Source organism: Alkalimonas cellulosilytica, assembly GCF_036325985.1.
Lineage (GTDB): Bacteria > Pseudomonadota > Gammaproteobacteria > Enterobacterales > Alteromonadaceae > Alkalimonas > Alkalimonas cellulosilytica.
This window is the reverse complement of the sequence record NZ_JAUHLI010000021.1, coordinates 1-50,035: the sequence shown is the minus strand read 5'-3', so window position 1 is coordinate 50,035 and position 50,035 is coordinate 1. Positions and strand designations below refer to the sequence as shown.

Sequence of the window (50,035 nt, the reverse complement as noted above, 5' to 3'; positions counted from 1 at the left end):
ACAGAGCTCAGGGGTTTTTTTATGGCAGTGGCTTTGGTTAGATGTTGACCATGTTCAGCTCGTGCACGGGGGCTTCTTCGCTGAACTCAAAGCTGGCATCGTTAAAGCGGGGCGGCCCCATGCGGCCGGTAGCGTTGTTGGAGGTACCAACCGGTTCACGCGGGATGCCCAGCCAGTTGGTGCGCAGCCGATCGTTGCTGTCCAGATCATGAAAGACCTGAATGGCATATCGGCCATACGGCAGGGGCAGGGCGACTTCCGGGTTGGCTTTGACTTCGGCAGCATCCACCACCAATCGCAGCGCCATCTCGTCGGCTTTATCGGACAGCCAGTGTTGCTCGTTGCTGTACACTTGCACCACCACCTTGCCTTGCCCGGAGGCAATGCCGTTGATCCGCAGCAGCAAGGTGTCTGCCAACAAAGTGGGAGCAAGCAGTAGGCTAGTGGCTGCCAGCAGGGCGTGCAAGGGCTTTCGGATCCGCGTCATTAGTCACTCCTTGGATTATTTCATCGAAAACTGCATCTCGAATTGATATTGATCGGGCCGGTAGAGCGCGTACATGTGATCTATCAGCTGACCGCTGTCATCGAACATGGAGCGATCCAGCACCAACAAAGGCCGGCCGACCGGGACTTCAAGAAAAGCGCCGGTGTCGCTGTTGGACAAGGTCGCAGTGACCGACTGCTCGACTTTATCCAGCGCAATGTTGGACTTTCTGAAAATGTCGATCCGCGACATTTTGCAGATGTTCTCTTCGGTGTACAGATCGCCGATATCGCGTGTCCAGCTGACAAAGTAGCCAAAGGGTTTGCCATCGGCGTAGCGCAGACGCACTGACTGGATCAGGGTGTCATTCGGGCCGGTGCCAAAGCGCTCCTGAATGTCCAAAGGTGGCACCAGCCGGGCAAAGGTCAGGGATTTCACCACGGTTTCCTGGCCCATCACTTTTAAACTATCCAGCAAAGCCGTTAAGGGCGCTTGCAAATGCTCAGCCCGGTGTTTGTAAGCAACATGGGACCCTTTGCCGCGCTGACGCACAATGTAGCCTTCAGCGGCCAGCTCATCCATCGCCCGCTTGGCGGTAATGCGTGATACTCCAAAGGCTTCTGACAGTTGATGCTCGGTCGGCATTTTCTCACCGTGCGGAATATCGCCATGATGAATTTTTTCTTTTAAATACAAATACACCTGATGGTAGAGCGGGGTGGGGACATTTTCCCACAAGGCAGATTTTAACCGGGAGTCTGCTAACAGTTCTTCAAATGTCATACCTGATTGTTTTCCTTGGTTTCAAAAAAATTCGATGTTGAACGACAGACTGCAACTAAGAAATGATATATCAATAAATCAATATTGACCAGCCTTCAGCTGGGATTTTACGGCAGTTTTGCGCCATTTTTTCCCGTTGCTGGCCGCCTGAAATTCAGTTTTGCCCTTTGTCAATCAGGCCACTATCAGCCTGTGATACAAGATCACATAGGTATACAAGGGCACTTAGGTATACAAGATCCAGCCCGATTTGGATCGCCCATGTTTTATAGAGAAAGCTAAGGAAGCTTTGCTGATGACTGAGTTACTGTTGTTAAAATTTATCCATCTGCTGCTGTTTGTTTACTGGTTGGGGGGCGATCTCGGCACTTTTTATGCGTCACGCTTTCTGGTGCGGCCTGAATTAACGGTGGCGCAGCGCTCAACCGCCTTAACCATCATGATGGGCGTCGATCAAGGACCGCGCTTTTGCATGCCGTTGATGCTGCCGACCGGTATTCATTTAGGAGCCATGTTAGGACTGATACAGCTGTCCGCGCTGGCCATTGCCGCATTTTGGGGGTTGGGACTGGCCTGGTTGGCGATGGTCGTGGTGCTTCATCTGCATCAAGACCAATCCTTTTTGCAGCGCCTTGGACGGGTTGATTTTCATCTGCGCTGGCTGGTGGTCGTGCTCTGTGCGCTGCTGGCGGCGACCGCCTGGTTCGCCGATCCCTGGCTGACCGAGCGCATGGCGGCAAAACTGCTGATCTTTGCTGGCATGGTGGGCTCTGGTCTTGGCATTCGCCTGGCCTTAAAACCTTTTATGCAAGCCTGGGTAGCGATGCAACGGGACGGCGTGCAGCCGCAGCATGATCAAGCCATGAACAAGGCGCTGGCTGTGGCGAGGCGTTATGTCTTTGCGATTTGGTGTGGCTTGCTGGTGAATGCAGCCATTGGTATCCATTTGATTCAAATTTAATGACAGGTTGATGATGAAAGTACTGAGTTCGGATTTATCCCCTTACGCCACCCGGATACGGATGTTGATCGGCCATAAACAGCTGCCCATTGCCATTGAACCACCGGATGTACCGCTGCGTACCCCGGCCTTTGTCCGCAAATACCCCTTTGGTAAGATCCCGGTGCTGGTGCGTGACGATGGCGCTACCTTAGCGGAATCCTGGAGCATTCTGGAGTATTTGGAAAGCAGTTATCCGGAGCCTGCGCTGGCACCAACTGATCCCTGGCAAAAAGCACAAATGAATGCACGGGGACGCTTTGTCGATACCCAGTTGGCCCCGGCCGCTTTTCCGCTGTTTGGCCATTTTCTGGGCCGTCCCGGGGTGGATGTACCCGCGCAAATCAGCCAGCTGCGTCAGGAGCTTGGCAAAGCCAATGTGATTTGGCAGCAGGCAGGTGCCATCAATGAGCGCGGTCTGGATTTGGCAGATATTGCCCTGGCTCCGGTGCTGTACTTTGTGTTGTCTTTGCCGAAAATGCTGGGCGAGCCCGCCGATTTACTGGCAGAGCAGCCAGCATTGCAGGACTGGTGGCAGAAGGTGATGGACGTGGCTGCCATCAAAGCTGGTATCGATGAGATGGCGCTGGCGTTTCAGGCTTTTGCCAAACGCTAATGTTGTTTTTATGCTAAGTTGCTTATTCCCCAATAAAAAAGCCGTGCTATCAAACACGGCTTTTTCTTTATCACACCACTCAGGCGGGGACGACTTCTTCCAATCGGGCGTAGCGGCCGCTGTGAAACACCAGCGGGGCTTGCGGTTTGCTGCAAAAATCCAGCACCCGGCCAACCAGGATCAGATGGTCGCCACCATCGTACTGATGCAGCATCTGGCACTGGAAGCGGGCGCAGTAATCCGGCAACAGCGGGGCGCCGCCCAGCCCTTCCTGGAGCTTGATGCCGTGAAACTTATCGGCGCCCTGACGGGCAAACTGATTGGATAAATCCTGTTGATGCGCGGCCAGCACATGAATGGCAAAGTGCTGGCTCTGACTAAAGGCGGCCAGCGACCAGGCCGACTTGGCAATGCTCCAGAGCACCAGCGGCGGTTCCAGCGAAACCGAATTAAAGCTGCTGGCTGTCATACCAACGGACTCACCTGCTTCGGTTTTGCAGGTGATGATGGTGACGCCGGTTGGAAACTGGCCCAGTGCCTGACGAAATTCACGGCTATCGATCATGGGTGCTTGCATAACATCATCTCCTGCGGGCTAAGGGTTAAGGCTGAACATAACGGGCGTTCAGTACTTGCTCGCCCGGATGCCAGTCCAGCACCCCAAAGGCGGTGTACTGCTCTTTGCCACCGGCGTAAAAATTCCAGATGGCGCATAGGGTGCCTTTGTCATCCAGCAGGGTGTCGCGGCTTTTGATTTTCAGGGCTTCGCCATAAAAATGCTGGGTACTCCAGAGGTAGCGGCCATAAGCCCGGCCATTGCCGAACACATCCGGCCCTTCAAAGCGGTGCACCTGATTGGTACGGCTGCGCCGGTAGCTAAAGCTGCGATCAATCACGCCGGACAATTGTACCCGCACATCGGCACTGGTTAAGGACACCGGGGTGTAATCAATCAGCACGGCAGTGGTGCCGAGCAGCTGCTGCTTGTCGTCGTACACTTCAAATTCGCCACGCCACTGACCAGCGTGTTTCACCGGCAAAATAAAGGGCTTGCTGGCGGCTTGCTGCTCTTGTGCCAGGAAGTTTTCGACAAAAGCCTGGGTATCCGGGTTGCTGTCGTGATCCTGGGTCACCACATAAAGACCATTGAACACCGCCACCAGAGTATCGGCTTCAAACAGCTGCGAGGAGTACACCTGCAAACCGTGGCTTGGCAGGATCAAATTCACCGTGCGTAAGTCGGTGTTCCAGCCCGGCGAATAGTAATTGGAGTCCACCAGCAAACCGTAGGGGCGACCAGAGCCGACAAAATCCGGCCCGCAGTAGATCCGATTGCTGTCGCTGTCGATCACACCAAACTCAAAACGTGCACCGGCGGTATCAAAGCGATTGCGCAAAGGACCGCTGTTCTGAAAATCGGTTTCCATCCAGTAGGTGGTGCGATCGCCTTCAAACACACTGGCACGGTTAACCTTGTTAAAGCCGGTGTGGTTGCCATCGGCATCAAAGACCGAAGGCATACCGTGCCATTCGCCGGTAATGGCTTGTTGAAATTTACTGGGTTGTTTCGTACTTTGTTCAGACATAAAAAAACTTCCTGCATCATGCCGGCAATAACGCCGGACACTGTGAATTGAAAGAGTTGGCCAGAGCGGTCTGGTTGCCGGTTAGGGCATAGCCCAGCAGTTGGCCATCGGCAGTTTTAAACAGCGCCCGCACCCCATCGGCCTGATCCTGCTCGATGTGCCAGTCGCCTGCTGCGTTGGCTGGTGGGGGATTGACCACCACCGGATGCAGGGTGGTTTTCACGGCCACCGGCATCACGCCATAGCTGACCGGGCAGGGGGTGCCGGTCAAGGTACTGGCCAGGGCTTTGACCTGTGCCAATAAAGGCTGGACATAAACCCGCACCAGGCCTGCGACTTCAGCGCAATCGCCGATGGCGTAAATATCCGCGGCTGAGCTTTGCAGGTAACGGTCGACGACGATGCCTTGTTCGGTGCTAAGACCTGCGGCTTTTGCCAGGGCGATGTTGGGACGCACGCCAATGGCAGAGAGCACCAGATCAACGCTCAGACTGTCGCCAGAGACCAATTGTGCGCGAAGGCCATTGGCTGTTTGCTCAATTGCAGTGACACTGGTGTTGAAATGGCAGCGAATACCGGCTTGTTGCATGGCATTGCCAAGGCATTGGCTGGCCGCTGCCGGCAATAAGGAGCGCAGTGGGCCTTGCAGCGTATCGACCAGCTCGACCTGAAAGCCTGCCTGGCACAGATCATTGGCGTACTCGCTGCCAATCAAGCCGGCTCCCAGCACCAGAATACGTTTTTTCTGGCTGGCCTGGGTGCGAAAGCGGGCATAGTCGAGCAAGTCGTTGATGGCATGCAGGCTGTGCACCCCATCGCCTTCAAGCTTTAAACGAATGGGCGCAGCGCCGGTGGCCAGTACCAGTTTGTCGTATTGCAGGCTGGCCCCTGAGCTTAGCTGCAGCACTTTGCGCTTGGGATCCAGCGCCTGAACCTGGGTAAAAATCCGGATATCGGCCTGGTAATCCCTGGCCATCTGCTCGGCACTGTGTTGCACCAGCTCCGCAGCTGTTTTTTGTTTGGCGAAGCCGGTTGACAGTTGTGGTTTTGAATAGGCACTGCCGTCGTCGGCGGTGATCATCACAATGGGGCCGTTATAGTGGGCGGCCCGCAAGGCTTTCAGCAGGTTGTAACCGGCCAGCCCGGTTCCCAGGATCACCAGCGGAGCTTGGTCGGAAACGGCTACCGCTGGGGTAGGCTGGGGCTCATTGCTAACTGGTGCTGAGGCTGCAGGCGCAGCGGCAATGCTTTTTGCCACCATGGCAAAATCTTCCTTGCCGACCCCGCACTCCGGACAGAGCCAATCGTCGGGGATATCCTGCCAGCGGGTGCCGGGGGCGATGCCTTCATCCGGAGCGCCTTTGGCTTCGTCGTACACCCAGCCACAAACCTGACATTCCCAAACCAGAAATTCAGCCATAACCACCTCGCTTTGTTAGCGGCTGCCGTCTGGGCGGGGCAGGGTGCGGTTGCCGCCCCAGAGGGTGGCGACCATCTTGTGGGCAGTTTCTTCCCCAAACAAGCGCTCTGCCAGATTGTTGGCCGGATCGCGCTCGCAAATATTGCGACGGATTTGTTCATCACGCTGCATCAACTGTTGGCGGATCTCCAACGGGGTTTGCTCGGCTTCATCCACCCAGCGCAACCAGCGGTCCAGTCGTTGATGGGCAATGCGTTCTACCAGGTCAATCACATCAGGATCCCGGTCGGCGCAATAGCCGACAGCGGTTGGCGTCATGGCGATGCGGGTATAGAGATCGCGGCTGATAAAAGGTTTGAACCGGGCATCGGCTTGCAGCTGCAGAAACTCTTCGTTGACGTCCTCGTAATACTTGTCGGCGTAATCGATGTCCAGCAGCAAATCGGTTCTTGGAATGTAATCCATGTACAAAAACAGATCCGGGATGGTACCCAAGGCAAAACCAAAGTTCGGTACCAGATACTGTGGCCCCAGACTGATGGTGATGTGCATGTTGGTAAAGCTGGCTTCTGGCGAACCGATGTAGGAGTGGATCAGCCAGTCAATTTCCTTGCCGGAATAAGCTTTCAGGCTGCCTTCGCCGGCGGTGCTGGATAAGGTGCGGTAATCCTGAAAGACTTCACAGCAGGGGTCGAGTTGGGTGTCAAAGCGTTGATGAATGCGGGCAATCATTTTTTCCGTGATGCCCCACAGCCGTTCAAACACCGCTCGGTTGTCGACCGACGGATTTTCTTCCACCAGCTCTATTACGGACTTCAGTACTTTTCCTGTCATCTTTATTCCTTAACGGTCACAGCCATTGAAATTGAAGTTATAATGATATATTAATATAACAAAATATCAATGGCAAGCGGTGATTTGCTATTCCCTTGCGGAAAAATCACTGGTATAAGTGAACCATTGCTTTGTGCTAAACATATAACAATGTGTTTTAGTGAATCAGTCAAATAGGATGGATGCGGATGATTATCAACTTGTGGTACGTGGCAGAGTGGTCCGAAACGGTCAAAGACAAGCCGGTCAAAACCAAGGTATTGGGACAGGACTTAGTGTTGTTTCGCGATCTGACCGGCAAGGTGCAGTGCCTGGCCAATGTTTGTTTGCACCGTGGCGGCTCGCTGGCCGGTGGCTGGGTGAATGAAAAACGCGATTGCGTGGTCTGCCCTTACCATGGCTGGGAATACGACGGCAAAGGCAAGTGTCAGAAAATTCCGTCTGAAGGCAAAGACTTCACCGTGCCACCCCGTTTTCGGGTCGATGCCTACCCGGTGGAAGAGCGCTACGGCATGATTTGGGTCTTTATGGGCGATTTGCCGGAAGAAGAACGCTACCCGATCCCGGATTTGCCGCAGTATGGGGATCCGGAATGGCGTGGTCTGCCGGCCGAATACACCTGGAACGCCGAAGCGGCCAGGGTGGTGGAAAATGGCATTGATATCGCCCATGCATCTTTTGTCCATCCGGTCTTTGGCTATCCCAGCACCGCACCGGATAACTACATCGATAACGTGGAAAAACACGAGTGGTGGGGCCGTTCCACCAATGTGATGTTCCCACCGCAATTAAAAGGTGGCTTTTTAGGGTGGCGCAAGCTGATCCGAAAAGACAAGCAGGAAACCCGGGTGCATCCAGAGTGGCAATTGCCTGGCATGGTGGTTCGCATTCAAATTGACTTGCGCCCCGGCTGGCAAATTGTGATGTTCGATGCCAATACCCCGGTGGATGAACACACCACCCGCACCTTCGCCTGGCAGTTCCGCTCCTTTATGAAGTTTAAAATTTTCGACAAAGGCTCACACAAGCGGCTGGTGACCATCCTGGAAGAAGATGCCCGCATTGTGGAAGCGGCCAATCCGTATTACCTGCCGGAAACCCTGGCCAATGAAGTATCGGTCAAATCCGATAAATTCATGAGTACCTTCCGCATGGCCCGGCGTAAGCTGATTGAAGAAAAAGGCTGGCACATCGACTTGGACAAACGTGATAGCTTCAAAGGCCGTACCGTGCTGACGGTGCCATCGCCGGCCCGGCGTGAGGCGCGGGAAAATGGTCAGAAATGGGTGTTCGATGCAATGCCCACCATACCACCGGTGAAAGAGCCGCAAGCACTGAAAGCTTTTGAAAAAGAAGTGGTGGGGCTGACCACCGACTCGGCCAACTCCAATGAGTCGATTGTTGATTAAGCTGGGTGGTTTTGAACGAAAAGGCTGCTTCGGCAGCCTTTTTTAATAACGTGACTTATTCAACCAAATGCTGCCAGATGTTCGATTGAAAGGTAGCTTCATGCACCGGGCCTTCAGCGCCTCGTGGATCGAGCGGGTGACGCTGTTTGCAGCAGGGTGATAGCCGGGTGCCTTTGGCAGTCAGGGTACGCACCGCTTTGCCGTCACGGTACAGCACCGTATGGCGGATCCGCTGGCCAGGGGCGGTCAGGATAATAAAATCAGGCTCCATGTAGACATCGGTGCCTTGATCCAGTTGCCTGGCGTTGAACGTTAAAATACCGCCGCCACCCGACATGCCAATGTTCTCGTAGGCACCTTTGCCTAAGGGATCAAACACCAGCAAGCCGTCTTTCATCCGGCCGGTAAAGGTTTTGGCGCAGGCTGGCCGGCCGCGAAAGTGCACATTGGTCAGCTTGAGTTCTTCACCATCAAAGTCCAGGTACACCAGATTATCAAAAGGCGACAGGCCCGGCGTGCCGCTGCCAGCCTGGGTATCATCAGCCAGTGGCTGGCCATCCAGCTCAAACAGCTCCACGCTGTCGTGCCAGATCCCACGCATTTGCATCAGGGTATGACCCACGCTGCCTTCAGGAAATTGCATTCGATTCACTCCTTCATTGTTTGGCGTGCTGCTTAAAATTTGTGCTTGCAATCGCCGACCATATTTGTATTAATGTTATAACAATAATAAAGGAGTTTGTCATGAAAAATGTGGTGATTACGGGCAGTACCCGCGGCATCGGTCGGGGACTGGCAGCGGAATTTTTGCGACAGGGCTGCCGGGTGGTCATTTCAGGCCGCCAGCAAGACGCAGTGGATACGGCGGTAGCTGAGCTGGAAGCCAGTTTTGATAGTGCCGAGGTGATTGGCCAGGCCTGTGATGTGGCCGACGCTGGCCAGTTGCAGCAGCTGTGGAATTTTGCGGTGGCGCAGTTTGGCCGGGTGGATATCTGGATCAACAACGCCGGCATCAGCATTGCCCGCAAGCCGCTGGCTGAGCAAACACCGGCCGATTTACTGCGTATTGTGCAAACCAACCTGACGGCGGTGCTGCTGGCCAATCAGCTGTGCATCCGGGAGATGCAGGTGCAGCAGGGCGGAGGCCAGATATGGAATATGGAAGGCTTTGGCAGCAACAACGCCACTCAGCCTGGCATGGCGGCCTATGGCGCGACCAAGCGGGCGGTGACTTACCTGGTGAAATCGTTGCAAAAAGAAGTGAAGGGCACGGCCGTGCAGGTCAATGCACTCAGCCCGGGCATTGTGGTGACCGACTTGCTGCTGAATGACTACGACCAAAGCTCGGAGCAATGGCACAAAGCCCGGAAAATCTTCAATATTCTGGGCGATCGGGTGGAAACCGTCACGCCCTGGTTGGTGCAGCAAATGCTAAAAGAAGGTCGCACCGGCCGTCAGGTGGCCTGGCTGACACCGGCCAAAGCCTTTGCCCGTTTTAGCATGGCCGGCTTTCGCAAACGTGAGCTGTTGCCAGAAAGCTCGTAACCAAGCTATTTTAAGCGTTCCAGCGCAATATCCCAACGAAGCGCGTCGGTTTGCTGCCAGTGGTAACGCTGCAGCAAGCCGTCTTGCGCCAGCACAAAACGGGCATTGTCCGGCCGGTAATGACCGCCTTGCATGGCATAGGTCGAATGGGTGGAATTTTTTTCCAGCAAAAAGCTTTGTCGTCTATCCCAAAGCGGCAGCAGCCGCTGGGCATCGGCACCCAGTTCAAGATTCGGCAGCAGCAGTGGCTGCTCCTGCTGCAGCGCCAGCACCATGGCTCCGCTAAAAACGCGCAATAACGGGAAAAAATGCCAGGGGCCGTCTTGCTCGCCGCTCAGCAGGGTACTGCCGGACTGGCATTGCCAGTGGTTTTTAGCCAGCTGATAGCAGGCACTGCTGGGTTTTGCACTGCCTTGTTGCCAGCTCAGCTCTGCCAGCTGGCCCTGTTCAGCGGTTTCGCCCTGCTGCTGCCAGTGCACAGTTAGCAACATCTGATGCTGCTTGCTAAAGCGCAGACTTTGGATGATGCGATGGCCCTTGGCATCCATGCCTATCCGCCAGGGCTCTTCAATATCGGTCGGCTTACCATTGCATTGGTAGTGGTACTGGCCTTGCTGCTCCCAGTGAACCCCGGCTGAGCGGTCCGCAAATGCTTGTTGAAGCCGTGCCTGTGGCTTAGTCATCAGCGACCTCACTGCTTGGGGCTGAGGCCATCACTTCAATCAACTCAATCAGCTGGCCGCCCGTGGTGGTAGGATCCAAGTAGAGCATTTTTTTACGGCCAAAGCAGACTGGGCCGTCCGGTGTGACATAACCCGGCAAGACGCCCTGCTGCTGCAACAGCTGCTGTGCCTCAGCCAGATCGCGCACCCGCCAGGCCAGGTGATTGATGCCGCCCTCACCACTTTTCAGACCATTGAGTAAACTCAGATAGGGCTCGGCCACCGGCTGCATCAGCTCAAACTTCTGGCCGGCAATCTCAATAAATGCAAAACGCACCGGGGCATCCGCTGGCACGCCTGCAGGGCGGTTTAATTGAGCCTCGGTCAGGCCATAAAGTTGCTGCCAATCGGCAAGCGCTTGCTCCAAATCGGGCACCACAAAGCCCAGGTGTTGCAAGCCAAGCAGGCAATGCTGCAATTTTTTCGTCAAAAGGGCATCCATCAGTGCTTGTATCTCCGAAAAACTTCTATATGATATAATGATATTACAATATAACTTGAGGGGGTGCCATGCATTGTTTCATTTTAGGCTTAGGCCATATTGGCAAAGCCTTGGCTCAGGCGCTAAAAGCGCAGGGCCATCAGGTGTCGGGCAGTACCACCACACCGGATAAAGTGGCTGCGTTAAGTGCGCTGGTGGATCAGGTGCATGTGCTCAAAGGCGAAGAGCAAGATAAGCTGGCTGCGGCTGCTGCGGGTTGCGATCTTATCATTGTCACCGTGGCGCCCAATGTGCGGCAAACACGTAGCAAGGAAGAGCGCGAACAGCATTACCGTCAGGTACTGCAACTGAGCTGCGAGCATGCGGCTGCGGTATGCCCTCGGGTGATTTTTCTGTCGTCCTTTTCAGTCTATGGCGACGGCGGCGAGGGCAGTGCGCCTATCAGCGAGCAGACACCAACCGCCAATCACGACGAGCCTTCCTCCAAATACTACCAGGCGGCAGAGCGCGCTGTGCTGCAGCATGCCTCAGGCTGCGTGTTGCGATACCCGGATATGTATGGTGCGCCGGGCGATATGGATTTTCCGACCCGGGTCAAGATGGCGCTGGAATACTTTGCTGGCAAAGCCGTCTTTTCGGCCGATGCGCCCTTGTATGCAATTCATTTTGAAGATGTGGTGGCTTCGGTACTGCATGCGGTGAATAGCGATTTAACCGGTATTTTCAATGTCTGCGACAACGAAAAAGTCCCTTACAGCAATCAGCAGGTGTTCGATGCTATCTGCCGTGAACATGGCTGGCAGCCGCTGGAATTTTTAGGTCAGATTAAGGCGCCAAATCGCAAAATATCGGCCGAAAAAATCTACGCCACCGGCTACAAAGTGCAGCAGCCGGATCCGAATGCCCACTGGGTGGAGCGCTAGTATGCGAGTTGTGATTACCGGCGGGAGTAAAGGCATTGGGCGGGCACTGGCGACCGAGTTCTGGCAACGTGGTCATGAAGTGCTGGTCTGTGGCCAAAATAGCATGGAGCTGGAGGCGTTAGCCGCCTATTTTGACCATCAGCGCTTTTACATTCAGCAGTGCAATATTCGTGAGCTGTCGCAGGTCGAAGCCTTGATAGAGCATGCACACAACTGCATGGGCGGGGTTGATATCTGGGTCAACAATGCGGGCCTGGCCAAAACCACCAACAGCATTCTGAATACCAGCCAAAGCGATGTGGAGACCATGCTGCTGACCAATGTGCTTGGTACCATCCAGTGCAGTCGGGCTGCGGCGCGCGCCATGGTCAAACAGGGTCATGGCAAGCTCTTTACCATGTTAGGTGGTGGCTCCGACGGTGAGTTTTTCCCGGGCATGGGCATTTATGGCAGCACCAAACGCGCGCTGGACTACTTTACCGATGCCCTGGCCAAAGAGCTGGCCGACACCGGTGTGCTGGTGGGCAAAATCCGTCCCGGCATGATCATTACCGAAGGGGTGATCCGCGAATCCAAAGCCGACCTGGCCAATTTTCAAAAACGGCGTCATTTTGCCAATTTGGTGTGCGATGAGCCGGAAACGGTGGCGCCATTTCTGGTGGATGCCATGCTGAGTTGCCAGAGAACCGGACAAAAAATCGCCTGGTTGTCACGACGCAAGCTCTGGGCTCGCTTTATCAAAGGTCTTTTTATCAAACCCGCTGATAAATTCAGCGCTTACGGGCTTTAAGCAGGAGAACAGCATGTCGGTGAACAAAGAAACCAAAACACTGGATGAATTTTTGGCAGAAAACCCCAATGTGGATGTCACAGAGTACTGGCGTCGGTGCTGGGGGATTTTAACGGCACTGAAAGATAAAATTGCCACACGCTTCCCGCAGCTTGAGCAACACCCGTCGACTTTTGACCGGGACTACTACACCTCGCCCAATGGCGAATGGGAAGGCAGCTACAAAGCCTGGAGTGGTCCGGGCGCGGACTGGTTGGTGAACTCCTGGATTGGCAACCGTAAAGCCAGTATTTTGGACATGAACACCACCGCCTTTTTGGATCAGCAAACTGATGTGCCGCATCTGGTAATCGTGTTTGGTACCGTGCCGCATTTGTTTTGCTATTGCGATTACACCCCAAGGCGCAACCTGCTGACCGATGTGGATTACCTGGATAAATACTTCAACGACGAGGTCAACGACTGGTACCTGAAGCTGCGCAGCCATCCGAATTTTCATTGGTCGGTGAGCCATGGGCCTTACATGCGGGCGCTGAACAATCCGGCGACCCAAAGCCTGATGGGCGAACTATCGCATGCCAACATCGATATCTTTGAAAAATACCTGCATGAAAAAGTCGACCGTTGGTTGGGTTGGCTGGATGCGGCAACGCCGGTTCCGGTAGCGGAGCGTCCTTTGTTGCAGCAGCACGATCATGTGATCCGGGAAATGAGCTATCGGCGCGATCCGATGAATAAACTGGCGGTTCAGGTGTTTGGTGCCGAAGAAGTCGAGCGGATGATTGAGCTGCGGATGGGCCAGCAGCAGATCCTGCAAAGCAAAACCGCTTAACAGCCTCTAAAGGAGCCGGTGGATGAAAAAAATCATTGCGAGTGTGTTGTTGCTGCTGTGCTTGCTGATTGCCGGCGTGCTGGCCTGGATGTCGGTGCCCTTTGCCTACCAAAAGGAGCTGACGGCAGCGGCACTGCACAGCGACAGCGAGGTGCAGGTGCAAACCTCACCCTGGCTTAGCTTTACACCGGCTAAGGGCCCCATCAGCGACGGCATCGTGTTCTACCCGGGCGGGAAAACCGCCCCGGCAACCTTCGCCCCTGTGATGCGGCAGTTGGCAGCAGAGGGCCATCTGGTGGTGATCGTGCCGATGCCTTTTAACACAGCTTTTTTGGGCATCGATAAAGCCAATGCGGTGATGGCGGCATACCCCGACATCGAGCGCTGGCACCTGATTGGTCATTCACTGGGTGGCGTGGCTGCGGCTGAGTACGCCAAAAAGCAGCCCGAGCGGCTGGCCTCGCTGATTTTCTGGGCCTCTTATCCGGCCAGTGATTTGCAGGCGTTCAGCCTGCCAACCTTATCGGTTGCTGGCACACTGGACAGCCAGACCACGCCAGAAAAAATAGCCGCCAATGCCGAAAAGTTTCCGGCCAGGACCCAATTTATCGAAATGCCGGCGGCAAATCACTGGCAATACGGCTATTTTGCCGACAGCCGCAATACTGAAGCCAATTTGCGCTCGCGGCAAAGCCAAATCGACGAATTGCTGGCGCATAGCCTGGCATTTATTCGCCTGCAGGCACCGGGTGCCGCTGGGCAGCAGAATGAGGACAACGACAATGACGCTTGATTATTATGGTTACCGGAAAAAGTTTGCGCTGCTGGTGCCTTCCACCAACACTGCAGTGGAGCTGGAATACAACAAAATGCGGCCGGAAGGGGTTGTGCTGGCAACCCGCGGTTGCGTGATCCCGCCTTTTAAAGTCACCAACGAAGACGAATTTGTTGCCATGGTGCAAGCCATTGGCGCCGCTACCGAACAGGGGCTGCGCGATGCACTGACCTGCCGGCCGGATCATGTGATCTTTGGCTACTCGGCTGAAACCTTCTGGGATGGCAAACAGCGCTCGGATCGGGAGTTTGCCCGCTACAACGCCATCGCCCAGGAAGTCGGTGGCTGCAACGTCACTTTCGGTGCTCAGGCCATTATGGATGCGCTGAAATGCTACCCCGGTGTGAAAAAAATCGGCGTGATCTCGCCCTACATGCCGGTAGGTGACAAGCAGGTGGTGACCTTTATGCAAGACATTGGCTACGAGGTGGTGCGCATTGCTGGTCATTGCTCGCCGGGGCCGGTGGAAATTGCCCACGAGCCGTTTAGCAAAACCCGCCAACTGGTGAAGTCGGTGGATGGCGACGATGTCGATTTGATTTTGCAAGCCGGTACCAATCTCTACTTTACCGAGCTGGCCGCGCAACTGGAACAAGAGCTGGGCAAGCCGGTGCTGGCCATCAATGCACTGACCTTCTGGCATGCGCTGCGCAGCAACGGCATTCAGGACCGCATTCAGGGCTTTGGCTCTTTGCTGGCCGAGCACATTGCCATTCCGGAGTAAGGCGGCATGACCCCTTTGAATTTACGCCAGTTGCTGGCGGGTAACGGCTTGCTGGCGTTGCCCGGTGTCTACGATGGTTTAAGTGCCCGTTTGGTGGAGCAAGCCGGTTTTCAGGCTGCTTTTGTGTCCGGTGCCGGCGTCTCTTTTAGCCGGCTTGGCCAGCCGGATCTCGGTTTGGTGAGCCTGACCGAGCTGGCCGATTGTGTCCGTCAGCTGCGCGAAGCGGTTCAGATCCCCTTGCTGGTGGATATGGACACCGGCTTTGGCAATGCGCTCAATACTCAGCGCAGTGTGCGCTTGCTGGAGCAGGCCGGTGCTGCTGGCCTGCAAATTGAAGATCAGCAGATGCCCAAACGCTGTGGTCATTTAAAAGGCAAGCAGGTGATCGCCACAGCCGAGATGGTTGGCAAACTCAATGCTGCGCTTGATGCCCGCCAGAGTGACGATACCCTGATTGTGGCCCGCACCGATGCTTTGGGGGTGAACGGCTTTGACGATGCGCTGGAGCGCGCCGAACGTTATCTGGCAACCGGGGTGGATGCGCTCTTTATTGAAGCGCCGCAAACACTGGCGCAAATGCAGCAAATAAGCCAGCAATTTGCCGGTCGTATTCCGCTGGTGCACAACCTGGTGGAAGGCGGGCGCAGCCCGGTGCATAGCAATGCCGAGCTGGCTGAGCTTGGCTACCGCCTGGCGTTGTACCCGGTCTCTTTATTGCACCGCTTTATTCCGCATGCGCAGCAGTTGCTGCAGCATCTGGCTAGCGCAGGGGAAACCCGCAGCCTGGCTGCATCCATGACCGATTTGTATGGCATCAACCAATTGCTGGGCACCGATCATTTGATGGCAACCAGCGCCAAGTACGCCGAGGAGGACGCCTGAATGGGACTGAGCCTGTATCAAAAAATTTACCAGCGTCATCGGGTTGCGGCACTCAATGCCGGCACCGATCTGCTGTACATCGACCGGCACTTTATTCATGAAGTGACTTCACCGCAAGCCTTTGCCGGTTTAACCCAGGCGCAGCGTGCGGTGCGCCGGCCGGATCTGACTTTTGCGGCGATGGACCACAATGTCTCAACGCAAAAGCGCACCTTGGATGCTGCCGGTGAAACCTCGCGCATTCAGCTCGAAGCATTGGCCAAAAACTGCGCCGAGCATCGTATTCCTATTTTGGATCTGACGCACCCGGATCAGGGCATTGTGCATGTGATAGGGCCTGAGCTGGGGTTAACCCTGCCGGGCATGACCATCGTCTGTGGCGATTCGCACACCTCCACCCATGGTGCTTTTGGCGCTCTGGCTTTTGGCATTGGTACCTCGGAAGTGGAGCATGTGTTGGCCACCCAAACCCTACCGCAGCAACCGGCCAAAAGCCTGCAAATCCGGGTTGACGGTACCTTGCCGGCTCAGGTCAGTGCTAAAGATCTGGCCCTGACCATCATCGGTCAACTGGGCACCGCCGGCGGCACGGGTTATGTGGTGGAATTTTGCGGCAGCGCCATCCGGGCATTGAGTATGGAAGGGCGGATGACGCTCTGCAACATGAGCATTGAACTGGGCGCCAAAGCCGGGCTGATTGCGCCGGATGAGGTGACCTTTGCCTACCTGCAGGATAAACCCCATGCACCCAAAGGGGCCGAGTGGCAGCAGGCGCTTGCTGACTGGCAAAGCCTGTTCTCGGATGAAGATGCGGTGTTTGATCTGCAAATTTCAATGGATGCCAGTCAGGTGCGGCCGCATCTGACCTGGGGGACCACGCCGGAGCAGGTGATGCCGATTGATGCATCGGTACCAGCCCCCGACAGCTTTAGTGAGCGCAGCAAGCAAGAGGCGGCGCTGCGTGCGCAGCACTACATGGGGCTGCAGCCGGGCCAACCCTTGCTTGGGCTGCCGGTGGATGTGGTCTTTATTGGCTCTTGCACCAACAGCCGGATTGAAGATTTACGCGCCGCCGCTGCCATGATCAAAGCCCGCAAAGTTGCCGCCGGGGTGCGGGCTTTGGTGGTGCCGGGATCGGGCCGGGTCAAGCGCCAGGCCGAAGCCGAAGGGCTGGCCGCACAGTTTTTAGCGGCAGGCTTTGAGTGGCGCGAACCGGGCTGCTCGATGTGCCTCGGCATGAACGACGACCGTCTGGAAGCCGGCCAGCGCTGCGCTGCCACCAGCAACCGCAACTTTGAAGGGCGGCAAGGGCGGGGCGGACGCACCCATCTGGTCAGCCCGGCCATGGCCGCTGCCGCTGCGATAGCCGGCCACTTTGTAGACATCAGCCAGGAGAATTGGGCATGAGCAATCTGTTCGCCAGCGGGTACATCTGCCCGCTGGATAAAAACAATGTCGATACCGATCAAATCATTCCGAAGCAGTTTCTAAGCTCGATTGAACGCTTCGGTTTTGAAGATGCGCTGTTTTACGACTGGCGCTACCTGGCCGATGGCAGCCCCAATCCGGACTTTGTGTTGAATCAGCCGAAGTACCAGGGCGCCAATATTTTGCTCAGTCGGCGCAATTTTGGCTGTGGTTCCAGCCGCGAGCATGCCCCCTGGGCACTGCAGCAATATGGCTTTGGCGTCATTATTGCCGAGAGTTTTGCCGATATCTTTGCCAGCAACTGCCTGAACAATGGCATTTTGCTGATCCGCTTGCCGGCTGACACCCTGAACTGTCTGTTTGTGCAGGCAGAGCAGCGTTCGGCCATCTGGATCATTGATTTGGAGCAGCAGCGGCTGTTCAGCGACGATGGTCAGAGCATGTCGTTCGACATTGATGCCGATGCGCGCGAGCGCTTGCTGAATCGACTGGATTTTATTTGCTGCTCTGAGCAGCTCAGCGATCGCATCAGCCACTTCGAACAGCATCGCAGTGCTCAGCAGCCCTGGCTTCAGGGCTGCTGAATCTTCCGCCGTCCCGGCAACCGCTCGCCCAGCACCAGCAGGGCGGGCGTCAAAAACAAGGTCAGCAAGGTTGCAAAGGTCAGGCCGCCGGCAATGGCGCTGGACAGTTGGGTCCACCATTGGGTCGAGGGCGCGCCAAAGCCAAGGCTCGGCTCCAGTAAGTTGACATTTACCGCCAGCACCATTGGCATCAAACCAAGTACCGTGGTCAGTGAGGTCAACAGCACCGGCCGAAGCCGCAGACAGCCGGTTTCAAGCGCTGCCTCCATCGCATTCAGACCTTCTGCCCGCATGCTGTTGTAGGTATCAATCAAGACGATGTTGTTGTTGACCACGATGCCGGCCAGCCCAATGATGCCCATGCCTACCATCACAATGCCAAAGGACTGGCCATTGACCAGCAGCCCCAGCAGCACACCAGCGGTGGAAAATACGATGGCGGACAGCACCAGCAGGGTCTGATACCAGCTGTTGAACTGCAGCAGCAGGATCATCATCATTAAAAACACCGCACTGATAAAGGCATTTTGCAAAAAGGCCGCCGCTTCCTGCTGATCCGCATCTTCACCTGTGGTGCGAAGCAGCACGCCATCAGGCAGGGTCCAGTCACCACTGCCTAGTGCTTCCAGCCGCTCACTGACCTGATAGCCGGCGGCCAGGTCGGCTTTAATGGTGATGGCTCTGTTGCCATCAATGCGCTTGATGATGCTGGTTTTGGCGGCCGGTACCAGCTGGACAAAATGGCTCAGGGGCACCTGACCGGCCGGGGTGTATAAGCTTAACCGGGTCAGTTGCGTCAGCGAGCGCCAGGACTCCGGTACCCGTACCCGGATATCGACTTCATCGCTGGCAAATTCCGGCCGGTATTTGGCCAGCAGCAGGCCGTTGCTGATCAATTGCACCGCATTGCCCACCGATTGCACATCGCTGCCAAAACGGGCGGCCATGGCTCTGTCGACTTCAACCCGCCACTCAATGCCGGGCAGGCTGCGATCATCTTCGATGTCGATAAATCCACCCAGCTGCTGCATGCGCTGCACCAGTTGATCCACCGTGGTATCCAAAAGAGCACTGTCTTGCGCACTTAATTGCAGCTCTATCGGTTTGCCGGCGGCAGGGCCTGCTTGTTGCTGACGAAATTCCAGTACAATTCCCGGAATATCCGCAGTTAATTGCCGCATATCCTGCAAAATGCGCGCAGCAGGCCGGCGCTGGTACCAATCGGTGAACTGAAACTGCAAGGTGCCAATCACATCGGCACCGAGCTCGCCACCGGCCGAGACCATGGAGCGGGCATAAATGGCCTGCACTTCCGTCAGTCCCTGTAAGCGCTGCTCGACCTGTTGCAGCAAAGCGTCTTTTTCCTGCACCGACAAATCGCCTCTGGCTCTTAGCCAGACCTGGGCGGACTCAGGCTCCACGGCCGGGAAAAACTCCACGCCATGGTGCCACTGGCTGTAGGCCAGATAAATCAAGGCAATAAAGCCAAGCATGCCAGCCAGAGTGCCGGCCGGGCGCTGCAACAGCCAGCCCAGCAGGCGGCGATAGGCCGCTGTTGCCCGGTTGGGTCGCTCTGCGGGCGCAGGTATGGCTCCGGCTGCAGCCTTAGTACTAACCGAGCCCATCACCGGCAGAAAAATAAGCGCCATCGCAAGGGATGCCAGCAGACAAAGGATCACGGTGGCGGGCAGGTACTTCATAAATTGCCCGACCATGCCCGGCCAGAACAGCAGCGGTACAAAAACCGCCAGGGTGGTGGCGGTCGAAGCGATGATCGGCCAGGACATCCGATGGGCGGCATTGAGCCAGGCGGTGCGTACCGGCTGGCCTTGTTGCTGATTTCTATCTGCCAGCTCACTGACCACCACAGCGCCATCGACCAGCATGCCGGCCACCAGGATCAGGGCAAACAGCACAATAATGTTCAGAGTAAAGCCCAGTACCCAAATTGACAGAATGCCAACAAAAAAAGCTCCGGGAATGGTAATACCGACCAAAATGGCTGAGCGGGCACCCATGGTCAGCATCAGTAACAGCAGCACCAGCACCACAGCGGTCAGCACATTATTCAATAGATCGCTCAGCATCAGTTTGACCTGGCGGGACTGATCCATGATGTAATGCACCTGCATCTGAGGTGGAAAGCTGTCGGCAAAAGCATCAATGACGGCCTTGGTCTGCTCGATGGTGGTGATGATGTTGGCACCGCTGCGCTTTTTAATCTCCAGCACCACAGCAGGCTGGCCATTGATGCGGGCAAAGCCGGTTGGATCTTTAAAGCTGTGCTGAATGGTGGCGACATCGGCAAAGGTCACTACGTTGGCCCCTACGGCTTTGATTGGCATCGATAGCACATCCTGCAGGTTTTCAATCACCCCGGGGACTTTCAGCGCCATCCGTCCTGCGCCGGTATCCAGGCTGCCGGCAGCCACCAGCCGGTTGTTGGCCGACACCAGATTAAACAGCTGCTGGTAATCCAGCTGATAGGCTTCCAGCACCTGGGGGTTGACGATGATTTCCAGCAAATCTTCCCGATCGCCGCCAATATCAACTTCCAGTACTTCGGGGATGCTTTCAATTTGCTCTTTGAGCTGACGGGCCAGTGCCACCAGCTGCATCTCGGAGACCGGGCCGGATAAACCGACGGTGAGTACCGGAAAAAGCCCGACATTGATTTCATTCACCGTCGGCTCTTTGGCCTCCGACGGCAGCTTGGGCCGGGCTGCATCCACCCGGACCCGCACTTCCTGCAAGGCCCGCTCCGGATTAAAACCGGCATCAAACTCCAGCATCACAGAAGCATGGCCTTCGCTGGCGGTCGAGGTCATTTTCTTGATGCCTTCCAACGAGCGAAGTTCATGCTCCATCGGTCGAACCAACAAACGTTCAGCGTCTTCCGGGCTGATGCCATCGAGCGACATCGAGACATAAATCAGCGGAATGGCGACATCCGGGTTCGATTCTTTCGGGATGCTCTGATAAGCATAAAAGCCGGAAACAAACAAAAACAGCAGCAACATCAGACTGGCCCGGCTGCGATCCATGGCACTGGCAATCAGTTGTCTCATGGCTGCATCCTTTGCACTTGCACGGTATCGCCGGGGCGGACAAAGCCGGCACCGGTCTGGATCAGCTCGACCTGCTCCGGCAAACCGGTGACCCAGACCGCTTCCGGGGTTGCCTGCAGCAATTGCACCGGGTAACGCACCACCTGTTGTTGCTCAACCACACTGACGGCCAAACGACCCTCGTCGTTCAGTTGCAGCAGGGCAGGCGACAAACGATGCGCTAGCGTTGCGGCCAGCTCGATGTGGACGGTGGCACTGGCGCCGGCCACCGGCCAGCCATTGGGGTTGTCGGCCCAGACTTCCAGTAAAAAGCTGCGGGTGGCTTCATCGGCGAAAGGACTGACAAAGTGCACTTCGCCCTGCAAAGCCCGGCCATCAAGCAACACCAGTCGTGCCTGTTGCCCGGCTTGCACCTGCAGCACCTGCTGTTGTGGGATCTGAGCCTGCATCCGAAGGCGGTCGGTTTGCACCAGCTCGAACAAGCCGGTGCCGGCCTGCACAAAGTCTCCGAGCTCCACCATGCGGCGGCTGATCTGGCCGGCAAAAGGCGCCAGCGGCTGGGTTAAAGCCAGTTGGCGGGCCGCATGGCTGTGATCCGCTTTGGCAGAAGCCAGTTCGCTTTCAAGGCGGATCAGCTCGGTTTCGGATAAAAACTGCGATGCCCCAAGTTGCCTGGCGCTGGCAAGCTCGGCTTCACGCAAGCGCAGCAAAGCCTTGGTTTGTTGCAGCCGCTCGCTGCGGCCATCGTCTGAAATGCTTAGCAAGGGCGCACCCGCGTCCACCCGATGCCCCAGATCCACCTGCAGCGCCTCGACAGAGCCCTGCAGTTGCGCTTGAATATGCACCTGTTTAAAAGGGCGCAACTGGCCTTGCAACACCAGCTCAGGCTGCATCGCAGCAGCTTGGCTCAGCCTGGTTTCCACCTGAGGCAGAAATGGCACTGCTTCATGCTGAAAGGACGCGACCGTCTCTTTGGCATTTCTAAGCTCACCACTGGCAAACCAGCCGAGCAGCACCAGTAAAAAAATGGCCAGGACGCCATAACGGCCCACCGCAAGCTTTTGTTTCATCATCACACCTATCCACACCGGGTTACCAGCTAGTAGGGCAGGATTGGCGGGATGGATCAATCTGAGATTGTGCTTTTACTGCTTTAAATCAATTTTTTAGTGGTTTGAGTTTTTGGTAATCTGTGGTTGATAGATGCTTGGAACACAATAAGCTATGGCATACTGTGAACAAAGCAAAACGACGCTAAACAGAACAGGGAGCTTATGGCAGATCAGGATTGGCCTACAGGTTTTATGGTGCTACAGGGCAACCGGCTGGAGCAATTGCGTGATGTGATGCTGCAGTGGTGTCAGCGCTATCCGTTAGCGCCGCTGGAAACCGAAACCTTTCTGGTACAAAGCAATGGGATTGCCCAGTGGCTGAAGCTGGCGCTGGCCGCGCCAAAAGCTCAGGGCGGTCTTGGCATTGCAGCCGGGATTTGTACCGAGTTGCCGGGCCGGTTTTTATGGCAGGCATACCGTGCTGTGCTGCCGGCCTTACCGGCCGAGTCGCCTTACAACAAAGATGCACTTGGCTGGCGCTTGTACCGCCTGCTTCAGCAGTTGCCTGAGTTGTCGGAACTTGCACCCTTGCATGGTTTTTTGGCCAAAGATCCCACCGATGCAAGGCGTTGCTATCAGCTAGCGTTTCAGCTGGCCGATTTATTTGACCAGTATCAGGTGTACCGGGCCGATTGGCTGCAACAATGGCAGCAAGGCAACGACAGCATCGATGGCCATCCGCTGCCGGCTCATCAGCTGTGGCAGCCCTGGCTGTGGCGTCAGTTGCAGCAGGAGATCCAAAGCCAGCAGCCCACAGCTTTAAGCCGTGCCGATGTGCATCAGCAATTTTTAACCGCCTGCCAGCAATTACAGGCCCGACCGGCCGGCTTGCCGCGGCGGGTGGTGGTATTTGGCATTTCCTCATTGCCGCGCCAAACGCTGGATGCCCTGCACGCCTTGTCGCCTTTTTGCCAGGTGCTGCTCTTTGTCAGCAATCCCTGCCAGCAGTATTGGGGCGATTTGATTGATGGCCGCGATTTATTGCGCCAGGAATACCGCCGGGCCAGGCGACCAGATCAACACCCGCTGGCTCAGTTATCGGCAGAGCAGCTGCACCTGGCCGGGAACCCCTTACTGGCAGCGCTTGGCAAGCAAGGGCGGGATTACCTGCATTTGTTGGATGAGCTGGATGACAGCGGCCGTTATCAGCAGTATTTTGCCGGTCGCATTGATTTGTTTGAATCGCCAGGCGAAGACAGCTTATTGCAGCAGCTGCAGCAGGATATTCTTGAGCTGCGATCGGCCGAAGAGCGCGCTAACATGAAAACGCAGGTGCCAGTCAGTGATCGCAGTCTGCAGTTTATGCGCTGTCATAGCCCGTTGCGGGAGCTGGAAGTCCTGCACGACCAACTGCTGCATGAGCTCAGTCAGGCCAGTGAGCAGGGCCAGTCGCTTACGCCACGCGATATTCTGGTGATGGTGCCGGATATCAACCAATATGCCCCCTACATTGCGGCCACTTTTGGGCGGTTCCGGCCGGAAGACCCACGGTATTTACCGTACTTTGTTGCCGATCAGGGACTGCGTCACCGCAATAGCCTGTTGCTGGCTTTTGAAACCCTGCTTCGTTTGCCGGATAACCGCTTTACCGTCAGCGCCATGCTGGACTTGCTGGATACCTCTGCGCTGCAACAGCGCTTTGGTCTGGATGAAGCCGGCGTTGCCCGCTTAAAGCCCTGGATTGAAGGGGCTAATATTCGCTGGGGATTAAGCGGCCAGCAACGGGCAGCCTTTGGCTTGCCCGAACAACTGGAGCAAAACAGCTGGTGGTTTGGCTTAAAGCGGATGCTGCTGGGCTATGTGGTGGGCGAGGGCGAAGCCTGGCAGGACATCGAGCCTTATGATGAAGTGGCAGGGTTGGATGCCGCTCTGGTTGGGCCTTTGGCCGAGCTGGTGCATGCGCTGGAACACAGTTGGCAGCAGTTGCAGCAGCCCCATAACGCCGCGGACTGGCAACAGTTGCTCTTGATGTTGCTGGAGCAATTTTTTGTGCCGCAAAGCCCGGCCGATCAGCAGGCCGATGCCCGTATTCGCCAGCAACTAAGCCGCTTTTTGCAGCACCTGGCCGACAGCGGGCTGGCTGAGCAGCCGCTGGCGTTGGAGGTGGTGCGCGATGCGCTGTTAAGTGAGCTGGATCAGCCCAGTCTGCAGCAGCGCTTTTTGGCCGGAGCGGTGAACTTTGCCACCCTGATGCCGATGCGGGCCATTCCTTTTGGTCAGATCTGGCTGCTGGGCATGAACGATGGCGATTATCCGCGCCCGGTCCGGCGCAATGACTTTGATCTGATGCAAGCCGGTTATCGCCCGGGGGATCGTTCGCGCCGGGATGATGATCATTACCTGTTTTTAGAAGCACTGCAGGCGGCCCGCCACAAACTGGTGCTGAGCTGGGTGGGCTTTAGTATCCGTGATAACAGCGAAAAACCGCCTTCAGTACTGGTTGGGCAATTGCGGGACTATCTGGAAACAGCTTATCCAGAGCAAAAGCTGTTGCAGCAGCTGACGGTGGATCATCCCCTGCAGCCCTTTAGCCGCCGTTACTTTGAGCCGACGCGGGACCCGCGCTTGTTCAGCTATGCCGAAGACTGGCGCGCCGCTTTGGAGCCAGGCATGGCTCAGGCAGAGGATACAGCGCCGCCTGGTTTTCCACTGGAAGCCACGCACATTCGTCTGAGCGATTTGGCCAGTTTTTTACGGCATCCGGCCCGCGTGCTGTATCAAAAGCGGCTCGGAATTTACACTGGCTTTGAAGCGGACAGCGAGCGTGACGATGAGCTTTTTGCTGCCGGTGGCCTGGATGGCTGGGTGCTGGATCAGGCGTTGATCGCCCGGCTGGAGCAGGGTCTAAGTGCTGGCAGTACGTCCCAAGGCCAACCACTGACTACCGAGCAGCTGCTGCAGCAGGAAACAACCCGCTTGCAGCGGGCCGGCGCTTTACCGATGGCTGGCTTTGGTGACTTATTGATGCAGCAAAAAAATCAACAGCTGGCGCCGTTGCTGCAGCAGTGGCAACAGCTGCAACTGCAATCGGTACCTTATGGCGACACCCTGTACTGGCAGCAGATGCTGGATGAAACGCTGCCGGTGGTGTTTGAAGACAGCCTGAGCGATATTCGTCAGCATCAGGATGGCCGTTTGCTGCGCTTAATGGTGCAGCCCAGCCGGTTGTTTGATGCGAAGCAGCAACTGAAAAGCTACCATCTGTGTCGTTTTTGGCCGGCACATCTGCTGGCACAGCAGGCCGGTGCGGTTGAAACCCTGTTGATTGGGCCGGATGCGATTTTTCGCTTGCCGCCGCTTGATCAAGCGCAGGCTTTGCAACTGTTTAATCAGTTGTTGGATGCTTACCTGCAAGCGCTGCAACGTCCTTTGCCGCTGGCCTGTAAAACCATGCTGGCCTTTTTCGGCGGCGATGAAAAAGCCGCCATCCAGAGTTACGAAGGCAGCGACTTTCAGGGCGATTACGCCATCACTGCTGAGGTGCGCGATTATCCGTTGTTGCAACGTTACTGGCCTGATTTTGAGCAACTTAGCACCGATGCTGACTTTGCAGCCCTTGGCGAGGCACTGTATGCACCACTGTTGCAGCAGCTGGCGTTAGGAGGAAGCCAATGATGAAGGCACAGGATTTGGATTTACTGCGTTTTCCGCTTTATGGCAGTCGCCTGATTGAAGCCAGTGCCGGCACCGGCAAGACCTTTTCGCTGGCCTTGCTCTATGTGCGGCTGGTGCTGGGCCATGGGGATGCGCATAGCTCTGAGCATAGCTATGAGCCTAGTTCTGAACATAGTTCTGAGCAAAACTCAGAAACATCAGCCTACAGCCGGCCGCTCACGCCACGTGATATCCTGGTGCTGACCTTTACCGAAGCGGCGACAGAGGAACTCCGAAGCCGGGTGCGGCAACGCCTGGTGGAAGCGGCCCGCCTGTTTCGTCAGTCCCCGTCTGCGCTGCGTCAACAGCCCCCGGCGGCGGATCCGTTGTGGCAGTTGGTACTGAGTTACCCGGATCAGGATTGGCCAGCTTGTGCTTTGCGCTTAAAGCGGGCGGCGGAAGCCATGGATGAAGCCATGATTGCCACCATTCATGGTTGGTGCCATAAAATGCTGGCGGAGCATGCCTTTGATAGCCGCGGCTTGTTTCAACGAGAGCTGTTAACCGATCAGACGGAATTGCTGGATACGCTGGTTAAAGACTACTGGCGCCAGCACTTTTACCCCTTGTCGGCCGATGGTGCTGCCGTGGTGCAGCAGTGTTATCTGAACCCGGATCGGTTGCGTAAAGCCTTGCTCTCCCTGTTAAGCCAGGCCGAGCCTGTGCTGCTGTTTGCCGGTGCTCCTCTTAAGCTTGAGCAGGACGCTGAGTTGCAGGCATTGCTAACTGAAGCCATCGCTGCCAGGCAACAGCAGCAAGCGCAGCAGGCCGCCTTTGCCACTTTGGAGCAGTCAGTACAAAAGTTATGGGCTGAGCATTGGCCGGAACTTGAGCAGCAGCTGCTGGCATTGCAAAGTCGCTTTAATGCCACCCGGCATTATTCCAATACCACAGACAAGTTTCAGCGCATGTTAAGCGAGCTGGAGCAGTGGAGCCTGGGGCAGCGCGCCTTCGATAAGAAAATGGCCAATTTTGCCACCGGGCGTTTTGTCTGGAAAAAAGATCAGGCACCGGAATCCGAGCCGGATCACCCGGCTTTTGTCGCTATGGCCGCTTTGGCCGACTTGCTGGAGCAGCAGGCAGAAGCTGACGATGCGAGTCAGATCTGCCTGAAAGAGGGTATTTTAAGCCATGCCCTTTACTGGTGCCGGCGTGAGCTGAAGCGACGACTGAACCGCCAGGCACAGCTGGGATTTAACGACTTGCTGACCGAACTGCATCAGGCACTGGATCCGGAGCTGGCCGGAGAGCACGCCAGCCAGCTGGCGGCCGCTATCCGGGCAGCGTATCCGGTGGCACTGATTGACGAGTTTCAGGATACCGATCCGGTGCAATACGGTATTTTCAACCGCATTTACCGCATTGCCGACAACGATACCCGTACGGCCGTGGTGCTGATTGGCGATCCCAAGCAAGCCATTTACAGCTTTCGCGGTGCCGATATTCATACCTACTTGCAGGCGCGGCAGGATACCGCCGGCCGCCATTACAGTTTAAGCCGTAACTTTCGCTCTACCCAGGCGGTGGTCGATGCCTGCAATCAGCTGTTTATGCAGGCTGAAACGCATCCGCGAGCTGCCTTTCGCTTTAAAAGCGAGCATGGTGCTGATAATCCGCTGCCCTTTACGGCGGTCAGTGCCAGTGGTCGCAACGAGCAACTGCTGCTGGATGGCAAGCCGTTGCCGGCGCTGCACATTCAGCATCTGGCCGGTGACGAGCCCTGGCGCATCGGTGCTTACCGCGAGTACAGTGCCTGGCAGTGTGCCAGCCGGATTGCCTTTTTGCTCAATGCCGCCAGTGCCGGGCGCTGCCGCTTTGAGGGTGAGCAAATCCGGCCGCTGGCAGCAGAAGACATTGCGGTGCTGGTGCGCAGCCAGCAAGAGGCGCAGTTGATCAAGGCTGAACTGACCAAACTGCAGGTACCAGCGGTGTATCTGTCCGATCGTGGCTCGGTGTTTGCCACGGCCGAAGCAGCGGATGTGCTGCTCTGGCTGCGGGCTTGCGCCAGTCCGATGGATTTAAGTCTGGTGAAAGCTGCGCTGGCCACGCCCAGCCTTGGACTCTCGTTGCAGCAACTGATGGCCTGGCAGCAGGATGAGCTGGCGCTGGAAGCCCAGGTTCAGTGTTTTTTGCGCTTGCAAGCCTGTTGGCGCAGCCAGGGTGTGCTTGCGATGCTGCGTCAATTGCTCGATCAGTATCAGCTGCCGGCCCGTTTACTGCGTCAGCAACAGGGCGAGCGGCAACTGACCAACCTGCTGCACCTGGCCGACTGGCTGCAGCAACAGGCGGTGCAGCTGGAGGGCGAGCAGGCATTGATCCGCCACTTGGCCGAGCATCTGGCTGAGCCGGGCGAAGAGCAGGTGATCCGGTTGGAAAGTGATGCTGCCCTGGTCAAAATCATCACTATTCATAAATCCAAAGGCCTGGAGTACCCGCTGGTGTTTTTGCCCTTTGTGGTCGGTTGGCGGCCCATCGATGGCAAGGTACGGCAGGTCCCTTACCGGGATGCGGGCTATAGCGGCACCGAAGTGGCCGGCAAAGAGGCCTTTCCTGCTGCCTGGCAACAAGCCGATGATGAGCGGCTAAGCGAGGATATGCGGCTGTTGTATGTTGCTCTGACCCGGGCACGGCATGGCCTCTGGCTTGGCACCGCGGCTGTTTGTCTGCAGGGCAAAAAAATGCAAAACCATCAGGGCGCTTTTGGCTATTTGTTCAACGGGGATACGCCTTACCAGCAACCAGCCGAGTTGCAGCAGCAGTTGCAGGATCTCCCTAGGGAGGGCGTCCTGCTGCAGCTGGAGCCAGAGGTTGACACCGAGCCTTATCAGCCTACAGAGGCGCTGCCACTGCTGGAGCCGGCCGCTTGCCCACAGCTACCACCTTATCAGCGCTGGTGGATAGCCAGTTACTCGGCCATTCGTTTTCAGGCTCATGCCCATGAGCACCATACGCAGGCAAGCCGCGCGGCAGCAACCGATGTAAGCGAGCCTGACGATGCCAAAGCGGCGCTGCAAGCTGAGTTGTATGCGGCAGACAGCTCCGAAAGTGCTGTTAATACAGCGGGTATCGTGAGTACAGCGAGCACCCTGCGGCCACCGGTTGCGACTGCTGCATCACAGCTGATGCACCAGCTGCCCAAAGGAGCGGCCTTTGGTACCTTTATCCACGCTTTACTGGAATGGGCAGCTGCGCATCGTTATCTGGATAGCGAGGGCCGCTGCTGGTCTGGTTTTGCTGCCGCGGTGCAGGATGCACCGGGGCGGCTGGCGGAGCTGCAAAGCCGTTGCCAGGCTCTGGGGCTGGCAGAGGCTGCTGAGGCTCTGAGTGACTGGCTCGGGCAGTTTTTGCAGCAGTCAGTGCCAGTGGAGGCGGGCGAGATGGCGCTGCAACTGATGGCATTAACCCCAGCGCAGATAGCGGTGGAGCTGGAATTTTTATTGCCCAGTGAACAGGTCAGCAGTTGTCAGCTGGATCGGCTGATCCAGCACTTTGTGCTGCCAGGGGAGGCGCGGCCACAGGCCGAGCCGGAGCAACTAAACGGTATGGTGAAAGGCTTTATCGATATGGTGGTTGAGCATCAGGGCCGCTACTTTGTGCTGGACTGGAAAACCAACAGCCTGGGGGATGAGGATAGCAGTTACCACCAAGAGGCGATGCAGCAGGCGATGCTAAACCATCGCTACGATATGCAGTTGGTGCTGTACGTCCTTGCGCTGCATCGTTTATTGCAAAGCCGCTTGGCGGATTACGATTACGATCGCCATATCGGCGGCGCCTGGTACTGGTTTGTGCGTGGTGCTGCCGAGCCCAACCAGCACGGACTATGGCAGTATCGGCCAGAGCGGGCATTGATAGAGCAGCTGGATGCACTGTTTCAGGGGGAAACCATGACTGATGCCCTGTGGCAGCAGAGCGATGCGGTGACGGAGGGCTTTGCATGACAACACAGAGCATGACAGCACCGAACATGACAGCACAGGGCGAAACTTCAAATGGGGCTAGGTTATTGCAGCAAGCGCAAGCCTGGAGTCAGGCCGGGATTATCCGTAAGCTTGATTGGATGCTGGCCCAGTTTTTTTACCGGCAATTGCCAGAGCTGACCGAATTGGAGCTGCTGGCCATTTTGCTGTGCAGTGAGGCCAATGGTCGCGGCCATGTTTGTCTGGATATCGCTGCTACTCTGGCGCAAGGCACTAATCAGGCGCAGGGCTCTATCCAAGCCCTGCCCGGGCGCAGTGAGCTCTGGCAGCAGGCCGATGCCGGCTTAAAACAGTACCTGAGCGCTTACCGGTTGCAGGATTGGCTACAGCTGCTGCAAGGCTCCAGCCTGGTAAGCTGCCAGTTGCACGATCAGCAAGCATTTGCCAATGCTCCCTTGGTACTGGCGGGCAATGCTCCTTTTGTACTGGCAGGCAGTGCGCATCAGCCGCTGCTGTACATGCGCCGTTACTGGCAGTACGAGCAGTTGATTGGCCGTGAAATAACCCGCCGTATGCAAGCCGTGCCGGAGCTGGCCGTTGCTTCTGTCGGGGCTTTGTTGCAGGGGCTTTTCCCGCAGCATAAGCGCGCAATGCCTTTTGACTGGCAGATGGCCGCCTGTGCGTTAGCGCTGCGCAGTCGCTTTGCCATTATTACCGGTGGGCCCGGCACCGGCAAAACCACTACGGTGATCAAGCTGCTGGCACTGCTGCAGGGGATTCAGCTGACCGGGCAGCAAAAACCACTGCAGATCCTGCTGGCCGCCCCCACCGGTAAAGCCGCTGCCCGCTTGAATGAGTCCATTGCCCAGAGTTTGCAGCAGCTGGATGTGAGCGCTTTGCCGCTGCCAGAGCCTGAGCAGCTAAAAGCCTTGCTGCCAACTCAGGTACAAACCGTGCATCGCCTGCTGGGCGCCCGGCCCGACAGCCGGCACTTTAAGCATCAGCGGCAGAACCCGTTGGCCGCCGATGTGGTGGTGGTGGATGAAGCATCGATGGTGGATGTAGAACTGATGGCGGCGCTGGTGCAGGCCTTGCCAGCCAATTGCCGCTTGTATTTGTTGGGCGACAAAGATCAGCTGGCGTCGGTGGAAGCGGGTTCGGTGCTGGGGGACTTGTGTCGTTTTGCCGAAGCCGGCAACTACCGGCCAGGCATAGCGGCCTATTTGCAAGACTTGTGCGCAGCCAGGGTGCCAGAGCAGTTTGTGGCAACCGAGGATGCCCCGGCGCTCGCACAGGTAACGGCGATGCTGCGTTACAGTTACCGCTTTAAAGAAGGGGGCGCTATTCATCAGTTGGCTAGCCTGGTCAATCGTGGCGGTACTGCTGTCACTGAGGCTGAAGCTGGTGCGACCATGGATCCTTCTGAAAATGCCCGTTCTGCAATAGCGGTTATCAAAACGATAGCCGCTGAGCCAGACAGCCCGGTGCACTTGCTGCAGCAAAGCATGTCTGCAGCGGGCCAAACCACGGCGCGGACCATGACATCCGCTTTTGCAGCCACACCTTTTGGCGATGCACTGAAAGCCTTGTTGCTGTCAGGCTATAAGCCGTATTTAACTGCCGTGGCTGAGTTTGACCCTGCAGCCAAGCCAGTACAGCGTAACCAGGCTGCGCTGCAGATTTTGGCATTGCAACGCGATTTTCAGCTGCTTGGTGCTGTGCGCGAAGGGGACTGGGGCGTGCAAGGGCTGAATGCCCGCATCGAGCAGCTACTGGCTCGGCATGATCTGATCAAGCCGCAGGGGCAGGCCTGGTATCCGGGGCGGCCGGTGCTGATGACCCGCAACGATTATCACCTGCAGTTGATGAATGGCGATATTGGTGTCTGTTTAGCCATGCAGGAACAAGATAGCATGGTACTGCGGGTAGCGTTTTCGGATGGTGAAGGCGGCATTCGCTGGGTGTTGCCCAGCCGGTTGCACGGCGTCGAAACGGTGTATGCCATGACGGTGCATAAATCACAGGGCTCAGAGTTTATGCATACGGCATTGTTGCTACCAGCAAACAGCAGCCCGGTATTGACCCGTGAGCTGCTTTATACCGGTATCACCCGGGCCAAAACAAGGTTTACCCTGATTTACGATAATGACGCTGTGCTGGCCAGTACCATAGCGCAGCGTGTGCAGCGGGCCAGTGGCTTTGCTTTGGTGTGATAGGAGCTTTGATCCAATGAAAATGCCGGCTTGAAGCCGGCATTTTTAATCAGTAAAGCAGTAAAACATAAGCTTAGTTGGCGATGGTGGCAATCACCCGCACCTGATCCGTCACTTCACTGGCAGGGATGTAACCCAGACTGTTTGGGTTGGCTGCAACAAACTCAATTTTAGCAGCGACTGAATCGACTTCTACCGGAGGGCGGCCTTTGCCGGTAAAGACCAGGCGAGACCAGTAAGCTTTCATTTGTGCCGGGCTGCGACCTAACACTTCTTGCTCAAACTGATCACGCAGTGGATGGCCTTCCGGTAAATTGACCGGCATTAAACCACCAGCCCGCCCCATATATATTCTGGATACTTCGTCCAGACTGGTATCAGCAGTCGCCGGATGGACAATCACGGCAATATCAGCGATGCAGACAGATGAAGCAAAAGCAAACGCAGCAAGTAATAATTTTTTCATCATTAGCTCCTTAAAATACCAAATCGATGCCGACTGACAGCAACTGATCACGGCGATCGGCTACTTTGTCTTTTTGTGAGCTATACTGCACTTTTAGGGCAGCTGATGGGTGGAAATCATAGCGGCTGCCAATATTCCAGGTATCACGTTTGGTGGTAAAGCTTTCCACTACCCCGGTGACCGCAGGGCGGAACGGGTTTTCGGCGGACAATGCCTGATAAATCTCTGCCTTGCCATCATTATCTTGGCGTTCAAAGCTGACAAAAGGGGTATAACTGTTGATGCGGTAACCTGCTGACAGGTAATAACCATTTTGGGTTGGGATCACAGTATCTTTCACCCGGGCTCGCACAACTTCACCACTAAGTACCACACTGCCATTGTCGTAACCCAAAGCCAGGCCCATAAAGACGCTGTTAGCATCCTCGATACGAATTTGGCTGGCCGTATCGGCAAAGCCAGATTGTACCAGCAAGTTTAACAAACCGGACAGTTCACCATCCTGATCTACCATGGTCAGCTTACCGGTTAAATAAGCCAGTCGGGCAGTAAAGTTACCTTGTGTCAGTTCCCAGGTTGCACCGGCAACGCGTTCAATATCAATATCAGCAGGAGCCGGGGTGATGTTCGTAGTCCCGCTGTAGTTACCCAGAATCAGCTGCAAGGTTGAGTCTACTTCACCCAGCTGGCCGAAACGTACCAGTGAAACACCTTCCAGATTGTTAAAGTCGAGGTTATAGACAGATCTTGGCACCCGGGCCCAATCATAGGCATAGCCCACATCCATAAAATCGGAGTAACGGTAGAACGGGGTGCGCAAGCGGCCAGCATTGATACGGGTCTGATGGTTCAGTTCGTAGGTTAAATAAGCCCACTCAAATTCTGCTTTGAAATCATTGGCACCACGTCCCATCAACTGAGCTGTGACGGATAAACGCTCGCCTAAGTCGGCTTGAGCTTGTAGGGCAAACAGTGATTCGTTTTTAAAATCAACTTCGTTATCGAAGCCATAGAGGCTATCAGAGCTGGATAGGGTACTGCCTGCCTGAATGGAGGCAAAGCCATTGAAGCGAATTTCTGCTTGTGCTGCTGTGGCAGAAAGTGCCAGTAACATACCCAGACTGAGTGGTTTGATTTTTGATACCATAATGAGTGAACCTCGGTAGTTGAGTACAAAACGATGCTTCGGCAATTCAGCCAACAAAAAAAGTATAGTCCATCATGGCAAGGAGATGCGAAGTGCAGTCTGGCGACCATAAGAACCAGGTTCCGTTAGGCCCATGACTTTGCGTGTACAGCTTTTCAGCTGACTTGCCAGGAGGAGGCGCGGATTGTACAGATAGTGAACAGTCCTGTAAAGGGCTAGACGGGAAAATAAATGGGCAACCTCAGGTGTACCCATTTTTATTGATTATCAAGGTGTCAGTTTTGTGACTGCATCCCCAACCTGAACATTGCTGAGCAAGCGCTCACCAATGCTTTCGGCAATAGCCCAATCAAAGCCTAGCTCGGTAATACGGACGGTTAACGGGCTGACGCGAAAGCGGGTGTCATCGCCCTGGATACCTTGCTGACGATATAAGATAGTCAGTTCATCACCACGACTAAGCCCGACGTTCTGGCCACTTTGTAACTGGATCCTGTTATTGCCCACTTCGGTGATGGCAGCAATAAAGGGCTCGCAGCGCAAAGCATCTTCAATATCAATGACGGCTGCATCCAACACCCGGCTGATGGCTTCGCCGTAACTGGTGAGCCAGAAGCGGTGATCGAGTGGGGTGATGCTGGTGCGTTTTCGATAATCCCAGCGAGCCTGGGTTCGGTATTCCTGCTGAAATAACATCTTGCCAGTGCTTAGCTGTTGCAGTTGCAGCCGCATATGGAAAAAACGCTCGCGCCGGGCATCCGACCAGAATCGCAGGTTCATATCGGTGCGCTCGCCTAAAGAAATATCTTCAATGATGGCTGTGACCAGATAATCCGAGTTGGTCTGTTGCAGTAAACTACTGCGCTCACGGGTGGACAAGGGACGGCTAAGATCAGGGTGGTCCAGCCAAGCGGGTACTGAGCTGCTGGATAATCCCTGCAGCTGTTGAAAAACCTTTCTGGCAGTGACTTCACCAATACTTTGCAGCTCACCAATCACACTTTGTTGAGGATGGCGCAGTGGAAAAGGACTGACCAACAGTGGTTTTTTGTAGCTCGCTCCCAGGCACTGCGCATGCTGAGGAAAAATATCTGCCCGAATAGTCACTTCCAGGGTGCGGCCAATACGTTGCTCGCGGACCAGCTCAATTTGGCGCACTTCGGCCTGACTTTGCCATTGCATGGAGCTCTCTGTCAGTAAACCATTGGTAACTTGTTGTACACTGCTGATAGAAGCGCCTGCATAGAGCAGCGCACGACGCACCGCATCTTCGGTGGCTCTTGCGCGGGCTTCGGCTTCGTCACCACCACGGATGATCGCCTGACCGCTGGCCTCAACCCAATCGGCAGCAGCGCTTAAGCTGATAAGCAATAACCCTAGCCCAATAAACAGCACTCGCATGATGAACTTCCTCAGCATTGACTATGCCAGATTCTTGACATGGTATGGTCTCTTGGCAGTGAAATAGCAAGTTGTATACCACTGTGATCAAAACCAGACCCGATAGAGCAAGTTGGCGCGTGTTTTGCTTTTAAAACGTATCGCCTACGGAGATTGATGATGAACAAAATCCTGATTATGTGCAGTTTGCTGCTGGTGTCGGCCTGTAGTCTGGTGGCAGATCGCCATGTGGAGTGGGAGAGCGTACCGCCTGAGCAGTTTCCAGTGCTGCGGGCGGTGGGTTATGCGCCTTTGTCACTGCAGCCTGGCGAAGACGAGCAACATAAAATGTTGATGGCATTGCAGGCGTCCAAATTAGATGCTTACCGTGAGCTGGCCGAGCAGGTTTATGGGATGCGTATTGATGCCAATACCAGCATGCAGCAACTGCTGCTGCGCGATGAACAGTTAAGAGCGTCTGTGCAGGGGGTAATACGTGGTGCCCGTGTGGTAAAAAGCTACCCGGTTGGGGATGCTTATGCTACTGAGTTGGAGTTGGATTTTCGGAATGTGTATGAGCTCTATCAAGTACAACAACCGCAGCGCCGGATAAGGCATGTGCGCTATTACTGATGCGGTTTTTGAGCTAAGGCAGACTTAGGCTTTAAAACCTTTGCCTTTATGATCGACCGCAGGTTTCCCTTTACGATCGTAGGTCAGGCCTGACTTGCCATGCAGTTGCAGCAATTCATTTTTAAAATGCTGTAAGTTCAACTGGCTTTGTTCCAGTGCTATCCGGTTTACTTCATTTTGTTGCTTACAACTGGCAAGCAGCTGATCCATCTCGGTAATGGCTTGTTTAAAATTATCCGTTTGTTTAGCCTCCTGCAGCTCGGGGTGCTCTGCGATCTGCTGATCCATCTGCTGCAAAGACTCCAGACAGGCCACTTTCTGTTGGCCCAGGCTTTCCAGTTCATCGGGTTGGCGGCTGGCTATAGCGGCAATTTCTTGCCGCAATAACGAAAGGAGCACATCCAGGTGCTCCTTTTGTTGTACGAGTAGGGTGTTCAGATCAGTGGTTGTCATCAGTTTTTGCGAAAAATTTCGCTCTCAAATTGCATAATGCGTTTGGCCAGTTGCTCAACATTAATCTGGTACTTACCTTCGGCAATTGCACGTTTAATTTTTTCAACCTTTTCCTGATCAATACCAGTACTATTGTTGGCTTTTTCTTGCAAGCGTGCCATTTGCTTGGCTTGCGGTGTGATGGACACCGAATCCTGCTTGGCTTGCGCTGCCGTGGGTTGTGGTGTTGCCGCAGCTTGCTTTTGCTGCGTCACCTGCTGCCGCTGGTTGGTTTGTTCAACCGTTTCTTTCTTTACCTGATTGCCAGCATTGGCTGGCGGGGTGTTATTAATTTGACTGACCATCTGAAACCTCTACCTACTGATCAAACTCCCTATGCTCATACTAACGGCAGGGATACAGAAAACTTTAGCTATTTTTCTGTAAAAAACATCAAAAGTGTACTTTTACTTCATTGACTGCCGTTACTCTGGCTTCAATCAGCTGATTTGACTGCCGGTTGCGGATGCGAATCACATCCCCCAAGCTGCCATCCTGCTCAGCGATACCTGTAGCGCTGACACTCAAGCTTGCATGATCTACATGAATTGTAACAACATCGCCACGACATACAAGACAAAGATCTTGCAAGCTAATAATTTGGCCCAGACTGATGGCTCTGCGGTTGCGGGCTCCTAAAATGAATTCAGGATTATCTACCGGAGTGCCGCGCTGTAAACGCCGTTCTCGCTGTTCCAATTGCAGCATATCGCTTGTTAAACGGGTGCCGGGTGATACGTTTTGACGGGCAACCACCACCAGGACGACATCGGTGAAACGGGCAGGGATAAAAAGTTGCCAGGGCTGTGGCCCTTCACAGCGAATTTGCACCGTGGCCTGACGATTGCGCAGAGCACCAGGCAGGCTTAATTCTAAAGGTAAAGCACAGCTTTTTATGCCAATGCGGGGATCCAAGCCCTGCAGCTGCCATTCTCGCTCAGCTTGTGCGTCGTCTTGTTGGGTGTCATTCAGCCATTGTCGTGCCAGTTCGGTCAGCTCTTCCGGCGAATAGTGATTTAACGGCTCATTGGCTGATGTAGCCGCAGTGGTGAAAATAACCACAATTAACAGGATAATTTTGGCAATGAAGCTGATTTTATCGTACATTTTCATAAGGTTTCGGCTATGCTTAGTGACACGTTTCAATATGAAGCTAGTGTCAAAATTCAGGCGGTGTGCGCAAAAAGCGCCTCGTTGCCGTCAATTAGCAAGTATCGTAGCAAGAATCGATCCCCTTTGCCCGCCGACAGGAGCTGCTGATGGCAAGTATTTTAGATTCCGTAAATCAACGCACGCAACTGGTCGGTCAAAACCGCCTCGAGTTGTTGCTGTTTCGGCTGCCTGGAAAACAGCGCTACGGAATCAATGTATTTAAAGTGCGTGAAGTACTGCAGTGTCCTAATTTAACGGCCTTACCCAAACGCAATAAGTGGGTGAGAGGCATCGCGCATGTCCGCGGCCAAACCATCTCGGTGATTGATCTTAGCCTGGCCATTGGCGGCAAACCGATCAGCGACCTGTCGACCAGTTTTGTGGTGATAGCCGAGTACAATCGTTCTGTACAGGGATTTTTAGTCGAAGGCGTTGAACGGATCATTAATATCAACTGGGATTCCATTATGGCACCACCGGAAGGTACTGCCGGTAAGCAAAGTTACCTGACAGCGGTGACTGAAGTGGATGGTGAACTGATTGAAATTCTTGATGTGGAAAAAATTCTGGAAGAAATCAGTCCATCACCAACCCAGGTCAGTGATCGTATTTCAGCAGCTGCTGTGCAGCATGATTTGGGTGAGCGCTTTATTTTGATTGCTGATGACTCGGCGGTTGCGCGCAATCAGGTGAAAAAAGCACTTGAGAATCTTGGTGTCAAAATGCATCTGGTTAAAAACGGCCGTGAAGCCTTTGAGTTTCTGCAGCAAACGGCAGCCGAATGCGACTCGTCCATTACTGAAAAAGTAGGCTTGCTGATTTCTGATATCGAAATGCCGGAGATGGATGGTTATACCCTGACCGCTGCCATTAAAGCTGAAGCTAAATTGCAAAAACTGCATGTCATTCTACACACCTCTTTGAGTGGGGTTTTCAATCAGCAGATGGTAAAAAAAGTTGGAGCGGATGATTTTATTGCTAAGTTTAATCCGGATGAGCTGGCTGAGTCTGTTCAGAAGTGGCTGCATGTCGATTAATGGCAGTTAAGGAACCCACCGATGTCGAATCGTGAGCTGCAAGACAGCGAATATAAGATGTTCCGTGATTTTCTGGAGCAACAATGCGGTATTGTACTGGGAGATAATAAGCTATATCTGGTAAAAAGCCGGTTAGGTCCCCTGATGGCTCGTTTTAATGTGGCCTCTTTATCCGAGCTGGTGGCCAAAACACTGAGCCCATTTGAGCGGCAGCTACGCTCTGCAGTCATTGATGCGATGACAACCAACGAAACGCTGTGGTTTCGTGATACCTATCCATTTGAACTGCTAAAAAAACAGATTTTGCCTGAACTGGAAAAAACCAGCCGAACCTTAAAAATCTGGTCGGCGGCCAGCTCTTCCGGTCAGGAGCCTTACTCGATTGCCATGACTGGCCTGGAATACCAACAAAGCCGACCGGGCTCCTTTAGCCTGGGCATTCATGTGTTGGGTACCGATATTTCCAACACCATGCTGGAGCATTGTCAGCGTGCTGAATACGATGGCCTGGCGTTATCGCGTGGTTTATCACCGGAGCGGCGGGCAAAGTTTTTTGAAGACAGCGGCAACGGCATGATGCGGCTAAAAGCTGCCGTGCGGAAGAATGTCAGTTTCCGCCATCTGAACTTACTGGATAGTTATGCCCTGTTGGGGCAGTTCGATATTATCTTTTGCCGTAATGTACTGATTTATTTCTCGCCAGAGGTGAAAGCCAAGATTATCCGACAGTTCGCCGGGGCTTTAGGGCCGCGTGGTTACCTGATTTTAGGCGCTTCTGAGTCGTTATCCAGTGTGAACTCTGACTTTGAAATGATTCGTTGTAACCCAGGAATTATTTACCGCAAAAAGGCTTAATGCCTGCTACACCTACCTAAATCACACTCAAAAAAATATTTGGCCCATCTTTTGCTTTGTTTTCATCAGTAGGACGGAAATGAGGCAAATGCCATGTCAATTAGTTTCAAAAATGCCTTTGGTATGCACCCGGAAGCGATGGTGATACGCGAGCAGCGTACCCAGGTGCTGGCCGAAAATATCGCCAATGCTGATACGCCCGGTTTTAAAGCGCGTGACCTTGATTTCCAGCAAGCCCTGGCCAATGCCCAGCACCGGCAGGGCCGAATGGCTGCCCGTACCCACGAAAAACATTTTGCCATCGATAGCTCGGTACGCAAAGAGATGCAGTATCGCAACCCGGATCAGCCCGATACCGGTGATGGCAACAGCGTCGATATTCACCGTGAGCGGAACTTGTTTATGCAAAATGATTTGGCGTATCGCACCAGCTTGCAGTTTCTGGATGGTCGGATTAGCAGTTTGAAAAAAGCAATCAAAGGACAATAATCATGAGCTCTTTCAAAGTCTTTGATATTGCCGGCAGTGGAATGACTGCGCAGTCTGTGCGGCTTAACACCACGGCCAGCAACATTGCCAATGCCAACAGTGTGAGCAGCAGCATCGAGCAAACCTATCGTGGTCGGCATCCGGTGTTTGCCGCCGAACTGGCAGAGGCCAGACGGATGCAGGGGGAGGTCTCTGGTGTGCAGGTGTTAGGCATTGTCGAGTCCGATGCTCCACTGAATATGGAATACAACCCAAATCACCCATTGGCGGATGAAAATGGTTTTATCTACAAGCCAAACATCAACGTGATGGAAGAAATGGCCAATATGATTTCAGCCACCCGCTCCTACGAAACCAATGTGAATACCGCAGATGCGGCCAAGAAAATGTTGATCCGGACACTGCGTCTTGGTCAGCAACAGTAATGAGGGCTGAGTGATGACCATCAATGCAACCAATGGCCTGAGTCGCGATCTGTACTGGCAGGACGACAACAAAGTACCGGAGAGAAACAATGGTGCTTTAACCCAGGCTGATTTCTTTGCTTTGCTGACACAACAACTGGCGTTTCAGGATCCCACTAAGCCGGTGGAGAATGATCAGATGATTGCTCAGATGACCAATTTCACCATGGCCGATGGCATCAGCTCGCTCAATACCAACTTCAAAAGCTTTGCTGAGAGCATGAGTTCAAATCAGGCACTGCAGGCATCCTCTTTGGTCGGGCGTAGTGTGCTGGTGCCGTCTTCCGAGATGGTATTTACCGGCCAGGATTTATCCCGCGGCATTATTGATTTTGAACAGCGCGCCACCAATGTGCGGGTCCGTATTGAAAAGCCTAATGGGGAACTGGTGCAAACCATTACCATTCCTGAAGTCGCGGCTGGTAAGTTTGATTTTGTGTGGGATGGTACCAACTCCAAAGATGAAGACATGCCGCCTGGAGTATACAAAATCAAAGTCGATGCCAACATGGGTGGGGAGAACCAGTCGGTACCGGTCATGGTGTATGCGCCGGTTTCCAGTGTCAGTTTAGGTCAGGCAGGTAAGGGAATTACCCTGAACCTGGTTGGCTTGGGTGCTTTTAAATTATCAGATGTTCGTGAAATTTCATACGCTTAGTGGCTGCAGCCATCAGCTTGGATACGAGGTGAGTTATGAGTTTTAATATCGCGTTAAGCGGCCTGGCCGCAGCACAAAAAGATTTGGACGTTACCGCCAATAACATTGCCAACGTCAATACCACCGGCTTTAAAGAGTCGCGGGCCGAGTTTGCCGATGTGTATGCAACCTCGATTTTTGCATCGGGCCGCACCAAGGTGGGAGACGGTGTCACGACCTCAGTGGTGGCTCAGCAATTTAATCAGGGAGCCTTGCAATTTACCAATAACTCACTCGATCTGGCCATTACTGGCGAAGGTTTCTTTGCCACCACTCCGGATCGTTTGTCACGCGATTTTACCTATACCAGGGCAGGCAACTTTAAACTGGATAAAGACAACTTTATTGTTGATAACCGCGGCAATTTTTTGCAGGGCTTTAGTGTGGATCCATCCACTGGGCAGAATCAGTCAGTAAGCTTGAGTACCACTCAGCCGATTTCTATTCCAACAACTGCTGGTGCACCACGAGCAACGAACAATGTGTTTGTGACTGCAAACTTAAACTCGTCTGAAATTGTGATTGGTGCAGCTTTTGACCCAACTGACCCAGCAACTTACAGCCACTCTACCTCAGTTACTGTGTATGATAGTTTGGGTGAGCCTCATATTTTGAGTATGTATTTCCGTAAGTCTGCTGTGGGTGAATGGGAAGCTTTTGCTGTTTGGGATGATAACACAGCAACACCGCCGGGACCGGGCAGCTGGTTCGGACCTGAAATACTTGAATTTGACTCCAGTGGTGAGTTGATTGTGCCACCAGAGCCTGTTTTAACTTTGCCGTTCGCGTTGTTGAATGATCCAGCAAATGGTTATCTGACCAACGGAGCTCAATTCTTGAATGATGTCGAGATCAATTTCCGTGATGCATCAGGAGTGCGTCGCCCAACTCAATACGCAGCACCTTTTGATGTGACTAATTTAAGCCAGGATGGTACTACCGTTGGTAATCTGACCGGTGTCGATATTGATGCTTTTGGCCGGGTACTGGCCACTTATAGCAACGGTGATGAAGAGTATCTGGCTCAGGTGACTTTGGTACAGTTTGCTAATGTGCAGGGGTTAAAACAAGTGGGCAACACCTCCTGGCAACAGACCATTACTTCGGGTGAGCCTATTGCCGGCCAGGCCAATGTCGGTACTTTTGGTGCGATTAACTCTTCGGCGTTGGAGCAATCGAATGTCAACCTGACCACCGAGTTGGTGGATCTGATCAGTGCCCAGCGAAACTTCCAGGCCAACTCACGGGCATTGGAAGTGAACAGTACCTTACAGCAGACCATTCTGCAGATCCGATAAGTTACTTTCTTGCTTTGCAAAGCCACCTGCGGGTGGCTTTGTTGTTTCTGTAGGCAGCTGCATTTTATGGCACTTGTTTTGCATTAATTTAGCTAGCAACCCACAACCACGCCAATTAGCAGGAGGCCGTGATGGATAACTTGCTTTACATCGCCATGAGCGGAGCCAAAGAGAATCAGCATGCCATCAGCGTGCGTGCCAATAACCTGGCCAATGTTGGTACCACAGGCTTTAAAGCTGATTTTGAACAGGCCAGGGCCATGCAAGCTTTTGGTGCCGGTTTACCGACCCGGGTGTTTTCGATGACCGAGCGTCCTGGTCATAATTTTGACGCTGGTCCTTTGGTGATGACCGAGCGCGATCTGGATATTGCCATCAAAGGTGATGGCTGGTTTGCCGTGCAATCGGTCGATGGCAGTGAGGCTTATAGTCGGGCAGGCAGTTTGCAGATTAATGCCTTTGGCATGCTGGAAACCGCCAGCGGCTTGCCTGTGATTGGCGAAGACGGCCCCATTCAACTGCCTTTGCCATTGGCCAAAGTCGAAATCGGCCAGGATGGGACTATTAGTGTATTGCCGCAAGGTGCCCCGGCTGAAGCATTGTTTGAAGTGGGCCGCATTAAGTTGGTGAACCCAGAGCTTGCCGACATTGAAAAAGGCCTGGACGGTTTGTTCCGGCGCAAAGATGGCGTGGTCGAGCAAGAAAGCCCGGAGGTGGTGCTGATTAACCGGGCGCTTGAGCGCAGTAATGTGAATGCAGTGGCAGAAATGACGCATATGATCAGCCTGCAGCGACAGTTTGAAATGCAGGTGAAAATGATGCGTAACGCACAACAAATCGATCAGAAGCAAGACTCGCTTCTGTACATCATGGGTTAAGCGAAGGAGGCAATCATGCATCCAGCATTGTGGATTAGTAAAACGGGCTTAGATGCCAAACAACGGGATATATCGGTTATCTCGAACAACCTGGCCAATGCCAGCACCATCGGTTTTAAAAAAAGCCGGGCGGTGTTTGAAGATTTACTGTACCAGAACGTCAATCAGCCAGGAGGGCGCTCATCGCAAAACTCCGAGTTACCCAATGGTTTGATGATAGGTGCCGGTACCAAGGTGGTGGCCACCCAGAAAAACTTCACCCAGGGCAACATGATCACCACAGAAAACAGCCTGGACTTGATGATCCAGGGCCATGGTTTCTTTGAGATCCTGATGCCGGATGGCACCATTTCCTACACTAGAAATGGTCAGTTTACGGTGGATCAGGATGGCAATATGGTCACCTCGGGAGCTGGCTTTCCATTGGAACCAAATATTGTGGTGCCGCCCGAGGCGACCGGCATTACGGTTTCGCAAGATGGTGAGGTGTCAGCAAGGATCCCGGGCCAGGCTGATAATGCGGTGCTGGGACAGATCACCGTCACCAACTTTATCAACCCGGCGGGCCTGGAGCCCATTGGGCAAAATCTGTTCCGCGAAACGGCGGCCAGTGGCGATCCGGTGCAGGGCATTCCAGGGCTGGAAGGTTTGGGCTTGATTGTGCAAGGGGCGCTGGAAACGTCCAATGTCAATGTGACGGAAGAGCTGGTTAGTCTGATAGAAAGTCAGCGGGTCTATGAGATGAATTCCAAAGTGATTTCATCGGTGGATCAGATGCTTGGCTTTGCCATTCAGCAACTTTAATTGATGGAGGCGGTGATGCGAATTTTAGCTACGGTTACCTGTGGACTCGTGCTGGCCGGTTGCTCCAGTATGCAGCCGCCCAAGCAAGACGATCCATTTTATGCCCCGATGCCGCCAGCGCCTGCGCCCAGAGCCATTGAGCGCAATGGTTCCTTGTTCCAGGCACGTTACGCCAACAGCATGTACTCGGACAGCCGGGCGCGACGGGAAGGCGACATCATTACAGTAGTGCTCAGAGAGCGGACTCAAGCTTCTAAGAATGCCCGCACGGAAACTCAACGCGATAGCAGCCATCAGATTGATCCCATCGTAGGCTTGGGGGGGCGGCAGCTCAATACCATTCAACTGGGCACCAACAGCAGCAATGATTTTAAAGGCGATGCTAAGTCGAACCAAAGCAATAGTTTGACTGGGGATATCACCGTCAATGTGATTGAAGTCCAACCCAATGGCAACCTGGTGATCCGGGGCGAGAAGTGGCTACAACTCAATACTGGCAGAGAATTTATCCGGTTAACCGGTATCATCCGGCAAGAGGATGTCGAGCGCGATAACACCATTGAGTCGAATAAAATCGCCAATGCCCGCATTGAGTACAGCGGTACCGGCGCATTTCACGGTGGTCAATCTCCAGGCTGGCTGACCCGGTTCTTCTCTGGGCCTGCCTGGCCGTTTTAAGAGGTGCGTATGAACAACTGGCAACGCTTGATCGTCTTTAGCTGCATGCTGCTAACTGCTTCTGTGCAGGCCGCCCGGGTGAAAGATGTGGCGGATGTACAAGGGGTACGCAGCAACCAACTGGTGGGCTATGGTTTGGTGGTGGGTTTACCGGGCACCGGTGAGCAGAGCCCTTTTACCGAGCAAAGCTTTCGCGCCATGTTATCCAACTTCGGCATTAATTTGCCACCTGGCTCCCGCACCCAGATCAAAAATGTGGCTGCTGTGGCGGTGCATGCTGAGCTGCCGCCTTTTGCCAAGCCGGGTCAAAACATTGATGTGACCGTATCTTCGGTCGGCAGTGCCAGCAGTTTGCGTGGTGGTACTTTGCTGCAAACCTTTTTGGTGGGACTGGATGGTGAGGTCTATGCGGTGGCCCAGGGCAGTTTGATTGTCAGTGGCCTGGGTGCTGAGGGCATGGACGGCTCCAGGATCATGGTCAATACACCAACCGTAGGTCGTATCCCGAATGGGGCAACGGTTGAGCAGGAAGTGTCATCGCCATTTGCCGAGGGCGATTACATCACTTTCAATCTGCACCGGCCGGATTTCACCACGTCGCGCCGTCTGGCCGAGACCATCAATGAGTTCATCGGTCCGGAAACTGCGTATTCACTGGATGGCTCTTCCATCCGGGTGCGGGCGCCACGTGATATGAGTCAGCGGGTGGCCTATTTGTCTACCCTGGAGAACCTGACTTTTGAACCAGCCAGCAATTCAGCACGCATTATTATCAATTCCAGAACCGGCACCATCGTGATTGGCAAAGAAGTGCGGCTCTTTCCAGCAGCGGTAACTCATGGCGGTTTAACCGTGACCATTGCCGAGAACCCCAGGGTCATTCAGCCAAACCCCTTTGCTGGGGGGGAAACCATGATAGAGGAGAGCAGCATTATTGATGTGAACCCGGAGCGCTCCCGCATGTTTAAATTTGACCCTGGTGTCACGCTGGATGATCTGGTTCGCACCGTCAATGCAGTAGGGGCTGCGCCAGGTGATCTGATGGCTATTTTAGAAGCGCTCAAAGAGGCCGGTGCCATTCATGGCGAGCTGGTGGTGATCTAGGAGCATAACGATGGACTCGATTCGCCAACCGCTGTCGTACCATGACATCAACAGCCTGCAGCAAATACGCCAGTCGGCAGGGCAGGATGAAAAGCAAGCCTTGCGGCAGGCCGCAGAGCAGTTTGAAGCCATTTTTATGAACATGCTGCTTAAAAGCATGCGTGAAGCCAATGCGCACTTTGAAGCCGACGGCATGATGCATAGCGAAACCACCCGATTTTACCGCGATATGCATGACAACCAACTGGCCTCGGATTTGTCGCAAAGTGGTAGTTTGGGGTTGGCGGACTTGATAGTCCAGCAACTGGATCCAACCGCTGCGGTGAGCAGTCAACGTCAGCCTGTTCCAGGCGATTTATTGATGCCGCAGCCGATCCAGCGGCAAAGCTTGCAAAAGCGAGCACGGGTTGCAGCAACTGCTGATAGTGAGCCGCAAGCGTTACCTGTGATGGTCGCGAACCAACCCAGTCGCTGGCAGGTATCCTCACCGGCCGAGTTTGTCGAGCGTTTGTTGCCTGCTGCCCGGGAGGCAGCGGCTGCACTGGGGCTTGATCCTTTGGCCTTAGTGGCGCAAGCCGCTCTGGAAACGGGTTGGGGTCAGCATATGATTCGCACGGCCAATGGTGAGAACAGTTACAACCTGTTTGGTATTAAAGCCAGCCGGGGCTGGCAGGGTGATACCGCGGTGGTCGATACGCTGGAGTACCGCCAGGGGGTGGCGCAAAAAGAAAAAGCCAGGTTCCGTGCCTATGCATCGCCAGAGCAGAGTTTGCAGGACTATGTGCAGTTCATCCGTGGCAGTGCCCGCTATCAGGATGCGGTGAAAGTTGCCTCGGACAGTGTGGCGTATTTTCGTCAGTTGCAGGCGGCTGGTTATGCTACAGATCCAAATTATGCAGAGAAAATTAAGTCGGTGCTCAGTAGCCCGACGATCCGGGCCTTTCGCAGTGCAGCTCAAGATTAACGGGTACTGGCCGATACTAACTATGGTTGGTGGTAACAAACACTTTGGTGGAGTCGCAAGATGTCGGATAACTTACTCAGAATAGGGTCTTCAGCCGTCATGGCCAGCAGTACCTTGCTGAATACCACCAGTAATAACATTGCCAACATCAATACTGAAGGCTATGTCCGCCAACGTACTGAATTTGAAGCGCAAATCCTGGGGCTGGGTGTTGGCAAAGGCACTACCGAGAGGCTTGTCAATGAATTTACCTTAAAGCAGCTGCGCCGGGATACCTCAGCCTACGCCTTTTCCAGACAGTATCTGGATGAAGCCAATCGGGTGGATGCACTTTTTTCCAATCCTGCCAACAGCATCGCAACCGGCATGAATCAGCTGTTTGATCAATTCCAGATTGCCAATAACGACCCAACAACGCTTGCTAACCGTCAGCTGATCATCGGCAGTTCGGAAGCCTTGCTCGATCGTTTTAACACCATGTCGACCCTGGTGTTGGATCAGGATTTATTTATCAACCAGCAACTGGATATCTATGTCGATGAAAGCAATGGTTACATCAAGCAAATTGCGCAGCTGAATAAAGAAATTGCCAGTTATGGTACTGGCGCCAGTCGTCCTATTCCGCTGAATTTACTTGATAAGCGTGATGAAGCGATTCGTAAGTTATCGGAGATGGTCGAAATTCGCACCCTGGATGCCAAAAACGGTGAGAAGTTGGTGTTTATGGCGACTGGCCAATCTTTGGTGGTTGAAAATGGTGACTTCTCCTTGCTGGCCGCCCGTGGAAATCCGGATCCATCCCGCAAAGAGTTACGCTTGCAGCTATCAGGTAATACCAATGTCATTCGCGACATCAATGTAAAACAGCTGGGTGGCAAGTTGGGGGCGCTGATTGCATTTCGGGAAGAAATCCTGGACCCAACGCAAAATAAGCTTGGTCAGGTAGCGTTATCTTTAGCTGATGCGCTGAACGAGCAAAACAAACTGGGTATGAATTTAAATGGTGAGCTCGGCGGTCCGCTATTTACCTTCCCCACCTTTAGTGGCTTTCCTTATCAAAGCAACAGTGCTGGCTCCAGTCTGACTGGAACCGTAGAAGCTGGGGAGGGTAGTAAGATCCCTCCCAATGATCTGCGCATTACCATTACATCTCCAACGGAAGTGACGGTAGAGGCGGTTGATTTAAAAGGTAATGTCATTGCTGGCTCAGCGATCGTGGTGCCAGTAGCAGACTTTTCCCAACCAATTACCGCAGCCGATGCCGGTGGCGATCTCTATGGTTTTACCTTTACAGTCACTGGTGCTGTTGGCGATCAGTTTGAGTTTAAACCATTAGCCACAGCAGCGCGGCAAGTCGGGATGGCGACCACCCGGCCTGAAGACATTGCACTGGCTTCTCCCATCCGGATTGATCAAACACTTGGTAATCTGGGCAATGGGAAAGTGGCTAACTTGCAGGTGACAGATACCACACCAGCCACAGCACCGGACTATGGTTTTACAGCACCTTCCGGTCTGGTGAATGGTCCCTGGACTGTGACCTATCTGGGTGGTGATAGCTTCCAGATTGAAGACAGTGGTGGCGCTGTCATAGGGACCGCTAACTTCGGTTCGGCCAACTACCAGAATCTATTTGCAGAAGCCGGTGTGGATGTTGGTTTCGATTTCTCCATCAGCGGTATTCCTAGTGCTGGTGATACCTTTACCATTGAATTTAACAGCGGTGGTTTTAATGACAACCGCAATGGCCTGTTGCTGGCGGGACTGCAAACCGACACGACAACCACCCGGCTCAATGCGCTTTCCACCCCTGGTGGTGTCAATAGCGCCAGCTTTAACCAGACTTATGCCTCCATGGTAAGTTTAATTGGTGAGCGAACCAACCAGGCACGCAACAGCGAAGCGGCGAATGATGCTTTGTTGCAGCAAAGCAAGTTGTGGTTCGAGTCCCTATCGGGTGTGAGTCTGGATGAAGAAGCCGCCAACCTGATCCGTTTTCAGCAGACCTATCAGGCAGCAACCCGCATTCTTTCTACATCACAAACCATTTTTGACACTCTGCTCTCGGCTGTGAGGTAACAACCATGCGTATGTCTTTTAATATGAAGTTCAATCAAGGCCTAAATGGAGTCATCAATACCAATGCCAAGATGACCAGGGCTCAGGAGCAGTTGACCAGGCAGACTCGTATTTTGACACCTGCGGATGATCCAGCGGCTTCGGCTAAGGTATTAGGGCTGGATCAAAATCTAGCGCAGACCGAGCAGTATCAGAACAACTCTATTTTGCTGAGAAATAATTTGGCATTGGAAGAAACGGCTTTAACGAATATGCGTACTTCCATGGATCGAGCTCGTATCCTTACTATTGCAGCTGGTAATGGTGCATATGCTGATCAGGATTTACGGGCACTTTCAGCAGAGTTACGTAATATTCAGGTAGAGCTTCTTGACTTGATGAATACACAGAACTCTGAAGGTGGTTATATTTTTTCAGGTTATCAGGATAAAAACATGTCTTATGTATTTAATCCGGTGACTGAGAGTTTTGAGTTTCAGGGCGATGACGGGCAAAAGTCATTACAGCTTTCTGCCACCATTGCATTGGCTGGTAACGATAGTGGGAAGTTTGTATTTGATGATATCAATGGGCGCTATAAGACTACTGAAGCACTGATTAGTGCTGGTGGAGCAACCTCGGCTGCAGTAACGGTTAGCAATCAGAGTCGTTTTGATCGTTTTTACCGCGAAAATTACGACAGCCTCAACCCGGCCAATAATGATTATAATGTTGTACTTACCGCGCCAGATCTGTACGAGATACAACGTAATGGTGCTTCTTTGGTGCCTCCGGTAACAGGAACTTTCCAACCAGGACAATCCATTTCGTTTCAAGGCCTTGCCATTGATATTAACGGGCCAGCCGTGCCGGGCCAGGTTGATTTTTCATTGGAAGCCCCCCGTAAGGTCAATATCCTGGACACACTGAGTGAGTTTATTCAGATTTTGGAAGATCCCAACATTAATCAAGCCATATTGGATGAGGGTATACAGGATGCGCTGGTACAGATCACTAATGCATCAGATCGGGTGGATAATGTAATGGCCAATATAGGCGGCCGGATCAATGTATTGGACAGTGTGTTCGAGACCAATGAAGATCTAAAAATTAATAATAAGTCGTATAGGGCAGACTTGTCAGAAGTGGATTATGCGAAAGCTTTAACTGAAATTACCAAACAGGAAATTGCTTTGCAGGCGATTTCAGCCACCTTTACTAAGGTTTCCGGTGTGTCTTTGTTTGATTTTATCCGCTAAAGCTTTATGCAGATAAATACTTTAAATATGGTTTAGCCTGCATTTTTGGTAGCTAACCAAAAAAAACTTAAATTTCTCTAAACTTCTGTCTGTGGCTTCCGATAAATAAGTATCTGAGTTGATGTTGCAATGAACGGACAGCATCAGGGTACAGCGCCACAGGCAGGAGACTTACCATGTCACTTTACGTCAATACCAATACATCTTCTTTGAACGCGCAGCGTCAATTGTTCAACTCCGGTAATGCACTGGATGTGGCCTTTAAGCGCTTGTCCTCTGGCTTTCGCATCAACAGCGCTGCTGATGATGCGGCCGGCTTGCAAATCTCGAATCGACTGACCAGTCAAATCAATGGTCTGGATCAAGCTGCC

Annotated in this window: 47 protein-coding genes and 1 riboswitch; of the genes, 30 read left to right on the top strand and 17 right to left on the bottom strand. The window is 54.0% G+C overall.

Translation table 11 applies throughout. From position 1 onward, the window contains the following. Nucleotides 1–37 precede the first annotated feature (37 nt). Entirely contained in the window at nucleotides 38–487 is a 450-nt protein-coding gene (locus tag QWY20_RS16685; RefSeq protein ID WP_330130146.1) for a DUF2141 domain-containing protein, read from the bottom strand. Nucleotides 488–502: 15 nt separating this feature from the next. Then, the gene (locus QWY20_RS16680; RefSeq protein WP_330130145.1) at nucleotides 503–1,270 is read right to left on the bottom strand and encodes a GntR family transcriptional regulator; all 768 of its coding nucleotides are present in this window, start codon (nucleotides 1,268–1,270) and stop codon (nucleotides 503–505) included. A gap of 295 nt (nucleotides 1,271–1,565) precedes the next feature. Between QWY20_RS16680 and QWY20_RS16675 the strand changes: the two genes are divergently transcribed. Then, nucleotides 1,566–2,231: a hypothetical protein gene (locus tag QWY20_RS16675; protein ID WP_330130144.1), complete on the top strand. Its 666-nt coding sequence runs from the start codon at nucleotides 1,566–1,568 to the stop codon at nucleotides 2,229–2,231. A gap of 10 nt (nucleotides 2,232–2,241) precedes the next feature. Further along, nucleotides 2,242–2,886 (top strand): glutathione S-transferase family protein, encoded by a 645-nt coding sequence (locus tag QWY20_RS16670; RefSeq protein ID WP_330130143.1) that lies wholly within the window; start codon nucleotides 2,242–2,244, stop codon nucleotides 2,884–2,886. Nucleotides 2,887–2,965: 79 nt separating this feature from the next. On the opposite strand, the gene QWY20_RS16665 is transcribed toward QWY20_RS16670, so the two are convergent. The 4 genes from QWY20_RS16665 to QWY20_RS16650 are packed head-to-tail and all read right to left on the bottom strand — an operon-like array spanning nucleotide 2,966 to nucleotide 6,726. Beyond that, on the bottom strand, nucleotides 2,966–3,463 hold the full coding sequence (locus tag QWY20_RS16665; RefSeq protein ID WP_330130142.1) for a flavin reductase family protein: 498 nt from the start codon (nucleotides 3,461–3,463) through the stop codon (nucleotides 2,966–2,968). Nucleotides 3,464–3,488: 25 nt separating this feature from the next. Beyond that, nucleotides 3,489–4,472: a cupredoxin domain-containing protein gene (locus QWY20_RS16660; RefSeq protein ID WP_330130141.1), complete on the bottom strand. Its 984-nt coding sequence runs from the start codon at nucleotides 4,470–4,472 to the stop codon at nucleotides 3,489–3,491. A 16-nt stretch (nucleotides 4,473–4,488) separates the two neighbouring features. Continuing rightward, nucleotides 4,489–5,892 carry an FAD-dependent oxidoreductase gene (locus QWY20_RS16655; protein ID WP_330130140.1) on the bottom strand — a complete coding sequence of 468 codons (1,404 nt, stop codon included), beginning with the start codon at nucleotides 5,890–5,892 and terminating at the stop codon, nucleotides 4,489–4,491. Between the two features lie 15 nt (nucleotides 5,893–5,907). Then, complete coding sequence (locus QWY20_RS16650; protein ID WP_330130139.1) at nucleotides 5,908–6,726, bottom strand: red chlorophyll catabolite reductase; 819 nt, start codon at nucleotides 6,724–6,726, stop codon at nucleotides 5,908–5,910. A gap of 188 nt (nucleotides 6,727–6,914) precedes the next feature. Here QWY20_RS16650 and QWY20_RS16645 point away from each other — a divergent pair, with 188 nt between their 5' ends. Further along, nucleotides 6,915–8,135 (top strand): aromatic ring-hydroxylating dioxygenase subunit alpha, encoded by a 1,221-nt coding sequence (locus QWY20_RS16645; RefSeq protein ID WP_330130138.1) that lies wholly within the window; start codon nucleotides 6,915–6,917, stop codon nucleotides 8,133–8,135. A 55-nt stretch (nucleotides 8,136–8,190) separates the two neighbouring features. Here the strand turns inward: QWY20_RS16645 and QWY20_RS16640 are convergent, their stop codons facing one another. Next, nucleotides 8,191–8,778 (bottom strand): hypothetical protein, encoded by a 588-nt coding sequence (locus QWY20_RS16640; RefSeq protein ID WP_330130136.1) that lies wholly within the window; start codon nucleotides 8,776–8,778, stop codon nucleotides 8,191–8,193. A 101-nt stretch (nucleotides 8,779–8,879) separates the two neighbouring features. Between QWY20_RS16640 and QWY20_RS16635 the strand changes: the two genes are divergently transcribed. Beyond that, nucleotides 8,880–9,680, top strand: a complete 801-nt coding sequence (locus QWY20_RS16635) for an SDR family NAD(P)-dependent oxidoreductase (RefSeq protein ID WP_330130135.1) — start codon at nucleotides 8,880–8,882, stop codon at nucleotides 9,678–9,680. Nucleotides 9,681–9,685: 5 nt separating this feature from the next. Here QWY20_RS16635 and QWY20_RS16630 read toward each other — a convergent pair whose 3' ends face one another. Both QWY20_RS16630 and QWY20_RS16625 read right to left on the bottom strand, forming a co-directional pair. Then, entirely contained in the window at nucleotides 9,686–10,363 is a 678-nt protein-coding gene (locus QWY20_RS16630) for a hypothetical protein (RefSeq protein WP_330130134.1), read from the bottom strand. Beyond that, on the bottom strand, nucleotides 10,356–10,832 hold the full coding sequence (locus QWY20_RS16625; RefSeq protein WP_330130133.1) for a VOC family protein: 477 nt from the start codon (nucleotides 10,830–10,832) through the stop codon (nucleotides 10,356–10,358). Before QWY20_RS16625 ends, QWY20_RS16630 begins: the two co-directional genes overlap by 8 nt. Before the next feature lie 80 nt (nucleotides 10,833–10,912). On the opposite strand from QWY20_RS16625, the gene QWY20_RS16620 reads away from it, so the two are divergent. Genes QWY20_RS16620 through leuD form a run of 8 tightly spaced genes read left to right on the top strand, consistent with a single transcriptional unit; the run spans nucleotide 10,913 to nucleotide 17,842 of the window. After that, complete coding sequence (locus QWY20_RS16620; protein ID WP_330130132.1) at nucleotides 10,913–11,767, top strand: NAD-dependent epimerase/dehydratase family protein; 855 nt, start codon at nucleotides 10,913–10,915, stop codon at nucleotides 11,765–11,767. A 1-nt stretch (nucleotide 11,768) separates the two neighbouring features. Beyond that, the gene (locus tag QWY20_RS16615) at nucleotides 11,769–12,557 is read left to right on the top strand and encodes an SDR family NAD(P)-dependent oxidoreductase (RefSeq protein ID WP_330130131.1); all 789 of its coding nucleotides are present in this window, start codon (nucleotides 11,769–11,771) and stop codon (nucleotides 12,555–12,557) included. Between the two features lie 13 nt (nucleotides 12,558–12,570). Further along, a complete protein-coding gene (locus QWY20_RS16610) occupies nucleotides 12,571–13,389 on the top strand; it encodes a hypothetical protein (protein WP_330130130.1) in 819 nt (272 codons plus the stop codon). A 22-nt stretch (nucleotides 13,390–13,411) separates the two neighbouring features. Continuing rightward, nucleotides 13,412–14,182, top strand: coding sequence for an alpha/beta hydrolase (locus tag QWY20_RS16605; protein WP_330130129.1), 771 nt, complete (start codon nucleotides 13,412–13,414; stop codon nucleotides 14,180–14,182). Continuing rightward, nucleotides 14,172–14,948, top strand: a complete 777-nt coding sequence (locus QWY20_RS16600; protein ID WP_330130128.1) for a maleate cis-trans isomerase family protein — start codon at nucleotides 14,172–14,174, stop codon at nucleotides 14,946–14,948. The genes QWY20_RS16605 and QWY20_RS16600 overlap by 11 nt, the downstream gene beginning before the upstream one ends. Before the next feature lie 6 nt (nucleotides 14,949–14,954). Further along, nucleotides 14,955–15,830 carry an isocitrate lyase/PEP mutase family protein gene (locus QWY20_RS16595; protein ID WP_330130127.1) on the top strand — a complete coding sequence of 292 codons (876 nt, stop codon included), beginning with the start codon at nucleotides 14,955–14,957 and terminating at the stop codon, nucleotides 15,828–15,830. Then, nucleotides 15,831–17,237, top strand: coding sequence for a 3-isopropylmalate dehydratase large subunit (gene leuC, locus QWY20_RS16590; protein WP_330130126.1), 1,407 nt, complete (start codon nucleotides 15,831–15,833; stop codon nucleotides 17,235–17,237). It begins immediately after the preceding gene. Then, complete coding sequence (gene leuD / locus QWY20_RS16585) at nucleotides 17,234–17,842, top strand: 3-isopropylmalate dehydratase small subunit (protein ID WP_330130125.1); 609 nt, start codon at nucleotides 17,234–17,236, stop codon at nucleotides 17,840–17,842. Before leuC ends, leuD begins: the two co-directional genes overlap by 4 nt. Here the strand turns inward: leuD and QWY20_RS16580 are convergent. Further along, nucleotides 17,830–20,910 carry an efflux RND transporter permease subunit gene (locus QWY20_RS16580; protein WP_330130124.1) on the bottom strand — a complete coding sequence of 1,027 codons (3,081 nt, stop codon included), beginning with the start codon at nucleotides 20,908–20,910 and terminating at the stop codon, nucleotides 17,830–17,832. The genes leuD and QWY20_RS16580 overlap by 13 nt on opposite strands. Next, on the bottom strand, nucleotides 20,907–21,983 hold the full coding sequence (locus QWY20_RS16575) for an efflux RND transporter periplasmic adaptor subunit (protein ID WP_330130123.1): 1,077 nt from the start codon (nucleotides 21,981–21,983) through the stop codon (nucleotides 20,907–20,909). Before QWY20_RS16575 ends, QWY20_RS16580 begins: the two co-directional genes overlap by 4 nt. Nucleotides 21,984–22,184: 201 nt before the next feature. Between QWY20_RS16575 and recC the strand changes: the two genes are divergently transcribed. Genes recC through recD form a run of 3 tightly spaced genes read left to right on the top strand, consistent with a single transcriptional unit; the run spans nucleotide 22,185 to nucleotide 31,809 of the window. Next, entirely contained in the window at nucleotides 22,185–25,637 is a 3,453-nt protein-coding gene (gene recC, locus QWY20_RS16570; RefSeq protein WP_330130122.1) for an exodeoxyribonuclease V subunit gamma, read from the top strand. Beyond that, entirely contained in the window at nucleotides 25,637–29,617 is a 3,981-nt protein-coding gene (gene recB / locus QWY20_RS16565; protein WP_456237685.1) for an exodeoxyribonuclease V subunit beta, read from the top strand. Before recC ends, recB begins: the two co-directional genes overlap by 1 nt. Further along, nucleotides 29,614–31,809 (top strand): exodeoxyribonuclease V subunit alpha, encoded by a 2,196-nt coding sequence (recD, locus tag QWY20_RS16560; RefSeq protein WP_330130120.1) that lies wholly within the window; start codon nucleotides 29,614–29,616, stop codon nucleotides 31,807–31,809. The genes recB and recD overlap by 4 nt, the downstream gene beginning before the upstream one ends. Nucleotides 31,810–31,882: 73 nt before the next feature. Here the strand turns inward: recD and QWY20_RS16555 are convergent, their stop codons facing one another. From QWY20_RS16555 to QWY20_RS16545, 3 genes are all read right to left on the bottom strand, one after another. Next, nucleotides 31,883–32,275 (bottom strand): type 2 periplasmic-binding domain-containing protein, encoded by a 393-nt coding sequence (locus QWY20_RS16555; RefSeq protein ID WP_330130119.1) that lies wholly within the window; start codon nucleotides 32,273–32,275, stop codon nucleotides 31,883–31,885. Nucleotides 32,276–32,285: 10 nt separating this feature from the next. After that, nucleotides 32,286–33,422, bottom strand: coding sequence for a porin (locus QWY20_RS16550; RefSeq protein ID WP_330130118.1), 1,137 nt, complete (start codon nucleotides 33,420–33,422; stop codon nucleotides 32,286–32,288). Between the two features lie 90 nt (nucleotides 33,423–33,512). Then, a riboswitch (cyclic di-GMP riboswitch) is annotated at nucleotides 33,513–33,601 on the bottom strand. Nucleotides 33,602–33,689: 88 nt separating this feature from the next. Then, a complete protein-coding gene (locus QWY20_RS16545) occupies nucleotides 33,690–34,823 on the bottom strand; it encodes a flagellar assembly protein T N-terminal domain-containing protein (protein WP_330130117.1) in 1,134 nt (377 codons plus the stop codon). A 159-nt stretch (nucleotides 34,824–34,982) separates the two neighbouring features. Between QWY20_RS16545 and QWY20_RS16540 the strand changes: the two genes are divergently transcribed. After that, nucleotides 34,983–35,435: an LPP20 family lipoprotein gene (locus QWY20_RS16540; RefSeq protein ID WP_330130147.1), complete on the top strand. Its 453-nt coding sequence runs from the start codon at nucleotides 34,983–34,985 to the stop codon at nucleotides 35,433–35,435. Nucleotides 35,436–35,459: 24 nt separating this feature from the next. On the opposite strand, the gene QWY20_RS16535 is transcribed toward QWY20_RS16540, so the two are convergent. From QWY20_RS16535 to flgA, 3 genes are all read right to left on the bottom strand, one after another. After that, nucleotides 35,460–35,888 (bottom strand): flagella synthesis protein FlgN, encoded by a 429-nt coding sequence (locus QWY20_RS16535; RefSeq protein WP_330130116.1) that lies wholly within the window; start codon nucleotides 35,886–35,888, stop codon nucleotides 35,460–35,462. Next, nucleotides 35,888–36,232: a flagellar biosynthesis anti-sigma factor FlgM gene (gene flgM, locus QWY20_RS16530; RefSeq protein WP_330130115.1), complete on the bottom strand. Its 345-nt coding sequence runs from the start codon at nucleotides 36,230–36,232 to the stop codon at nucleotides 35,888–35,890. The genes QWY20_RS16535 and flgM overlap by 1 nt, the downstream gene beginning before the upstream one ends. Before the next feature lie 88 nt (nucleotides 36,233–36,320). Further along, nucleotides 36,321–37,040: a flagellar basal body P-ring formation chaperone FlgA gene (gene flgA / locus QWY20_RS16525; RefSeq protein ID WP_330130114.1), complete on the bottom strand. Its 720-nt coding sequence runs from the start codon at nucleotides 37,038–37,040 to the stop codon at nucleotides 36,321–36,323. Between the two features lie 146 nt (nucleotides 37,041–37,186). Here flgA and QWY20_RS16520 point away from each other — a divergent pair, with 146 nt between their 5' ends. The 14 genes from QWY20_RS16520 to QWY20_RS16455 all read left to right on the top strand — a co-directional run. Continuing rightward, nucleotides 37,187–38,116 carry a chemotaxis protein gene (locus QWY20_RS16520; protein ID WP_330130112.1) on the top strand — a complete coding sequence of 310 codons (930 nt, stop codon included), beginning with the start codon at nucleotides 37,187–37,189 and terminating at the stop codon, nucleotides 38,114–38,116. Between the two features lie 21 nt (nucleotides 38,117–38,137). Further along, entirely contained in the window at nucleotides 38,138–38,971 is an 834-nt protein-coding gene (locus tag QWY20_RS16515) for a CheR family methyltransferase (RefSeq protein WP_330130111.1), read from the top strand. 93 nt (nucleotides 38,972–39,064) lie between these two features. Continuing rightward, nucleotides 39,065–39,460: a flagellar basal body rod protein FlgB gene (gene flgB / locus QWY20_RS16510; RefSeq protein WP_330130110.1), complete on the top strand. Its 396-nt coding sequence runs from the start codon at nucleotides 39,065–39,067 to the stop codon at nucleotides 39,458–39,460. Between the two features lie 2 nt (nucleotides 39,461–39,462). Next, the gene (gene flgC / locus QWY20_RS16505; RefSeq protein WP_330130109.1) at nucleotides 39,463–39,885 is read left to right on the top strand and encodes a flagellar basal body rod protein FlgC; all 423 of its coding nucleotides are present in this window, start codon (nucleotides 39,463–39,465) and stop codon (nucleotides 39,883–39,885) included. Nucleotides 39,886–39,898: 13 nt separating this feature from the next. Continuing rightward, nucleotides 39,899–40,582 (top strand): flagellar hook assembly protein FlgD, encoded by a 684-nt coding sequence (locus QWY20_RS16500; RefSeq protein ID WP_330130108.1) that lies wholly within the window; start codon nucleotides 39,899–39,901, stop codon nucleotides 40,580–40,582. 35 nt (nucleotides 40,583–40,617) lie between these two features. Then, on the top strand, nucleotides 40,618–41,919 hold the full coding sequence (flgE, locus tag QWY20_RS16495; RefSeq protein ID WP_330130107.1) for a flagellar hook protein FlgE: 1,302 nt from the start codon (nucleotides 40,618–40,620) through the stop codon (nucleotides 41,917–41,919). 131 nt (nucleotides 41,920–42,050) lie between these two features. Continuing rightward, nucleotides 42,051–42,797 carry a flagellar basal body rod protein FlgF gene (locus QWY20_RS16490; protein ID WP_330130106.1) on the top strand — a complete coding sequence of 249 codons (747 nt, stop codon included), beginning with the start codon at nucleotides 42,051–42,053 and terminating at the stop codon, nucleotides 42,795–42,797. A 15-nt stretch (nucleotides 42,798–42,812) separates the two neighbouring features. After that, entirely contained in the window at nucleotides 42,813–43,601 is a 789-nt protein-coding gene (gene flgG / locus QWY20_RS16485) for a flagellar basal-body rod protein FlgG (RefSeq protein WP_330130105.1), read from the top strand. A gap of 15 nt (nucleotides 43,602–43,616) precedes the next feature. Beyond that, nucleotides 43,617–44,279, top strand: coding sequence for a flagellar basal body L-ring protein FlgH (gene flgH, locus QWY20_RS16480; RefSeq protein ID WP_330130104.1), 663 nt, complete (start codon nucleotides 43,617–43,619; stop codon nucleotides 44,277–44,279). A 9-nt stretch (nucleotides 44,280–44,288) separates the two neighbouring features. Next, nucleotides 44,289–45,383 carry a flagellar basal body P-ring protein FlgI gene (locus tag QWY20_RS16475; RefSeq protein ID WP_330130103.1) on the top strand — a complete coding sequence of 365 codons (1,095 nt, stop codon included), beginning with the start codon at nucleotides 44,289–44,291 and terminating at the stop codon, nucleotides 45,381–45,383. Between the two features lie 10 nt (nucleotides 45,384–45,393). Then, a complete protein-coding gene (gene flgJ, locus QWY20_RS16470) occupies nucleotides 45,394–46,347 on the top strand; it encodes a flagellar assembly peptidoglycan hydrolase FlgJ (RefSeq protein ID WP_330130102.1) in 954 nt (317 codons plus the stop codon). 60 nt (nucleotides 46,348–46,407) lie between these two features. Then, nucleotides 46,408–48,426, top strand: coding sequence for a flagellar hook-associated protein FlgK (gene flgK, locus QWY20_RS16465; RefSeq protein ID WP_330130101.1), 2,019 nt, complete (start codon nucleotides 46,408–46,410; stop codon nucleotides 48,424–48,426). Nucleotides 48,427–48,431: 5 nt separating this feature from the next. Then, complete coding sequence (gene flgL, locus QWY20_RS16460; protein ID WP_330130100.1) at nucleotides 48,432–49,664, top strand: flagellar hook-associated protein FlgL; 1,233 nt, start codon at nucleotides 48,432–48,434, stop codon at nucleotides 49,662–49,664. Nucleotides 49,665–49,840: 176 nt separating this feature from the next. Continuing rightward, nucleotides 49,841–50,035 (top strand): flagellin N-terminal helical domain-containing protein (locus QWY20_RS16455; RefSeq protein WP_456237684.1); only part of this gene is annotated, 195 nt, incomplete at its 3' end.

Bases quoted from the DNA above. Each gene is read 5' to 3' on its own strand.
- QWY20_RS16685 (WP_330130146.1), bottom strand. From the start codon at position 487: ATGACGCGGATCCGAAAGCCCTTGCACGCCCTGCTGGCAGCCACTAGC.
- QWY20_RS16680 (WP_330130145.1), bottom strand. From the start codon at position 1,270: ATGACATTTGAAGAACTGTTAGCAGACTCCCGGTTAAAATCTGCCTTG.
- QWY20_RS16675 (WP_330130144.1), top strand. From the start codon at position 1,566: ATGACTGAGTTACTGTTGTTAAAATTTATCCATCTGCTGCTGTTTGTT.
- QWY20_RS16670 (WP_330130143.1), top strand. From the start codon at position 2,242: ATGATGAAAGTACTGAGTTCGGATTTATCCCCTTACGCCACCCGGATA.
- QWY20_RS16665 (WP_330130142.1), bottom strand. From the start codon at position 3,463: ATGCAAGCACCCATGATCGATAGCCGTGAATTTCGTCAGGCACTGGGC.
- QWY20_RS16660 (WP_330130141.1), bottom strand. From the start codon at position 4,472: ATGTCTGAACAAAGTACGAAACAACCCAGTAAATTTCAACAAGCCATT.
- QWY20_RS16655 (WP_330130140.1), bottom strand. From the start codon at position 5,892: ATGGCTGAATTTCTGGTTTGGGAATGTCAGGTTTGTGGCTGGGTGTAC.
- QWY20_RS16650 (WP_330130139.1), bottom strand. From the start codon at position 6,726: ATGACAGGAAAAGTACTGAAGTCCGTAATAGAGCTGGTGGAAGAAAAT.
- QWY20_RS16645 (WP_330130138.1), top strand. From the start codon at position 6,915: ATGATTATCAACTTGTGGTACGTGGCAGAGTGGTCCGAAACGGTCAAA.
- QWY20_RS16640 (WP_330130136.1), bottom strand. From the start codon at position 8,778: ATGCAATTTCCTGAAGGCAGCGTGGGTCATACCCTGATGCAAATGCGT.
- QWY20_RS16635 (WP_330130135.1), top strand. From the start codon at position 8,880: ATGAAAAATGTGGTGATTACGGGCAGTACCCGCGGCATCGGTCGGGGA.
- QWY20_RS16630 (WP_330130134.1), bottom strand. From the start codon at position 10,363: ATGACTAAGCCACAGGCACGGCTTCAACAAGCATTTGCGGACCGCTCA.
- QWY20_RS16620 (WP_330130132.1), top strand. From the start codon at position 10,913: ATGCATTGTTTCATTTTAGGCTTAGGCCATATTGGCAAAGCCTTGGCT.
- QWY20_RS16615 (WP_330130131.1), top strand. From the start codon at position 11,769: ATGCGAGTTGTGATTACCGGCGGGAGTAAAGGCATTGGGCGGGCACTG.
- QWY20_RS16610 (WP_330130130.1), top strand. From the start codon at position 12,571: ATGTCGGTGAACAAAGAAACCAAAACACTGGATGAATTTTTGGCAGAA.
- QWY20_RS16605 (WP_330130129.1), top strand. From the start codon at position 13,412: ATGAAAAAAATCATTGCGAGTGTGTTGTTGCTGCTGTGCTTGCTGATT.
- QWY20_RS16600 (WP_330130128.1), top strand. From the start codon at position 14,172: ATGACGCTTGATTATTATGGTTACCGGAAAAAGTTTGCGCTGCTGGTG.
- QWY20_RS16595 (WP_330130127.1), top strand. From the start codon at position 14,955: ATGACCCCTTTGAATTTACGCCAGTTGCTGGCGGGTAACGGCTTGCTG.
- leuC (WP_330130126.1), top strand. From the start codon at position 15,831: ATGGGACTGAGCCTGTATCAAAAAATTTACCAGCGTCATCGGGTTGCG.
- leuD (WP_330130125.1), top strand. From the start codon at position 17,234: ATGAGCAATCTGTTCGCCAGCGGGTACATCTGCCCGCTGGATAAAAAC.
- QWY20_RS16580 (WP_330130124.1), bottom strand. From the start codon at position 20,910: ATGAGACAACTGATTGCCAGTGCCATGGATCGCAGCCGGGCCAGTCTG.
- QWY20_RS16575 (WP_330130123.1), bottom strand. From the start codon at position 21,983: ATGATGAAACAAAAGCTTGCGGTGGGCCGTTATGGCGTCCTGGCCATT.
- recC (WP_330130122.1), top strand. From the start codon at position 22,185: ATGGCAGATCAGGATTGGCCTACAGGTTTTATGGTGCTACAGGGCAAC.
- recB (WP_456237685.1), top strand. From the start codon at position 25,637: ATGAAGGCACAGGATTTGGATTTACTGCGTTTTCCGCTTTATGGCAGT.
- recD (WP_330130120.1), top strand. From the start codon at position 29,614: ATGACAACACAGAGCATGACAGCACCGAACATGACAGCACAGGGCGAA.
- QWY20_RS16555 (WP_330130119.1), bottom strand. From the start codon at position 32,275: ATGAAAAAATTATTACTTGCTGCGTTTGCTTTTGCTTCATCTGTCTGC.
- QWY20_RS16550 (WP_330130118.1), bottom strand. From the start codon at position 33,422: ATGGTATCAAAAATCAAACCACTCAGTCTGGGTATGTTACTGGCACTT.
- QWY20_RS16545 (WP_330130117.1), bottom strand. From the start codon at position 34,823: ATGCGAGTGCTGTTTATTGGGCTAGGGTTATTGCTTATCAGCTTAAGC.
- QWY20_RS16540 (WP_330130147.1), top strand. From the start codon at position 34,983: ATGAACAAAATCCTGATTATGTGCAGTTTGCTGCTGGTGTCGGCCTGT.
- QWY20_RS16535 (WP_330130116.1), bottom strand. From the start codon at position 35,888: ATGACAACCACTGATCTGAACACCCTACTCGTACAACAAAAGGAGCAC.
- flgM (WP_330130115.1), bottom strand. From the start codon at position 36,232: ATGGTCAGTCAAATTAATAACACCCCGCCAGCCAATGCTGGCAATCAG.
- flgA (WP_330130114.1), bottom strand. From the start codon at position 37,040: ATGAAAATGTACGATAAAATCAGCTTCATTGCCAAAATTATCCTGTTA.
- QWY20_RS16520 (WP_330130112.1), top strand. From the start codon at position 37,187: ATGGCAAGTATTTTAGATTCCGTAAATCAACGCACGCAACTGGTCGGT.
- QWY20_RS16515 (WP_330130111.1), top strand. From the start codon at position 38,138: ATGTCGAATCGTGAGCTGCAAGACAGCGAATATAAGATGTTCCGTGAT.
- flgB (WP_330130110.1), top strand. From the start codon at position 39,065: ATGTCAATTAGTTTCAAAAATGCCTTTGGTATGCACCCGGAAGCGATG.
- flgC (WP_330130109.1), top strand. From the start codon at position 39,463: ATGAGCTCTTTCAAAGTCTTTGATATTGCCGGCAGTGGAATGACTGCG.
- QWY20_RS16500 (WP_330130108.1), top strand. From the start codon at position 39,899: ATGACCATCAATGCAACCAATGGCCTGAGTCGCGATCTGTACTGGCAG.
- flgE (WP_330130107.1), top strand. From the start codon at position 40,618: ATGAGTTTTAATATCGCGTTAAGCGGCCTGGCCGCAGCACAAAAAGAT.
- QWY20_RS16490 (WP_330130106.1), top strand. From the start codon at position 42,051: ATGGATAACTTGCTTTACATCGCCATGAGCGGAGCCAAAGAGAATCAG.
- flgG (WP_330130105.1), top strand. From the start codon at position 42,813: ATGCATCCAGCATTGTGGATTAGTAAAACGGGCTTAGATGCCAAACAA.
- flgH (WP_330130104.1), top strand. From the start codon at position 43,617: ATGCGAATTTTAGCTACGGTTACCTGTGGACTCGTGCTGGCCGGTTGC.
- QWY20_RS16475 (WP_330130103.1), top strand. From the start codon at position 44,289: ATGAACAACTGGCAACGCTTGATCGTCTTTAGCTGCATGCTGCTAACT.
- flgJ (WP_330130102.1), top strand. From the start codon at position 45,394: ATGGACTCGATTCGCCAACCGCTGTCGTACCATGACATCAACAGCCTG.
- flgK (WP_330130101.1), top strand. From the start codon at position 46,408: ATGTCGGATAACTTACTCAGAATAGGGTCTTCAGCCGTCATGGCCAGC.
- flgL (WP_330130100.1), top strand. From the start codon at position 48,432: ATGCGTATGTCTTTTAATATGAAGTTCAATCAAGGCCTAAATGGAGTC.